The sequence below is a fragment of the Erythrobacter sp. Alg231-14 genome (assembly GCF_900149685.1).
Classification (GTDB): domain Bacteria; phylum Pseudomonadota; class Alphaproteobacteria; order Sphingomonadales; family Sphingomonadaceae; genus Erythrobacter.
This window is the reverse complement of the sequence record NZ_LT702999.1, coordinates 576716-634386: the sequence shown is the minus strand read 5'-3', so window position 1 is coordinate 634386 and position 57671 is coordinate 576716. Positions and strand designations below refer to the sequence as shown.

General features: G+C 55.7%; 48 protein-coding genes and 2 tRNA genes (2 of these 50 running past the window's edge). 31 read left to right on the top strand and 19 right to left on the bottom strand.

Annotation, left to right across the window (positions count from 1 at the left end; translation table 11 throughout):
- Positions 1 to 264: the start of a carotenoid oxygenase family protein gene (locus BQ8290_RS02905; RefSeq protein ID WP_337660945.1), read on the bottom strand. Its footprint begins 1056 nt before the window's first position; only the first 264 of its 1320 coding nucleotides appear in the window; its start codon is at positions 262 to 264; its stop codon lies beyond the left edge, outside the window.
- Positions 265 to 496: 232 nt separating this feature from the next.
- On the opposite strand from BQ8290_RS02905, the gene BQ8290_RS02900 reads away from it, so the two are divergent.
- The 4 genes from BQ8290_RS02900 to BQ8290_RS02885 all read left to right on the top strand — a co-directional run bounded on the left by BQ8290_RS02900 (position 497) and on the right by BQ8290_RS02885 (position 6811).
- Positions 497 to 2944: a TonB-dependent receptor gene (locus tag BQ8290_RS02900; protein WP_337660944.1), complete on the top strand. Its 2448-nt coding sequence runs from the start codon at positions 497 to 499 to the stop codon at positions 2942 to 2944.
- A gap of 200 nt (positions 2945 to 3144) precedes the next feature.
- The gene (locus tag BQ8290_RS02895) at positions 3145 to 3828 is read left to right on the top strand and encodes a TetR family transcriptional regulator (RefSeq protein WP_108787461.1); all 684 of its coding nucleotides are present in this window, start codon (positions 3145 to 3147) and stop codon (positions 3826 to 3828) included.
- Positions 3829 to 3873: 45 nt separating this feature from the next.
- Positions 3874 to 5319: an aldehyde dehydrogenase family protein gene (locus BQ8290_RS02890; RefSeq protein ID WP_108787459.1), complete on the top strand. Its 1446-nt coding sequence runs from the start codon at positions 3874 to 3876 to the stop codon at positions 5317 to 5319.
- Positions 5320 to 5368: 49 nt separating this feature from the next.
- A complete protein-coding gene (locus tag BQ8290_RS02885) occupies positions 5369 to 6811 on the top strand; it encodes a carotenoid oxygenase family protein (protein WP_108787457.1) in 1443 nt (480 codons plus the stop codon).
- 213 nt (positions 6812 to 7024) lie between these two features.
- Here BQ8290_RS02885 and BQ8290_RS02880 read toward each other — a convergent pair whose 3' ends face one another.
- Positions 7025 to 7969, bottom strand: a complete 945-nt coding sequence (locus BQ8290_RS02880; RefSeq protein ID WP_108787455.1) for an NAD(P)-dependent oxidoreductase — start codon at positions 7967 to 7969, stop codon at positions 7025 to 7027.
- 11 nt (positions 7970 to 7980) lie between these two features.
- Complete coding sequence (locus BQ8290_RS02875; protein ID WP_108787453.1) at positions 7981 to 9156, bottom strand: phytanoyl-CoA dioxygenase family protein; 1176 nt, start codon at positions 9154 to 9156, stop codon at positions 7981 to 7983.
- A gap of 98 nt (positions 9157 to 9254) precedes the next feature.
- Here BQ8290_RS02875 and BQ8290_RS02870 point away from each other — a divergent pair, with 98 nt between their 5' ends.
- Complete coding sequence (locus tag BQ8290_RS02870; protein ID WP_108787451.1) at positions 9255 to 9923, top strand: TetR family transcriptional regulator; 669 nt, start codon at positions 9255 to 9257, stop codon at positions 9921 to 9923.
- Positions 9924 to 10160: 237 nt separating this feature from the next.
- On the opposite strand, the gene BQ8290_RS02865 is transcribed toward BQ8290_RS02870, so the two are convergent.
- Positions 10161 to 10247: transfer RNA gene (locus BQ8290_RS02865), tRNA-Leu, on the bottom strand.
- 224 nt (positions 10248 to 10471) lie between these two features.
- Here BQ8290_RS02865 and BQ8290_RS02860 point away from each other — a divergent pair.
- Entirely contained in the window at positions 10472 to 10720 is a 249-nt protein-coding gene (locus tag BQ8290_RS02860; protein WP_108787449.1) for a hypothetical protein, read from the top strand.
- Between the two features lie 22 nt (positions 10721 to 10742).
- On the opposite strand, the gene BQ8290_RS15050 is transcribed toward BQ8290_RS02860, so the two are convergent.
- Positions 10743 to 11948, bottom strand: coding sequence for a zinc-ribbon domain-containing protein (locus BQ8290_RS15050; protein ID WP_337660943.1), 1206 nt, complete (start codon positions 11946 to 11948; stop codon positions 10743 to 10745).
- Positions 11949 to 12045: 97 nt separating this feature from the next.
- Between BQ8290_RS15050 and ftsE the strand changes: the two genes are divergently transcribed.
- The 4 genes from ftsE to BQ8290_RS02835 are packed head-to-tail and all read left to right on the top strand — an operon-like array spanning position 12046 to position 15047.
- Positions 12046 to 12816, top strand: a complete 771-nt coding sequence (ftsE, locus tag BQ8290_RS02850; protein ID WP_108787447.1) for a cell division ATP-binding protein FtsE — start codon at positions 12046 to 12048, stop codon at positions 12814 to 12816.
- Positions 12813 to 13754 (top strand): cell division protein FtsX, encoded by a 942-nt coding sequence (locus BQ8290_RS02845; RefSeq protein WP_337660942.1) that lies wholly within the window; start codon positions 12813 to 12815, stop codon positions 13752 to 13754. Before ftsE ends, BQ8290_RS02845 begins: the two co-directional genes overlap by 4 nt.
- Before the next feature lie 4 nt (positions 13755 to 13758).
- Positions 13759 to 14313: an ElyC/SanA/YdcF family protein gene (locus BQ8290_RS02840; RefSeq protein ID WP_108787445.1), complete on the top strand. Its 555-nt coding sequence runs from the start codon at positions 13759 to 13761 to the stop codon at positions 14311 to 14313.
- A gap of 14 nt (positions 14314 to 14327) precedes the next feature.
- Positions 14328 to 15047, top strand: coding sequence for a 1-acyl-sn-glycerol-3-phosphate acyltransferase (locus tag BQ8290_RS02835; protein WP_108791810.1), 720 nt, complete (start codon positions 14328 to 14330; stop codon positions 15045 to 15047).
- Positions 15048 to 15110: 63 nt separating this feature from the next.
- Here BQ8290_RS02835 and BQ8290_RS02830 read toward each other — a convergent pair whose 3' ends face one another.
- Positions 15111 to 16019 carry a prephenate/arogenate dehydrogenase family protein gene (locus BQ8290_RS02830; RefSeq protein WP_108787443.1) on the bottom strand — a complete coding sequence of 303 codons (909 nt, stop codon included), beginning with the start codon at positions 16017 to 16019 and terminating at the stop codon, positions 15111 to 15113.
- Positions 16016 to 17131, bottom strand: coding sequence for a histidinol-phosphate transaminase (hisC, locus tag BQ8290_RS02825; protein ID WP_108787441.1), 1116 nt, complete (start codon positions 17129 to 17131; stop codon positions 16016 to 16018). Before hisC ends, BQ8290_RS02830 begins: the two co-directional genes overlap by 4 nt.
- A gap of 105 nt (positions 17132 to 17236) precedes the next feature.
- Between hisC and metX the strand changes: the two genes are divergently transcribed.
- Together metX and metW are read left to right on the top strand one after the other, a co-directional pair.
- The gene (gene metX, locus BQ8290_RS02820) at positions 17237 to 18349 is read left to right on the top strand and encodes a homoserine O-acetyltransferase MetX (RefSeq protein ID WP_337660941.1); all 1113 of its coding nucleotides are present in this window, start codon (positions 17237 to 17239) and stop codon (positions 18347 to 18349) included.
- The gene (metW, locus tag BQ8290_RS02815; RefSeq protein ID WP_108787439.1) at positions 18346 to 18951 is read left to right on the top strand and encodes a methionine biosynthesis protein MetW; all 606 of its coding nucleotides are present in this window, start codon (positions 18346 to 18348) and stop codon (positions 18949 to 18951) included. Before metX ends, metW begins: the two co-directional genes overlap by 4 nt.
- A 25-nt stretch (positions 18952 to 18976) precedes the next feature.
- On the opposite strand, the gene BQ8290_RS02810 is transcribed toward metW, so the two are convergent.
- Positions 18977 to 19369, bottom strand: a complete 393-nt coding sequence (locus tag BQ8290_RS02810) for a VOC family protein (protein WP_108791806.1) — start codon at positions 19367 to 19369, stop codon at positions 18977 to 18979.
- Between the two features lie 169 nt (positions 19370 to 19538).
- Here BQ8290_RS02810 and BQ8290_RS02805 point away from each other — a divergent pair, with 169 nt between their 5' ends.
- The 4 genes from BQ8290_RS02805 (at position 19539) to BQ8290_RS02790 (ending at position 23724) form a co-directional block, all read left to right on the top strand.
- Positions 19539 to 19973 carry a hypothetical protein gene (locus BQ8290_RS02805; RefSeq protein ID WP_108787437.1) on the top strand — a complete coding sequence of 145 codons (435 nt, stop codon included), beginning with the start codon at positions 19539 to 19541 and terminating at the stop codon, positions 19971 to 19973.
- An 81-nt stretch (positions 19974 to 20054) separates the two neighbouring features.
- Positions 20055 to 20726, top strand: a complete 672-nt coding sequence (locus tag BQ8290_RS02800; RefSeq protein WP_108791804.1) for a glutathione S-transferase N-terminal domain-containing protein — start codon at positions 20055 to 20057, stop codon at positions 20724 to 20726.
- A gap of 136 nt (positions 20727 to 20862) precedes the next feature.
- Positions 20863 to 21261, top strand: coding sequence for a peptide-methionine (R)-S-oxide reductase MsrB (gene msrB / locus BQ8290_RS02795; protein WP_108787435.1), 399 nt, complete (start codon positions 20863 to 20865; stop codon positions 21259 to 21261).
- A gap of 144 nt (positions 21262 to 21405) precedes the next feature.
- Complete coding sequence (locus BQ8290_RS02790; protein ID WP_108787433.1) at positions 21406 to 23724, top strand: PBP1A family penicillin-binding protein; 2319 nt, start codon at positions 21406 to 21408, stop codon at positions 23722 to 23724.
- Positions 23725 to 23826: 102 nt separating this feature from the next.
- Here BQ8290_RS02790 and BQ8290_RS02785 read toward each other — a convergent pair whose 3' ends face one another.
- The 3 genes from BQ8290_RS02785 to hflK all read right to left on the bottom strand — a co-directional run bounded on the left by BQ8290_RS02785 (position 23827) and on the right by hflK (position 27596).
- On the bottom strand, positions 23827 to 25359 hold the full coding sequence (locus BQ8290_RS02785) for a Do family serine endopeptidase (protein ID WP_108787431.1): 1533 nt from the start codon (positions 25357 to 25359) through the stop codon (positions 23827 to 23829).
- Positions 25360 to 25587: 228 nt separating this feature from the next.
- Positions 25588 to 26424, bottom strand: coding sequence for an SPFH domain-containing protein (gene hflC, locus BQ8290_RS02780; RefSeq protein ID WP_108787429.1), 837 nt, complete (start codon positions 26422 to 26424; stop codon positions 25588 to 25590).
- Positions 26424 to 27596: a protease modulator HflK gene (hflK, locus tag BQ8290_RS02775; RefSeq protein ID WP_108787427.1), complete on the bottom strand. Its 1173-nt coding sequence runs from the start codon at positions 27594 to 27596 to the stop codon at positions 26424 to 26426. Before hflK ends, hflC begins: the two co-directional genes overlap by 1 nt.
- A gap of 127 nt (positions 27597 to 27723) precedes the next feature.
- On the opposite strand from hflK, the gene BQ8290_RS02770 reads away from it, so the two are divergent.
- The 4 genes from BQ8290_RS02770 to BQ8290_RS02755 all read left to right on the top strand — a co-directional run bounded on the left by BQ8290_RS02770 (position 27724) and on the right by BQ8290_RS02755 (position 33781).
- Entirely contained in the window at positions 27724 to 28761 is a 1038-nt protein-coding gene (locus tag BQ8290_RS02770) for a P-loop NTPase (RefSeq protein WP_108787425.1), read from the top strand.
- A 3-nt stretch (positions 28762 to 28764) separates the two neighbouring features.
- Positions 28765 to 31113 carry a molybdopterin cofactor-binding domain-containing protein gene (locus BQ8290_RS02765; protein WP_108787423.1) on the top strand — a complete coding sequence of 783 codons (2349 nt, stop codon included), beginning with the start codon at positions 28765 to 28767 and terminating at the stop codon, positions 31111 to 31113.
- Positions 31114 to 31197: 84 nt separating this feature from the next.
- Positions 31198 to 32271 carry a ferrochelatase gene (hemH, locus tag BQ8290_RS02760; RefSeq protein ID WP_108787421.1) on the top strand — a complete coding sequence of 358 codons (1074 nt, stop codon included), beginning with the start codon at positions 31198 to 31200 and terminating at the stop codon, positions 32269 to 32271.
- A 106-nt stretch (positions 32272 to 32377) separates the two neighbouring features.
- A complete protein-coding gene (locus BQ8290_RS02755) occupies positions 32378 to 33781 on the top strand; it encodes a cytochrome P450 (protein WP_108791802.1) in 1404 nt (467 codons plus the stop codon).
- A 34-nt stretch (positions 33782 to 33815) separates the two neighbouring features.
- Here the strand turns inward: BQ8290_RS02755 and BQ8290_RS02750 are convergent, their stop codons facing one another.
- Positions 33816 to 33986, bottom strand: a complete 171-nt coding sequence (locus BQ8290_RS02750; RefSeq protein WP_108787419.1) for a DUF1674 domain-containing protein — start codon at positions 33984 to 33986, stop codon at positions 33816 to 33818.
- A gap of 59 nt (positions 33987 to 34045) precedes the next feature.
- On the opposite strand from BQ8290_RS02750, the gene BQ8290_RS02745 reads away from it, so the two are divergent.
- Positions 34046 to 35305, top strand: a complete 1260-nt coding sequence (locus tag BQ8290_RS02745) for a transcription antitermination factor NusB (protein ID WP_108791800.1) — start codon at positions 34046 to 34048, stop codon at positions 35303 to 35305.
- 10 nt (positions 35306 to 35315) lie between these two features.
- Here BQ8290_RS02745 and BQ8290_RS02740 read toward each other — a convergent pair whose 3' ends face one another.
- Positions 35316 to 36161, bottom strand: a complete 846-nt coding sequence (locus BQ8290_RS02740) for a hypothetical protein (protein ID WP_337660939.1) — start codon at positions 36159 to 36161, stop codon at positions 35316 to 35318.
- A 22-nt stretch (positions 36162 to 36183) separates the two neighbouring features.
- Positions 36184 to 36729 (bottom strand): peptide-methionine (S)-S-oxide reductase MsrA, encoded by a 546-nt coding sequence (msrA, locus tag BQ8290_RS02735; RefSeq protein WP_108787415.1) that lies wholly within the window; start codon positions 36727 to 36729, stop codon positions 36184 to 36186.
- A 157-nt stretch (positions 36730 to 36886) separates the two neighbouring features.
- Between msrA and BQ8290_RS02730 the strand changes: the two genes are divergently transcribed.
- The 3 genes from BQ8290_RS02730 to folK are packed head-to-tail and all read left to right on the top strand — an operon-like array spanning position 36887 to position 39157.
- Complete coding sequence (locus tag BQ8290_RS02730) at positions 36887 to 37753, top strand: class I SAM-dependent methyltransferase (protein WP_108787413.1); 867 nt, start codon at positions 36887 to 36889, stop codon at positions 37751 to 37753.
- A 40-nt stretch (positions 37754 to 37793) separates the two neighbouring features.
- Positions 37794 to 38684 carry an N-carbamoylputrescine amidase gene (gene aguB / locus BQ8290_RS02725; protein ID WP_108787411.1) on the top strand — a complete coding sequence of 297 codons (891 nt, stop codon included), beginning with the start codon at positions 37794 to 37796 and terminating at the stop codon, positions 38682 to 38684.
- A 5-nt stretch (positions 38685 to 38689) separates the two neighbouring features.
- The gene (gene folK, locus BQ8290_RS02720; RefSeq protein WP_108787409.1) at positions 38690 to 39157 is read left to right on the top strand and encodes a 2-amino-4-hydroxy-6-hydroxymethyldihydropteridine diphosphokinase; all 468 of its coding nucleotides are present in this window, start codon (positions 38690 to 38692) and stop codon (positions 39155 to 39157) included.
- A 127-nt stretch (positions 39158 to 39284) separates the two neighbouring features.
- On the opposite strand, the gene BQ8290_RS02715 is transcribed toward folK, so the two are convergent.
- Positions 39285 to 39797, bottom strand: coding sequence for a PEP-CTERM sorting domain-containing protein (locus BQ8290_RS02715; RefSeq protein ID WP_108787407.1), 513 nt, complete (start codon positions 39795 to 39797; stop codon positions 39285 to 39287).
- 244 nt (positions 39798 to 40041) lie between these two features.
- On the opposite strand from BQ8290_RS02715, the gene BQ8290_RS02710 reads away from it, so the two are divergent.
- The 3 genes from BQ8290_RS02710 to BQ8290_RS02700 all read left to right on the top strand — a co-directional run bounded on the left by BQ8290_RS02710 (position 40042) and on the right by BQ8290_RS02700 (position 44278).
- On the top strand, positions 40042 to 41604 hold the full coding sequence (locus BQ8290_RS02710; protein ID WP_108787405.1) for a tetratricopeptide repeat protein: 1563 nt from the start codon (positions 40042 to 40044) through the stop codon (positions 41602 to 41604).
- A 141-nt stretch (positions 41605 to 41745) separates the two neighbouring features.
- A tRNA-Lys gene (locus BQ8290_RS02705) sits at positions 41746 to 41821 on the top strand.
- A gap of 423 nt (positions 41822 to 42244) precedes the next feature.
- A complete protein-coding gene (locus BQ8290_RS02700; protein ID WP_108787403.1) occupies positions 42245 to 44278 on the top strand; it encodes an oxidoreductase in 2034 nt (677 codons plus the stop codon).
- A gap of 185 nt (positions 44279 to 44463) precedes the next feature.
- Here the strand turns inward: BQ8290_RS02700 and BQ8290_RS02695 are convergent, their stop codons facing one another.
- Positions 44464 to 44991, bottom strand: coding sequence for a PepSY domain-containing protein (locus tag BQ8290_RS02695; RefSeq protein ID WP_108787401.1), 528 nt, complete (start codon positions 44989 to 44991; stop codon positions 44464 to 44466).
- A gap of 42 nt (positions 44992 to 45033) precedes the next feature.
- Complete coding sequence (locus tag BQ8290_RS02690) at positions 45034 to 48306, bottom strand: VPS10 domain-containing protein (protein ID WP_337660938.1); 3273 nt, start codon at positions 48304 to 48306, stop codon at positions 45034 to 45036.
- Between the two features lie 162 nt (positions 48307 to 48468).
- Here BQ8290_RS02690 and BQ8290_RS02685 point away from each other — a divergent pair, with 162 nt between their 5' ends.
- The gene (locus BQ8290_RS02685) at positions 48469 to 50253 is read left to right on the top strand and encodes a gamma-glutamyltransferase (protein ID WP_108787397.1); all 1785 of its coding nucleotides are present in this window, start codon (positions 48469 to 48471) and stop codon (positions 50251 to 50253) included.
- 49 nt (positions 50254 to 50302) lie between these two features.
- On the opposite strand, the gene BQ8290_RS02680 is transcribed toward BQ8290_RS02685, so the two are convergent.
- Entirely contained in the window at positions 50303 to 51010 is a 708-nt protein-coding gene (locus BQ8290_RS02680) for a queuosine precursor transporter (RefSeq protein WP_108787395.1), read from the bottom strand.
- A gap of 215 nt (positions 51011 to 51225) precedes the next feature.
- On the opposite strand from BQ8290_RS02680, the gene BQ8290_RS02675 reads away from it, so the two are divergent.
- The 3 genes from BQ8290_RS02675 (at position 51226) to BQ8290_RS02665 (ending at position 57402) form a co-directional block, all read left to right on the top strand.
- A complete protein-coding gene (locus BQ8290_RS02675; protein WP_337660937.1) occupies positions 51226 to 52611 on the top strand; it encodes a NupC/NupG family nucleoside CNT transporter in 1386 nt (461 codons plus the stop codon).
- A 61-nt stretch (positions 52612 to 52672) separates the two neighbouring features.
- Positions 52673 to 53605 (top strand): 2-oxoglutarate and iron-dependent oxygenase domain-containing protein, encoded by a 933-nt coding sequence (locus BQ8290_RS02670; RefSeq protein WP_108787393.1) that lies wholly within the window; start codon positions 52673 to 52675, stop codon positions 53603 to 53605.
- A 359-nt stretch (positions 53606 to 53964) separates the two neighbouring features.
- Positions 53965 to 57402 carry a carboxypeptidase regulatory-like domain-containing protein gene (locus BQ8290_RS02665; RefSeq protein ID WP_108787391.1) on the top strand — a complete coding sequence of 1146 codons (3438 nt, stop codon included), beginning with the start codon at positions 53965 to 53967 and terminating at the stop codon, positions 57400 to 57402.
- Between the two features lie 109 nt (positions 57403 to 57511).
- On the opposite strand, the gene BQ8290_RS02660 is transcribed toward BQ8290_RS02665, so the two are convergent.
- Positions 57512 to 57671: the end of an ATP-binding protein gene (locus tag BQ8290_RS02660; RefSeq protein ID WP_108787389.1), read on the bottom strand. Its footprint extends 2978 nt past the window's final position; only the last 160 of its 3138 coding nucleotides appear in the window; the start codon falls outside the window, past its right edge; its stop codon occupies positions 57512 to 57514.

Genomic DNA, 57671 nt, shown 5'->3' with positions numbered 1-57671 from the left:
ATCCAACAATGGCGTCTGGACGTAGCGATTGCGATACCAATTGGCTTTGCCGTCACTGATTTTGACGCCGTGGATCATGCCCTCTCCGAGGAACCAATCAACGCTCGCTTTTGCACGGGGATTTGGGCCGTTGCGCAGGTATCGGCCGTTCAACTCCCTCGGAATCTCGCCCGTTATCTTAAGGTCGGTGGTTTCAATCGATTCTCCGACCGGCGCAAAATTCCCTGTCATCCAAAATGGTGCATCGGGGTGTTCAATCGTCACAGGATCGTTCCTCACTTCGGTTGATTTTGCCTGCCAATTGGCGGGGCAAACTTCACACTCTTGCATGCCATGAATCAAATTCAAACGGTCATAACAATTGTGAGAGTATCGTTTGAAAAGCGTGGTTCTTAGCTTCCTCATCAGGATTTCGGCGAGATTGTTCCTTTGATTTCTGCCGAATTCGATCGCGGATGAGATGCAAAAAAGCATCGACGTGGAGGGGAAGAACAAGATGTCATTCAAGAATAGATTGCGCCTGCAAACCGGAAGCGTTGCGATTTCTGCGGCTTTGGCGATCGGCATGGCCAACCCAGCGATTGCTCAGACGCAAGATGAAGCTGCGCAAGAGGATCAGTCCAACAGCAACGTCATCATCGTGACCGCTCGAAAGCAGGAAGAATCTTTGCAAGACGTTCCTGTCGCGGTCGCGGTTATCAGCGGCGATACGCTTGACGATTTTCGCATTGACGAAGCCGCCGACTTGGTAAGCCGAGTGCCGGCCCTTTCTGTTCAAGTGGGCGGATCGGGTGCTGGCGCGCAGATCGGGATACGCGGCATCAATTCATCCAACATTTCCAACGCTTTTGATTCTGCGGTGGCCATCAATGTTGATGGCATTGCCGTTAGCACACAGCGGGTCTTGCAAACCGCATTCTTTGATCTGGAACAAGTCGAAGTCCTGAAGGGACCTCAGCCTTTGTTCTTTGGCAAATCCACATCAGCAGGCGTTTTGACACTGCGCAGTGCAAATCCAACGCCCGATTGGGAGGTGTCTGGGACCGTCTCATACGAGTTTGAAGAAGAGGGTTACACGGTCGGTGGTTATATCTCTGGACCACTAACGGACACATTGGGCATTCGCGTTGCCGCCGAATATCAAGACATCGATAAATTTGTGGAGCTTCAGGACAACGTGCCTGCGCTTGACCCTGACAAAGGCTTGACCAACTTTGTGGGTCGTTTGACTCTCGCTTTTGAGCCGTCATCGAATTTCGACGCCACTCTAAAAATCAATTATAATGAACAGCGCTCAGAGACGTTGAATGGCTTCACAGATCTGTTCTGCGGCGGCAATGGACAGCCCGAACCATCATTCTTGGCGGTGTTTGGGTTGTCGTTTGCTCCTACGCATGACTGCAACATTTCCGACAATTTTTTCCCTGGCCCAGACGGTGATGCCAGCATCAATGTTGTGCCAACCGGTCTGGATCTTGGCGGGCGGGATGTCACTCAGGCATTCAATGACACCGATCTGTTCTATGCAAGTCTAGAGGCGAACATCGGGTTGACCGATGATCTCACGCTGACGTTGCTTTCCGGCTATGTGGAATTGGACAATATTTACAACGATACGTTCAACTCGACTGGCCAGAACCCAGATGGATCGGCTGCTGGCTTCACCGCTCCGTTCGTCAACACTTTGGAGCAATTCACGCAAGAATTTCGCCTGGCGAGTGATTTTGCTGGGCCGTTCAATTTCCAGATTGGCGGATTTTGGGAAAGTCGAGACAGCGGCTTGCTGACTGCGCAGAATGCGTTTCTGCCATCGCTTTTGCTGGGACCAGATGCCGCCACAGGCTTCACATTTGACTGGTTGGCGGATCGCCCCCTCTCGGCCGAAGCAATCTCGTTCTATGTCAGCGGGTCACTCGATCTGACCGACACGGTCAATCTTTCCGGCGGGGTTCGTTGGACCGACGAGGAGAAGAGCACGACGATTGGCTTCCCATTTGTCCATTCGTTCATTTCTGGTCCGTTGGGTGCGGTGCCATCCGGATTTTTTGCCGGGCCAATCGAATTTAGCGACAGCAATTTCTCTCCCGAAGTGGTGTTGAAATACACGCCAAACGACGATTTCAATATCTATGCGGCTTTCAAAACCGGTTTCAAATCGGGCGGGGTCGATAACAACACACTGCCCACCGGCGCGGTTTTGTTGTTGAATGATCCCGATCCAGCTGTTGCGGAGGCCGCTGCCGATTCCCTGCGTTTCGATTCAGAGACATCGACGGGCGGCGAAATTGGTGTTCGTTCGCAATTGGCCAACGGGTCTTTGATCCTTAACGCCACCGCGTTCTACTATGTGTTTTCTGACCAACAGATTCAGAACTTTGATGTCGCGATCTTCAACTTTTCGACATTCAATGCCGGTGAAACCACAACGCAAGGTATCGACGTTGACTGGCGCTGGGCAACGCCGGTTGATGGGCTCACCGTTAGCGGCGCTGCATCCTATTTGGATGCAGCCTTTAGCGACACGTTCGTGTCGGTGAACGGTCTAGACTTGGATGGTCGGGCTGCTGCCCGGGCACCGGAATGGTCCGGCAATATTGCCGTTGATTGGGATGTCCCGATCGGCAATTCGCTAGAATTCGGGTTCAATTCGGTCATCAGCTACACCGACGATTATTTCACAACGACGACCAGCCCAACCGAGCTGGATCCGGCAACGAACATTGGGGACATTGTTCAAGACGGGTTCTTCACGATCGATGGATCGATATCGATTGGCGATCCCGATGGGAAATGGACGCTGTCATTGATTGGCAACAATCTCACCGATGAAATCTTCATCAACACGTCTGCGCCGCCTCCGTTTGGGGCGCCTGGAACAGATGATCGATTGGTCACTCTAAATCGCGGGCGGCAGGTTTTCGTCGAACTCGGCTTTAAGTTTTAGTCGGCGTTCTCTTCCGACTAATTCCCAGGGTGGGTGCTGGCTGTGATGTTGGCGCCCACCTTTCCTGCTCTCGGCCTAATGTGGAAGGATGGTTTGCGATCTGGTCGGGCTGCATTGCGATGAAATGCTAAAACTGGGACAAGGTGGGGGCCTATTTCAGAGGCACTGGCCAATTTTGCAGAACCCAAAAGTGAGACCTGATGCAAACGAAGATCGAATACACGACTAAGTCCAAATTGCTGCAAGCCGGTATCAAGGTGTTTAGCAACCATGGCTATTCCGGCGGCTCAGTTCGTCAGATCGCCGAATTGGCAGGCACCAACATCGCGAGCGTGACCTATCACTACGGTTCAAAAAAGCGGCTTTGGCAGGCCGTTTACACCCACTTGCAAGACAAATTGCTTGAGGCAATTTTTGTCGACGAAGACAAATGGCGGGACATGACACCCTATGACAGGGTGAAAAGCACGACCCGGAACTACGTCCGATTTTGCGCTCGCTATCCCGAATTGCATCGCATCTCTACCTTCGAAACCATCCATGGAGGTGAGATGCTTGATTGGATGAATGAGCGGAAATTTGCGCTCTTTTCATTGAAGTCGATGGATTGGGTTTCGCTTGCTCAGGACGAAGGGGTCTATTCGTCGGATGTATCGGCGATCCACCTGCATTTCATCATGACGCACGCATCCAATTCCATTTTCCTTCTGGCCCCGCACATCAAAGCAACTTTTGGAATTGATGTGTTTGAAGAGGAGCAGATCGAGAAGTTCACCGACGCGATCATCTCCCTCTTCTTAAACAGCGAACCCACAGCGAACCTCGGGTCATTGGGCGCGCAACCGCCCACAGCGCTCGACCTTGAAAAAAAGATCACGCCCTAGATGCGAAATGCATTCCAAGGCCGATCGTGCGAATTTTGAAAGTTTATGACAGAGAACCGGACTCAGACTGCGATTAAGAATTTGCTCAACGGACGGGATGTTACCGCCGGTGATCTGGCCGTCGATGATCCGGCTACGGGAAAGATTATCGCTTGGGTTCGTGCCTATACTGTCGATGAAGTGTCGCAAATAATTGCAGAAGCGGACACCGCGCGACATGCGTGGGCGGCACGGACAGCGAAAGAGCGCGGAGCGATCCTGCGCAAATGGTTCGACTTGATCTTGGCGAACCAAACCGACTTAGCGCATTTGATAACCGCGGAGTGCGGCAAACCGTTGGCAGAGGCGATGGTCGAAGTCGCGTATGGCGCGGCTTTTGTTGAATGGTTCGCCGAAGAAGGGAAGCGCGCCTATGGCGAAACCATCCCCAGCTTCGCCACTGGCAAACGGGTTCTTACAATCAAGCAACCCGTCGGAACCTGCGCGGCGATTACGCCGTGGAATTTTCCAATTGCGATGGTGACGCGAAAGGTCGCACCAGCGCTTGCGGCGGGTTGCTCGATCATATTGAAACCAGCAGAGGCTACACCGCTTTCCGCGCTGGCCATTGAGAGATTGGCCATCGAGGCCGGCGTTCCCAGCGCAGTGTTCAAAGTCACACCGGTTTGCGAACCTGCGCCGGTAGGAGAGCTTTTTTGCAGCGATGACCGGGTCCGCAAATTGAGCTTTACGGGCTCAACTCCGGTGGGCAAAATCTTGATGGCGCAGGCCGCACAAAACATCGCCAAAATAAGCCTTGAGTTGGGTGGAAACGCCCCATTCATTGTATTCGACGATGCCGATATTGATGCCGCCATTACAGGGGCGATTGCGTCAAAATTCCGCAACGCAGGTCAAACTTGCGTCTGCGCAAACCGTTTCCTCGTTCAAGACAGCATCGCGGAGGAATTCACCGAAAAGTTCACGGCGAGAATTGCCAAACTCAAAGTCGCCCCCGGTGTCGAGCGGGGAGCTGAGATCGGCCCGCTGATCAACGATGCCGGTTATGCCAAAGTCAGCGCTTTGGTCGATGGAGCGATTGCGGCTGGTGCGGTTGCGCGCCTTGGCGGCCCGTCGAGCGAACGAGGCGGGAATTTCTACGCGCCCACCGTTTTGACGGGGGTCACAAACGACATGGATATCGCGCAGTCAGAGATCTTTGGCCCGGTTGCCTCGATCATGATATTTGCCACTGAAGATGACGCAATTCGCATGGCGAACGACACGCCGTTCGGCCTCGCGGCGTATTTCTATGCGCGCGATATGGGCCGCATTTGGCGAGTTATGGAGGCTCTCGAATACGGCATGGTCGGCATCAATGACGGCGTCCTATCCTCTGAAGTCGCGCCGTTTGGCGGGATCAAACAATCCGGGCTTGGGCGAGAGGGATCTAAGCACGGTCTCGATGAATATATGGAATTGAAATACGCCTTGATGGGCGGAGTTTCGTAATCAATCCAAGGCGCGCGCACGCGCAATTCCCTAAACGGAGAACGACATTATGGCTCAGCCTTTTTCCGATCACCCGTACCTTACCGGTCATCATCAACCGATGCGGTTCGAAGCGCATGCGCCGGACCTAATCGTAGAGGGTGAGTTGCCCAATGATCTGCATGGGGTGTTCTATCGAACAGGTTCAGAGCCGCTCTACGATCCACCAGAAGGCTATCATTGGTTCGATGGGGACGGGATGGTTTATGGCTTTTTCTTTGAGGATGGTCGTGTGTCGATGCGCAACAAATGGGTGCGCACCGAAAAGTTTGAAGCGGAATTGGCGGCTGGAAAACGCTTGTTTGGCGTTTTTGGTGATCCGTCGACAACCGATCCTAGTGTGCAAGGTGTGCGGTACAACACAGGCAACACCAACATCATCCTCCACAATGGTAAATTGATGGCCGTAATGGAGGGGTGCCCTGCAATCGAAATGGATCCGCGCAGCCTCGATACGCGAGAATATCTCGATTATGGCGGCACGATCACTGGGCCGTTTTCTGCGCATCCAACAGTCGACCTGACCACAGGCGAAATGATGAGTTACGGCTGGATGATCAACGGACCCGGCGGCAAGCCGGAAATTCGTTACGAAGTGATCGACAAGAACGGCCAGATCACCAATCAGTTCGCCTTCGAAGCGCCGTATATGAGCATGGTTCACACTGCGCTTGTCACTGAAAATTGGGTCTTGGTGCCGTTCAACCCTCTTGAGGTCAGCCTTGATCGAGCCATGAAAGGCGGCCCGATGCAGGCATGGGTCAAGGGACGCAATTCGCGCTTTGCTCTATTCCCCCGGCACGGCAGCGCCAAAGATATTCGATGGCTGGAAATGCCGGGGCGTCACATGTTCCATGAACTGAATGCTTGGGAAGAAGACGGCAAACTGATCGCAGATGTCGCCGCAGCCAACGGCACTGCATTGTTTCCTAATGATGATGGAACGCAAAGCACGCATGCTGGCACCGCCTTGGAATTGCGGCGTTGGACGATTGATCTCACGGGCAAGACCAATGACATCAAAGAAGAAACCCTCAACGACCGTGACATTCAATTCCCCCGCCCGGACGACCGGATGATGACGCGCAAGACACGCCATGGCTATGCCAACCTCAACCTCAATTCGGTTGATGGACGTGTGGATGGCATGGATGGCGTGATCCACTTCGATACGAAATCCGGCAAAGAGGACATCTACCACTTTGGCGATGGAGCAGGGTGCGGGGAACTGGTGTTCGCGCCTAAATTGGGATCAACCGACGAAGCGGATGGCTATGCCATGAGCTTGGTGCACCCGGCCAATTCCAACACCACCCAATTGGCGATTTTCCACGCGCAAGATGTAGCCGCCGGCCCGATTGCGAGAGTCATTATCCCCTATCGTATCCCGAGCGGCTTTCACTGTAACTATTACAGCGCGGACGGCTCGCTCGCTGAACCCATTTTTGCTTAGCGAAAGGCTCTCCCATACTTCGGTCGGTTTCGCAGGATTACGCGTGGCGCAATGCCTTGACGTTATACGACAAAGCGGTGTTCGCTGCGGCTAGACCTGCGGGATATACATTCCAGTTTTAGCCGAGGGCAATGGACCGTTTTGAGCTTCAGCCGCGCATGTCGCCGTGCCCTGCTCACGGTGTCGTTTCAATCAGTGACTAGCAGAAGGATGTTATTCTTCAGCAACCGGTGACAGCAACGGTTCGTCGTTCAAGAATGCCTCTATATTGTCTTGGGCAAGCTGGGCTTGCTTAAATAGCGTTTCGTATGTCGAACCACCCTGATGGGGGGTCAGCAGGATGTTTGGCATGTCTTTCCAACGTTCGCTGCTGGTCGGTTCGGGGTCGAACACGTCGAGCCCAGCGCCGGCCAATCGGCCAGACTTTAACGCCTCAATCAACGCGGTTTCATCGACAACGCTGCCGCGCGATACATTGACCAGCGCTCCACTCTCGCCGAGTGCATCAAGCATCGCTCCATCGATCATCTTATGGGTCGACGCATCTGGCCGACAACATACAATCAAGCCCTGTGACAATTGCGCTAGTTCCATGAGTGAAGGCACATATGGAAAGACAATCTCACTCTTGGCGCGTGGACCCCACCATTTGATTTCAAAGCCAAATGGCTCCAGCCGGGCGGCAACCTCTTTCCCAATCGAACCCATACCAACAATACCGATGGTCATGCCCCTCAGTGAGCGCCGAAGTGGTCCTGCCTTTTCCCTCCATTGATCGGACATGATGTAATTCTGACTGTTTGGCATTCGGAGCAAAAGCGAAGCCATCATCGTCACAGCTAGGTCTGCAACATCGCCGGAATTGAGGCCGGGCGCATTGGTCACAGGGATGCCACGTTCGGCGCAAGCTTGAAGATCGATGTTGCTGAATCCGGCAGAAATCGATGCCACCATTTTTAGATTGGGCAGCTGGTCCAAGACCGTTTTGTCGAGCTTTTCGATGCTGGCAGACAACAGCACTTCGACTTCGCTGCCACGTGTCGTAATGGTTGCCTCAACGGTTTCGTCATGGGCAATGAATTCCCAATGATCCGGCTTTCCCGGGAACAGGCCTTGCATTCCCGGATGCATTGCCAACACTTTGACATTCTCTCTCATCGGACCGGCGCCTAGATGCTGAGATCAATGAGGTTATAGTCTTTGATGCTCGCCTTACTGGCGGGCGTCCACGCGAAACTCTCCTTCGCATCGGCAAATGGCGCATAGCTGTAAGGCTGCTCGTCAGGGTATTTTTGCTTCCTTGCGTCGATAGCGTAACCGATCACTTTTGAACGCTCTGCAATCACGGCGGCATTGTATGTCTCGACCGGGCAATGAATGCCCGCACCCTCAACATCGAGCACCGAAGACCGCTTGTGGAATCCGAAGTTGATCGTGAGGCGCGGCTCGAACCCGCTGTTTGCAAACGAGCCATGGACCAATTGGCGGTTGCAGATCACAACATCACCCGCTTCGCAAACGATCGGAACAGCTTCTTTCAGGCGTTCACTGCCGCTGTCTTTGACCATCGCCGGGATATCCATTTTACCCAGCTTGTGGGTGCCGGGGACAACCCACACTCCGTTTACCGGCGTGCTGCCATAGGCCTGGGCCATAAAATTGAAGCCGTGAATGTCCTCGTCGAAATCGGGATTATCCCAATGGCTATCGCCATCTTGATGCCATGAGACCGCGGCGCCGTAACCGGGGTCCTTGATAAAAAGCACTTCGGTGAACGGCGCAAAATCATCGCCATTGATACAGGCGGCGACTTTAAGAAGTTCTGGATGCCCATAGGTTCGCATCGCAGCGTCGGAGAATTGCAACGAGCCAAGCAAAATGAATGGAGTCGCCTCAGGCGCGTCTTCGCCCGCGTCCAGTTCTTGGAGCTTAACCTGATGCCGGCCATTGGCGATCTCAGTCCCGCCCAATGGATCGCTCAATGGCTTGCCCCAAGTTAGGCCAGGTCCTTTGCAATCCGCACCAAGGGCCGGGCGGCCGTGCATGTCGACCTCAGAACCGGGGTGGGTGGGAAACCGAGTGCGGAGCTCCTCAAGGTCCTCCTCAATGTCGCTGAGTTCTTCCCGACCGATGACGCCTTCGAAAATGTAGAAACCGTATGTCGAATATGCATCGAGAATCGTCTGATCGAGGGCCCCATCCGCATTGAATTTAATCGGTCCACGGTTGGGCAAAGTGAGCGCAGCCTCGAGCCCATCATTCATATACTTGCGGACTGCGTCGGCATCCTCGCCATAGCGCGCTGCGCAGGCTTCGATGGATTTTGAGAAGTCGAACTTTGCCATGTCTCTCTCCATTGGAGTTCTCATTATTTAAACATTGTTAAAACTTTTAACGTTGTCCAATTATTGAGTCAATAGCCGGAGCGGTCTATGAGGCGCGTATGGTTCAATCCGCTTCACTCGCCCCCAAAATGACTCGCGAAGACAAGAAGTCTCAGCGTGCAGAGCGCATTCTAAGTCACGCACGTGCTATGATTGCCAAAGATGGTTTTGAGGCGTTGAAGATTCGAGAACTGGCTGAACGAGCCCAGTTGACCGTCCCCACGATTTACAATCTCATCGGTGGTAAAGGCCAAATACTGAATCGAATCATCGAAGCGCTGGTTCAGCGGCTACACGAGGTTCAAAGCCGGTCCGATTTCAGCAGTATTGAGGCCGGGTTCGAACAGCAGATCACGCAGTTTGCTGATTTGTTTGCGCAGGATGAAGACTTTTATCGGGCCGCCTTTGTTGCGGGTGATCGCAGCGGGCTGTTTGAGCAACAATCCGATCATGGCATCTTCGCGCAATCGTTGAAGCAGCCGGTCCAAGCCTGCAAAGCAGCGCAAGCCGGCGGGCTACTAAGAGGCAATATCTCAGCCGAACAATTGGGTCGGCAAGTCTATGACAGCTACCGTCTGGCGCGGCAGGATTGGGCCAATGGCTACTTCGATCTGGATGGTTTCAGGAATCAAGCGCTAACAGGCGTCTTTATTACCCTCGCAGCGGATGCGACTCCAGAATTTCGCGGTCGCTTGCTGCAACGCATTTCGAATTTGGCGGGAAGATAGCGTTTTTGTTCAATTTTGCTGGGATTGGAGAGAAAAGCTGCCGTTCTTGTCGAACGCAATTTTCAATCGCAGTCAGCCGCTGAGAATCGGCAGGCGAATTTGCCCGGACTACACCCTCTAAACCCAATGCCTCTGACTACTGATGGCTCCCGACGACCGTGAACACCCCACAGAACTGCGCCATTTCGGGCTAGTTCCTGCACTTTGGTGATGTCTTGATGTCCAATAAGGACTGTTTGGTGCGGTCGAGAAGACTCGAACTTCCACGGCCTTTCGGCCACAACGACCTCAACGTTGCGCGTCTACCAGTTCCGCCACGACCGCACTCGGTAAGCGAGGCGCGCTGATGCGCTCCCCTTGGTAGGAGGGCGCCACTAGCAAGGGGCTATCCGCTGCGCAAGGCCTTTGATGACTGCTTTTGTGATCCGGCATCAACGTTGATCAAGACAGAGCGTTAACCGGTAAGGCTCCGCGCCCAAATGTCCCGCTGTGGGACCGGGTTACCAGATCGCTTGTGAAAAAGGTAAACGGGGCGGAAACCATTTGGCATGAGCTTCGCAGCCGCCATTGTTTTGATCGTCCAATCGTCCGCCGTTGCTACGGCGCCAGGCGCGGCAACTACGTCTGCCTCGCCATCCTCGCCCATCGCAGAGCGTGTCACAGCCCGGGCGAACGTGATACGCCCTGCTCGCATCAACTTTGATATCGAAACTTCCACTGCGTCGGTAACAACCCGGGCGAACACCGTTCAACGCGGGCGCGACGAAGCCGGCACAGTTTGGATCGAATTCAGCTAATTTGCATTGCCGATTAGGCGTATCAGTTCGGTGACCAGCCAATTTCGGCTGCTTTTGCCGCGGCGGGAATATCGGTCACGGCCTCGGTCACATTCAAGCTCTCACCTGGCGCCAATTCCCGTTTGGATGGGACGACGACCCAGCTGTACACGTTCTTCTCCCGCTCATCGCGAAACACCACCAAAAGGGTTGGCACGGTGACGGAGCTTTGCCCAGTGTTGCGGATGCTACCGCGTACACGGAAAATCTCTTCCCCGCTGTCGAGAACCTCGGTCCGGTTTTGGCTATCCGGAAAATCCAATTCTAGATCCGATTTTCCAATGCCAAAGGTTGGACGATTGACCGGGAACCAATCCGGCAAGCCAAAATAATTTACGGCGACGACAGTGCTGGACGCCAAAACCGCGAAAACACCGGCGGCAATGGTCCACATTTTCAACGAATTGCGACGGCGAGAGAAGGGCGGGCTGTAGTCGAATCGCGACCCCTCACTGTCGTCATAGCCATCGTCGTCATAGCCATCGTTGAAATCGTAATCGGCGTCGTCGGAAAACGGCTCGCTGTCGCTGTCGCTGTCGCTGTCGCGGGCATTGGCAAGCGGGTCGGACTCGAACGAAGTCTCAACCGCGCCTTGATCGGTGTCCGCCTTGGCAGCGTCGCCACCCATCCCTTGTTTCAAGGCGCGCGCAGCGATCCCCTCGCTCCCACTTGCGGTGGATTGGGCTGCATCGGGATGGTCTTCAGTGCGCCAATGGTTGATTGAAGGCCCTTCGGACGCGCTGTCTTCGTTGGTCTCAGCGGCCCGCTCCACGTCTGTAGGCGGCGCATCCGCTCTTTCCTCGGCAGTCTCGGTTTCGGCACTGCCGTTTTCATCAGTATTGTCGATCGGAGTTGGAATGCGCGGCGGGGAAGATGTGGGAACCGCAGCGGATGTCGGTGCAGCAGGACCCGTTTCAGCGGGCTGTTCTGCACCTTGATCCGGGGTCTCATCCGCCATTGTGTCAATCTGATCGGTGAGATCGAGTGGGGCCGAACCTTGGAACCAACTGTGCTTGCATTTGGCGCAGCGCACAGTGCGCCCGTCGCTGCCAATTGCAGTTTCGGGCACGACATAGCGTGTTCCGCAGGCTGGGCAGGAGATGATCATTACCTCTTCGGCAATAATGCGCCGCCGCTTGCGCACAAGGGTGCGTGCGTTCAGCAGGCGTGTTTCGCCGCGTTTTTCCACATTGAAGCGCAACTTTCGTCGATTTGCAGGGAATTGATTGGCGATTGAGCCATTGTTGGGCTTTCCCCGGCGGAGTGCCGCTGATAAATGCGCAGACATGACCGACCGGCCCTCCGAAATTGTGAAATTTGACAATGTGGGCCTGCGCTATGGCACCGATCCAGAGGTGTTGAGCGATCTTAGCTTCACGCTTTTCCCAGGCAGTTTTTACTTTTTGACCGGGGCCAGCGGCGCGGGAAAAACCAGCCTTCTGAAATTGCTTTACTTGGCACAGCGCCCTTCGCGAGGCAGCATCCGCATGTTTGGCAAGGACATGATCACACTGCCTCGCACCCGGTTGCCCGACTTTCGGCGGCGTCTGGGCGTCGTGTTTCAAAATTTCCGATTGGTTCCGCACCTTTCGGCGTTCGATAATGTGGCGTTGCCCTTACGTCTTTCCGGCACGGATGAGGCCAAAGTGCTGAAATCGGTTTCTGATATGCTCGAATGGGTCGGATTGTCGCATCGCGCTCAGGCGATCCCTGCGACATTATCAGGTGGGGAACAGCAACGCGTTGCGATCGCACGCGCCGTGATTGCGCGCCCGCAAATGTTGATCGCGGATGAGCCGACGGGCAATGTCGATCCTGATATGGCTCTCAAGCTGCTGCGCTTGTTTGAAGCGCTTAACAATCGCGTTGGTACGACGGTTATCGTCGCAACCCACGATGTGCACCTTCTAAAGAAAGTGCCCGATTCGTTGATTATGCGATTGCAGAAGGGGCGATTGTCCGATCCGACCGGTGCTCTGCGCTATCCGCCGCAACCATCGGGTAACAGCGCGGTTGCGAGAAAATCAAAGAACAAGCCCAAGGCGCCTGGTAAATGACCGCGTCGCCAGCATCAGAGGAACGGGTGCCGAACGCTCCGTCAATGAAAGGCAGCGCCAGCGCGCGCCTGTTGCCTCAGACGAGGTTCGGCGGGCCAATCCCGTGGGTCATCGCAATATTGATCGCACTGGTCGTAATCGCTGCCGCCGGTGGTCTTTCGCTGCGCAATCTTGCCGATAATGCGCGCGCCGATTTGTCCGATGCCGTGACTGTTCAGATCGTTGAGGCAGACCCGCAATCGCGCAACGCGCAAGCAACCGCAGCCGCGAACGCTCTTAGCAGCCACCCTTTGGTTACGTCTGTTCGTATCGTTCCAGAGGCGGAATTGGCCGAATTGTTGGAGCCTTGGTTGGGCAGCAGTGCGGCGAGTGAAGACGTACCAATTCCGGCTTTGATAGACGTAGAACTCACCCGTCAGGCGAGCTCAGCCGAAATTGCGCAATTGCAGGGCGCCTTGGATGACGCACTCGATCAGTTGGGCGGGGCCGCGCGGATCGATGCCCAATCCACCTGGCTCAAGCCTGTTTATGATGCTCTGGCTGCGATGCAATATCTTGCGCTGGCGTTGATTGGTTTGGTCGCTTTTGCGACTGCGGCGGCAGTCTGGTTGGCCGCCAGAAGCGCATTTTTCAACCACTCAGACACGGTTGAGATCATTCACCTGCTCGGCGGAACCGACGCGCAAGTCACCAAGATTTTCCAACGCTCTGTCCTGCGTGATGCGGCGTTTGGCGCGATTGTTGGTTTGGTGTTGGGATTGGGCGCGGTTTGGTTGTTGGGCCAACAGTTCGCTGCCTTGGATAGCGGTATGATCGGCGGCGGTGGCTTGGGCTGGATCGATTGGTTGATCATTGCTTGTATTCCATTGGCCGGTGTTCTGCTTGCGCTCATAACAGGGCGTATAACCATCGGTTTTGCCCTAAGGTCGATGTTGTAAGACGATGCCCAACCCCGCCCCAAAACCGATTCTACGCAATATCCTGTCCGGGGCTGTTTTGGTTTGGGCGCTGGGATTCTTGTGGTTCACGGTCAGCCTGCCACAACCTGCCGGAGATACGCGCACGGATGCGGTGATTGTTCCAACCGGCGGGGCCGGGCGGATCGCGCAAGGTTTGGTCGTGCTGGATCAAGGTTTTGCTTCGAAAATGTTGGTCACCGGCGTCGATCCCGAGGTGACGCCGGTTGAATTCGCTATCGAATTCGAAGTGGATCAAGCGCGCATGGATTGCTGTGTGACGCTTGGTTTTGTGGCGGTGGACACGCGTGGGAACGCAACAGAAACCGCAGAATGGGTTGAGGAAAACGGGGTCCAATCGCTGCGCCTAGTAACCACCGATTGGCATATGCGCCGCGCGGCGGGAGAACTTGATCGGACGCTGCCGCCTTCAGTGATGGTGGTTCGCGATGCCGTTCCATCGGAACCTAGCCTGCCCAGCCTGTTCCTTGAATATCATAAGTTGATCGCCAGTTCGGTGGCCGGCTTGTTCGGTTTTTGAGGTTTGTGATCCCCTTGGCACTCCTGCGTAGCCTTGCTTTCTATCCGGTATTTTACGGGTTCAGTGCGCTCTTGGTCGTGGCGTCAGTCTTGGCGATTCCGTTCGGACGCGAACAGTTGAAGAAGGTCGTCGCCCTATGGGGAGCGTGGCATGTGTGGTGCGTGCAATCCATCTTGGGCATCGAAATCGTGCAGGAAGGCGTCATCCCGGATGAGCCCGTCCTCATCGCGGTCAAGCATGAGAGTTTCTTCGAAGCGATAGACATGCCGCGCCTTTTCAGTTTTCCAACAGTCTTCGCAAAACGAGAGCTTTTCCTAATCCCTGGCTGGGGAATGTCGGCGCGGGTTTATGGTCTGATTCCTGTGGCGCGAGACAAGGGCGCACGGGCGCTACGCGAAATGATTGCAACCGCGCGTGAACGCGTGGATGAAGGCCGCCCTTTGGTTATATTCCCTGAAGGGACACGGGTCGAACACGGTGATGAACCACAATTGCAATCGGGGTTTGCAGGGATCTATAAATTGCTGCGTCTGCCGGTTGTTCCGATCGCGGTGAACAGCGGCCCAACCTATCACGGATTGATCAAAAAGCCGGGCGTGATCACGTACCGGGTTGGTGAGCCGATTCCCGCTGGGTTGCCGCGAGCAGAGGTTGAACGTCGCGTGCATGGCGCGATCAACGCGCTGAACACCGATGCAGGTTTCTCAGCCGACGACGCGCCGGCCAACGCCTAACCCAACACATTCTATTCCTTGGCGCCGGACGGAAATTCCGTATGGCGCTGTTGTGACCGCAAGTTAGGTGTGATCCTCGCGCCCGAAATCAGGACGTTCATCATCCTGCCCTTGTTCGATAACTTGACGGCGAATGGCGCGGGTTCTGCTGAAGAGATCGTGCAATGTCTCTCCATCGCCAGAACGAATGGCTCGTTGCAGCGCGGTGAGATCCTCGCTGAACCGACCGAGCATTTCGAGGACGGCACCTTTGTTGTTCAAGAATACGTCGCGCCACATGACTGGATCGGATGCGGCGATGCGGGTGAAATCGCGGAAACCACCAGCGGAATATTTGATGACTTCGCTTCGGGTCACCTCTTCTAAATCGCTCGCCGTTCCCACGATGGTAAAGGCGATTAGATGCGGAATGTGGCTTGTCACGGCTAGGACGAGGTCATGATGCGCGGCATCCATCAATTCTACGTTCGCACCCAGCTTGGTCCAAAAATCACTCAGAGATTGGACCGCGCCTTTTTCGGCGCCGTCTGCCGGAGTCAAAATGCACCAACGGTTGGAAAAGAGCGATGAAAAGCCAGCATCTGGCCCGCTTTGCTCGGTCCCCGCGACCGGGTGTGCTGGGATAATTGTATGGTCGGGCAAAGCGCGGCTCAGAGCCTCTGCAACGCTTTGTTTGGAAGAGCCCACGTCTGACACAATCGCGTTGGGGCGAATGTGTTGGGATAGGTCGCTCGCGGCCTGTTCCATGGCGCCGACTGGTACACACAAAATGATTAGATCGGCGTCTCGAACCGCATCGGCCGCGTTGTCGCATACCGTGCCAACCAAACCGCGATCACGCGCCGCGGCACGAACGCCAGCGTCACGGTCGAAACCGCACGTGGTGACATCGGGGGCGTGTTCGCGCACCGCCAATCCGATTGAACCGCCCAACAGGCCCAATCCGATGATTGCGACATTTTGGATGCTCATTCAGTCTCTCCGCACAATTGCCGCAGCGTGGCTGTGACACGCGCCATATCGTCCGCCTTGCCGATTGTGATGCGCAAACAATTGGCCAGATCGTCCACCTGCAGATGACGAACGGCGTATCCCGCCTCCGCCAACGCGGAGAGCGCGCTTGCCGCGCTGACATCTCCATCGAACCGGACCAAAACAAAATTGGCTTCGCTTGGAACGCAGGACAGGCCGTGATTGCCTAACGCTGATAGGGCTTCAACAAATCGAGCGCGCTCCGCCGTATTGTGGGCACGACTGGCAGCGACAAAATCTTGATCCCCCAAAGCGGTAAGCGCGGCGCGCTGTCCACTGGCGGTGACGTTGAACGGGCCGCGGATACGGTTGAGCACATCGATCAAACCGGGCGCACCCGTTGCCCAACCCACTCGCTCTGCCGCCAGTCCATAGATCTTTGAGAACGTGCGTGTGACCAGCACATTATCGTGGGCATTTGCCAGATCGAAACCGACACGTTGATTGGCCGGGTCGCAATATTCGCCGTACGCTTCGTCGATCACCAAAAGGATATCGTCGCGCAAACTGGCATGCAGTCGGTTGACGGCATCGGGTGAAATCCATGTGCCCGTCGGATTGTTGGGGTTGGCTAGGAAGACCACCCGTGTGCGCTCCGTTACTGCGGCCAAAATGGAATCGACATCAGCGGTGAAATCGGTGTCGTCGGCCTCGATTGGGATGGCTCCGCACCGCCGCGCGGCAATATCATAAACTGCAAAGCTGTTGCGGCTGAACAGCACTTCGTCGCCCGATCCGGCAAATCCTTGTGCCGCCAAGTTTAGCAACTCATCCGACCCCGTACCGCAAACGATCCGGTCCACATCCAAACCGTGCAATTTCGCTAGGGCGGATCGCAGCGCTTTTGAATCAGGGTCCGGGTATGCAGCAGCACCGTTGTCGTGAGCTTCGCGAGCAGAGATGAGGGAGTCCAAGGCCGCCGCACTTGTGCCCAAAGGATTTTCATTCGCGGACAATTTGATCAACGCACGGCCATCCTCGCCGGTTGCTTTGCCGGGGACATAGGCGTGAATGCCCAAGATATATGGTTTTGGAACGGGTGCGCGTGTCATGCCAAGTCGCTTGAAAGAAAAACGTCCCTTCGACAAGCGTGTGGGCAGCGGTTAAGGGATGAATCTGTTGTTTTTTGCCTACGCTGGGTTTGTCCGGGCGGGGGCTTGCGTTGGAATCACAATCTTTTGCCGCACATTTCCGCCACCTATGTTTTGCCCGAACCATTGCCGTTGGATAGTGGGCAAGCGTTGAACCCGGCCCAAATTGCCTACGAAACCTATGGTGAGTTGGCCGCAGACAAATCGAATGCTGTCCTCATCTGCCACGCGCTAACGGGCGATCAATATGTCGCTAGTGACCATCCGATTACTGGCAAGCCTGGGTGGTGGGAACGGATGGTTGGGCCGGGCAAGCCAATCGACACCGATCGGTTGCATGTCATTTGCGCCAATGTGATCGGCAGTTGCATGGGATCTAGCGGACCCGCCAGTCAGGCGCAGGATGGCGCGCCGCATGGGATGCGTTTTCCGGTCATCACGGTGCGTGATATGGTGCGCGGCTTGGTCGGCCTGCTGGATGGATTGGGCATTGAGCAACTGCACACTGTCGTCGGGGGATCGATGGGCGGGATGCAGGCATTGAGCCTTGCCGCGAATTGGCCCGATCGCGCCGCGCGGGTTTTGGTGATTGCATCGACCGCACGGCATTCTGCACAAAATATCGCCTTTCACGAAGTCGGCCGGCAAGCGATTATGGCCGATCCAGCTTGGGCCAATGGTAATTATTATGCGACGGGGGCATCGCCCGACAACGGCTTGGCCGTTGCGCGCATGGCTGCGCATATCACCTATCTCTCCGAAGAGGGTCTAACCGCGAAGTTTGGCCGCCGATTGCAGGATCGTTCTTCAAAGAGTTTTGGGTTTGACGCCGATTTTCAGGTCGAAAGTTACCTTCGCTATCAAGGCAGCGGTTTCACCCAAAGGTTCGATGCCAATTCATATCTCTACATCACGCGGGCGATGGACTATTTCGATCTGGCAGAAGAGCATGGCGGCAAATTGGCCGATGCTTTTGCCGGGGCATCGGCACGGTTTTGTCTGGTCAGCTTTGACACCGATTGGCTCTACCCCACCGCAGAAAGCCGCCATATTGTCCACGCGCTCAACGCCGCGGGTGCAAAGGTTAGCTTTGTCGAATTGAGCGCACCGAATGGACACGACAGCTTCTTGCTGGAGCATGATGAGCTTGATCGGGTGGTGCGGGGATTTGTCGAATGAGCCAATTTTCAACAAGCAGTCTTCGCCCCGATCTAGCGGCCATCGCCGAACATGTCGGTGCGGGTAGCCGGGTTCTGGATATTGGATGCGGCGATGGAGATTTGATGGGCGCGTTGGAGTCCGAGAAGGGCTGCGATGCGCGCGGCCTTGAACTCGATCCGGTGCTCGTGGGGCGGAGTGTCGCGCGTGGCCTTTCGGTGGTGCAGGGTGATGCAAACACAGATCTTGCCAATTACCCTGACAAGGCGTTCGACTACGCTATTCTTAGCCAGACCCTGCAAACCGCAGCGCGTCCGGACCTTATGCTGGATGAATTGTTGCGCGTGGGCCGCCGCGCGTTTGTTTCCTTCCCCAACTTTGCGCATTGGCGGACCCGCGCCGCGTTGATGTTTGGGGGGAAAATGCCGGTGACGCGCGCATTGCCTGTAAGCTGGTACGAGACAGACAACATCCACCATGTGACAGTTGATGATTTTCGTGATCTTGCAAAAGACAAGAGCGCCCAAATTGAGCGCTCTTGGTTCTTTGCCGACGAACGCGCCATTTCTCCGTTTGGAGCAAATTGGCGCGCCGAATTTGCGGTGTTTGAGTTGAGCCGTTGAGGCCCAACTCAAAACCAATTTCGATTTAGCCCGCCATATGGATGCCGCACATTTTGTGGCCATCGGGATCGAGGAAATAGCAAAGGTTCATAGTGCCCATCGAACCGCTGCGCGGGCCGGGAGGGTCTTCGATGCTGGTGCCGCCATTGGCGACGGCCACATCGTGCAGTTCGGTGACTTGCTCAAGCGATGAACATTTGAAACCGATGGTAAAACCGTTGGCGCAGTTGGCCTTTTCGCCGTTGATCGGTTCGCTGATCGAAAACGTGCTACCATCGTGGCTGTAGAATAGGCGTGTATGTCCGGTGTCGTTCACATTGACGAAGGGTTCGCTTGCCCCAAGCACGCCGAGCACGGCGGAGTAGAAGGTCTTTGACCGTTCGATGTCGTTGGAACCAATCATTACATGGTTGAGCATTGGCACATTTCCTCTCTCTGGATTGCATATCAATTTGCAGATATCGAAGTAGTGACGCGACCAGCGGACCACAACCAGTTTGTGCGTGCGGTCCCATTTCCCAATATTCTGACTTGGAACAGGCGATCGCGTCACGGGCCGTTCATCCATCACGATGGATAGCGTGACCATGACTGTTTCATTGTTTACCGCCTTTGCGGCCCCGTTCCTTTTGCAAGCGACGGCAGATGTCGATGTTGGTGCCCAGACAGGCGCAGGTGCTCCTTCCATCGAAGCGACCTTACCTAAGGTCACATCCTTGGACCAACTGCCGATCGAACAAGCCGCCAGCATGCGTTGCAGCGTGGCGTTTGCTCTGGTCACACGTTGGCAAAACCAGGGCGATCCGCGTGGGGCAAACTATCCGGATCTCGAAGCGGATGGAGGCAGAGAATTCTTTGTCAGATCGCTCTCCCCGTTGATGCGAGACCGAGGGATGAGCGGCACCGAAGTCCAAACGATGATCCTACGCGAAGTGCAGGAATTGGAGCAGATCGACAAGGGTGCTCAGGCCCAATCCATGATGCCGGCGTGCTTGTTGATGAAGCAGTCTGCTGGGCTTTAGCTAGGCGTGTCAATTTCTGATCAGTGACGCGGTGGATTGGAGTGGATTCGCCCATCATCTTCGGGCATGGGTGGCCGGACCATGTGGCAGCTTTACCAATTTCCTCTTTGCCCTTTTTCGCGCAAGATCCGCCTGCTTATGGGCGAAAAAAACGTCGCCTATGATTTGGTGCGCGAAGACCCGTGGGCCGCGTCCGATCACTTTCTTAACCTCAACGCAGCGGGCCGAACGCCGGTTTTGGTGAATGAGGGTAAGGGCATAACTTTGGCCGACAGCCGGGCGATTGGTGAATATCTCGAAGAGACAGTCGATCGCGCTCCAATGATCAATGGCACGGCAACAAACCGCGCCGAAATCCGCCGATTGACGGCTTTGTTCGACGAAAATTTCTTTAACGATGTAACGGCGCCGTTGTTGTTGGAGCGGATGAAGAAGCGGATCGTTCTACGCCAGCCCCCTGATAGCCGCGCTTTGCGCGAAGCGATGCGTATGGCTCATGGCCATTTGGACTACATGGATTGGTTGATCGACAATCGACCTTGGCTTGCTGGGTCGACGATGAGCATGGCCGATTTGGCGGCTGCCGCTCAGATTAGCGTTGCCGATTATTTGGGCGGTATCGATTGGCAGGGCCATGAACAAACGCGCGGCTGGTACGCGGTATTCAAAAGCCGGCCCAGTTTTCGGCCGCTCTTGTCGGAACGCATGGATGTTATCAAACCCCCTGATCACTACGCTCAAGTCGACGGATAAACGGGCTTCTTTGAGAGCGAGAAATTCCAGTCACTTGTGAAGCCGGCCGTTAAATCCGATATAATCGTTCACCAACCTGACCCCGGTTGCATCTGTGGCAGTGTTTAAACGCGCAGATGGATCAGAGGAGAAAAGAATGAGCGATCCAAAAACCAAAACCGACACTGAGTGGCGCGAGAAATTGACGCCGGAGCAATATCATGTGTTGCGCGAGGCGGGAACAGAGCGCGCTTTCACCGGTCAGTATGATAAGCATTACGACGAAGGCGAGTATGTTTGCGCGGGTTGCGGCACCGTGCTGTTCGCGAGCGATTCTAAATACAACAGCGGTTGCGGATGGCCTGCCTTCACAAAGCCGGCCCAGGACGAAACCGTCGAGGAGCGACGCGATGTGTCGTTTGGCATGGTCCGCACGGAGGTTTTGTGTTCTGCGTGCGGCGGTCATTTGGGTCATGTGTTCCCCGATGGCCCACCTGAAGATGGTGGCATGCGCTATTGTATAAACTCAGCCGCTTTGAATTTTGATGCCGACTGATTTGCGTTGAGTATTGCGATGGGGATGATGCGCGGCGCATTGTTCACGCCCGGTTACAAGTGTTCTAAGCATAACGATGCTTGAAATGCTGTGTCCGACACCGGTTCAGCCAAACACGCCATCAGGAATAGGCCATAAAGTGTAATGTCTAAGCGGGGTGACAGCCTTCAAAACAAAGGCAAGCGCGGCTCTCGCCGGGCTGCGACTGAGCGTGCGAGTGCGGGCAAGGCGTCCGGAAAACAGAGGCTTTCGCGCAAGGGCAAAGCAGCATCCAATTCCGGTCCCAAGAAACCATCATTTCTTTGGAAATGGACCAAACAGCTGACCATTTGGGGCACCGCCGCTGGTGTTCTAGGTGTGATCTTTCTTGCGTTTGCGGTCGGGTTTGCGGCGCGTGAGATACCTAGCTTTCAGGAATTAAAGGCCAACCAAACGGGACAAACGATCTTGGTTCGTGCCCGCGATGGCAGCGAAATTGTTGAGATTGGGCCCAGTTTTGGCGAGTGGCTGGACCATGATGAGATTCCGGAAAACATGCGCAATGCGATGATAGCGGTCGAAGATCGCAGGTTTCATTCGCATTTCGGGATCGATTTTTGGCGCACAGGCGGCGCGATTGTCGAAGGGATTACCGGTTCGCGCGCGCGGGTCGGTGGCACATCAACGATTTCCCAGCAATTGGCACGCAACCTTTTCCTGTCATCCAACCGCACGGTGGACCGCAAAGCGCGTGAAGCCGTCCTAGCGATGGCCCTCGAATGGCGGTTTTCGAAAGAGCAGTTGCTCGAACTCTATCTGAACAAGGTGTACTTTGGCGGCGGCGCATACGGCGTCGACAGCGCGAGCCGCAAATTCTTCAGCCATCCCGGCACAGAATTGAGCGTAGCCGAAGCATCGATCATTGCCGGACTTGTCAAAGCGCCAAGCCGCTATTCACCCACCGCAGATGTCCAAGCCGCGGTGGATCGGGCTCAAGTGGTTTTGAGGTTGATGCGTGAACAGGAATATATCACCGAAGCGCAAGCATCCGTTGATGTCGACACGGTCGAACTGAAACAGCAATCGGGCCAAAACTCGGTTCGCTATTTTACCGATTGGGCGCTTCCGCAACTCGATCTTTTGCTACCAGAAACTAACGCGCCGCTTGAGGTCTGGACCACATTGGACGTTGGAATGCAGCGCGCGGCCACCGCGTCTATTGATGCCAACACGCCGGGCGAAACACAGGGCGCATTGGTTAGCCTTGATCGCGACGGCGCGATCCTCGCTTTGGTGGGCGGCACCGATTACGTAGAAACGAATTTTAACCGCGCGACCAACGCGATGCGGCAACCGGGTTCATCGTGGAAATTGTTCGTCTTCCTCGCTGCATTGGAAGCTGGATACACGCCCGATGACAAAGTCAAAGATGTACCCGTCACCATAGACGGGTGGAGCCCGCGCAACGCAAACGGGCGCAATGTCGGCGATACAAATTTGCGCACGGCCTTTGCCTACTCGATCAACACGGTCGCGGCCCAATTGGGCAATGAAGTTGGTTTCGGAACCGTGGCCAGCATGGCGCGGCGGTTCGGTGTCAGCAGCCCTATATCGACCTTCCCATCGATGGTGTTGGGATCTTCTGAGGTAAGGTTGATCGAAATGACGCGCGCTTTTGCAAGCGTTTCGGCAGGCGGGATGGCGGTTGAGCCTTACGGCATTCTCAAAGTAACAACCGCCGATGGTGAGACAATTTATGAGCATGAAAAGTCGCGCGAAACGCAATTGGTGCCCGACTACGTTGCCGCAGGGATAACGGATCTTCTGCAGGCAGCCGTCCAGACGGGTACGGGCCGTGCGGCCCAAATTGGTCGTCCGGTTGCGGGTAAGACCGGCACAACCAGTTCAAACAAGGACGGTTGGTTTGTCGGTTTTTCAAGCGGGATTACAACCGGCGTTTGGATGGGCCGCGATGATGCGAGAGCCGTGCCCGGCCTCCAAGGCGGACGCGCCCCAGCTCAGGCGTTCGCCGCCTATATGCGGTACGCGGTGAAAGATCGGGCTGTTGAAGAATTCGACACCGAATTGAATTTGCCGGATTGGCGCCTTGAGCCCGATGAAGAGGCGATGTTTGGCGACCCAGACGATTACTACTTTATCGATGAGCAAGGCAATCTGATCGAACCGGGCCGTCGCGAAACGGGCGACGATGGCTTCGAAGGCGCGTTCGGTGATGGACGAAATGGCGGGCCGGTCGGTGGAGGTGTCGGCGAGGGCGGTTTGGCTCCAATCCCAGAGCTTGAACCACCATCCGCCGCCAGCCAGGATTTCCTAGATGAGGCCACGGGGCAAAATCGTCCGCCACGCAATGCGCCGCCCGAACCTGAGCCCAACTCTGTGCCGCCTCCGGCGATTGCCCCACCGCGGGATCCGGGCGAGGGTGGTTCGAACAATGTACCCAACACCTCGTTCAACAACAGGTAGGACGACGGCCAATTTGCGCCTCAATGGCGCCAAAAGAAAAGCCCCCGATCAGCGATGCTGACCGGGGGCTCATTCACTTTGTGGGTCGGTTGCTGGGCCAGTTTAGCGCAAACGCACCGGCAAGAAGCGCGGTGGTGCGCCGCGGCGTTGGATGCGCAACAATACGGCGTCGCGATTGTCTGATTCCGCTGCGGTGATCTGTTCGCGCAGACCTTCGATTGTGCTGATCGCCTGATAATTGGCAGATAGGATAATGTCGCCCCGACGAAGCCCTTTGCGGCCTGCATCGGAATTCGGGTCAACCGCACCAACAACCAATCCGGCTGTATCCGAGCCCACACCTAGGCTGCGCGCGATTTGCGGCGTCATTTCCAGCACTTGGAGGCCCAATTTTTCAGCAATCATTTCGTCGGATTCGTTCGGAGCCATCGGCTCTTCGGAATCCGGGTCAAATGTTTGCTGTTGTTGCGCAAGCTCTGCTTCGCTTGGACGTTTGCCCAATGTTGCGTTGATCGCAATCCGGTTGCCATCACGAATGGCTTCGATCGGAACGCTTTCACCTGGCGCGATGTTCGCGACGAGGAATGACACCGTTTGTTCGGATGTCACATCCTGACCATTGACGCTCACGATGATGTCGCCGGCACGCAGACCGGCGTTCTCCGCCGCACTGTCGTCTTGGACCGATTGGACCATTTCACCACGATTGCGCGGCAGGCCAAGGGAATCGGCCAAATCGTCGTTCATCGGTTCAAGGCTAACGCCGAGGAAGCCACGCTCAATCTCATTGCCTTGCCGCAATTGCTCTACGATTGGGGCAGCGATTTCCGCTGGGATGGCAAAACCAATGCCGACGCTGCCGCCGCTAGGTGAGAAGATCGCGTTGTTGATGCCGATCACGTTGCCGCGCATGTCGAACAACGGTCCGCCCGAATTGCCGCGGTTGATGCTGGCGTCGGTTTGAATAAAGCGGTCATAGGCGCCGCCTTGGCCGGTGTTGCGATAGACCGCCGATACGATGCCCGACGTTACGGTGCCGCCAAGACCAAATGGATTGCCGATCGCGACAACCCACTCACCCACGCGCGTTTGAGCTGAATCGCCAAAATTCACGAAGGGAAACGTGTTTTCCGATTGAATTTTGAGAACAGCCAGATCGGAGGCGGCGTCCGCGCCGATCAATTCCGCCTGATACTCGGTGCCATCGGGCATAGTGATGGTGATTTCTTCGAGCGTCGCCCGGTTGTCCGGCGCCACAACGTGGTTGTTAGTGACGACGAAGCCATCGGCACTGATGATAAAGCCCGAACCGAGCGATTGCGCTTCGCGCGTCTGCGGCTGATTGTTGCCGCCTCTGCGCCGATTGAACAATTCAGCGAACGGCGTGCCAGCGAATGGGTTGCGATCAACCTGAATTGATTGGCGCGTCGCGATATTGACCACCGCGGGCTGCAATTGCTCGGTCAGATCGGCAAAGCTTGCCGGTGCACCTTCGATGGGAACCACCTGATTCATGACAGAATCAGCATTTTGAGCGACCTGCGCGCCTGCGGGATAGCCAGTCATCAACGAGACCGCTGCACCCCCCACCAAAAGCGCGCTCGTCAGTCCATAAACATACCGCACGTTGCTCACGTCCTCTCGTTCCTTTTCATTTTGGGCAGCATACCGCGCCCTTTTTCTGTTCCAGTTACGTCCCCAGAATGCGCTTAGACGCACTGAACGGAGATTGAACACACTTGTAGTCGGTAGAGCCCTGTTGGCGGTTCATCCGATTGCTCGCGCGTTCCTTCATTGTGTTTGTTCGGCGGATTCGCGTGAACAGTTACCGCCAGTCTCTAATCCGTCGACAAAGCCAATGTCTTAACGTTGACCGCGGAATTGACGCAGATATTCGTTGTCCGGCGACATAATGATCGAGCTTTCTCCGCGCCCCTCGCCGCGCGCAAAGCTTTGTTCGTAGCTTTGCATCGCGCGATAGAAATCGTAGAAACTGGCGTCTTGGCCAAAGCTCTCTGCGTAGATACGGGCGGCTTCGGCGTCAGCCTCTGCGCGGATGACTCGAGCGTCACGTGCGCCGGCCGCACGGATTGTGCGGGCTTCGCGCTCACGATCTGATTCCATGCGTTGGAATGCTGATTCGAGCGGCGCACCAGACGGCAAGTCGGTCCGTTTGATCTGAACATCGATTACTTCGGCACCGTATTGGCGTGCCTCTCTGTCGAGGTTTGCTCGGACATTGGCCAATGCTGTGCCGCGCTCTGCGGTCAACATGCTGGCAAATGTGCGTCGCCCCAATTCTTGACGCAAAGCCGAGTTCAAGATCGGTTCCAGCGCGACGACAACACCGTCGGTGGTGTTCGCCCGTTCAATCATGCGAATGGGGTTGATGATGCGGAAACGGGCGTAGGCACTTACCAAAAGGCGTTGTTGATCGTTCGAGAGAACTTCCTCGTCCGTCATTTCCAGATCCAGCACGCGTTTTTCAACGCGACGAATGGAATCTATCAATGGTGCGCGAATGCCCAAGCCGGCGGAAAAATCGCTTCCCGGGCGGTTGTAGACATAGATCGGTTCACCCGCGCGGACGACAACGACTTGCTCTTCTTCGTTGACGACAAAGACGCTCATCGAAAGGCCGATCAGCGTGATGCCCAAAATGACAACCAACCAGCGATAGTTGTTCCAAAGATTTTCCATTATTGGCCTCCCGCCTGAGTTGGTGCAGCAGGAGCCGGCTGCGCGGCGTTTGCCCGGCGGCGTATTTCTGGAAGCGGTAGATATGGCGTCACGCCTTCGGCTTCGACGATAGTTTTGTCAGTCTGCGCCAGAACACGCTCCATGGTTTCATAATACAGACGTTGTCGGGTCACACCCGGAGCAAGGCGGTATTGTTCATACACCTTGCTGAACGCTTCGGCCTCACCCTCGGCGGTAGCGAGAGTTTGTTGCGCGTAACCTTGCGCTTGGTTTCGGTTGCGATCGGCGTTTTGTTCGGCAACCGAGACATCGCGAAAGGCTTCGACAACTTCGCTTGGCGGGTCAGCCTTGGCAATTTCGACACCAACGACTTGGATCCCGGCTTGATACGCGTCGAGCGTTTCCTGCATCCGTTCACGCACTGCCTGTTGGATTTCGGAACGACCTTGGCCCGAGAACGTGTCGTCCAGCGTTTTTTCGGCGACCGATGCGCGCATCGCAGCTTCGGCCACTTCGTTAACCGTCTGAACCGGTTCAGCCAACTTGAATTTGAAATCGCTCAAATTGTTGATCCGCCAGCGGACGATGTAGCTGAGATCGACGAGGTTTTGATCCCCGGTTAGAATCAGTTTCTCTCCACTTCCATCGGGAATGTTCACGGCGCGAACGCCCTCGACGTCTTCGACATCAACAGTCTCAATCGGGAAGGGGAACGACATATGAAAGCCAGGTTCCAATGTCCGGTGAAATTCGCCCAACCGTTTGACTACGGCGTTTTCGCGCGGCTGGATCAAGTGCAATCCAGTGAACAGCCACCACAAAATCACGGCACCAAAAATCAGTATTGGGGTCCAACTGCGTCCACCTGGAAGTTCAGGCATTTGAAAGCCGGGTCCGCCACCGCCGCCAGAACGGCTGGGGCCCTCGGGGCCCTTATTCTTAAAAATGTCTTCTATATTGGCCGAGCGGCGCCCGCCCGGTTTTTGGCTGCTGCCCCCCGGTAGCCAAGGATTGCGAGGACCATCATCACTTCCAGATGCTCCCCCGCCTTCGCCATCATCGCCGCCGCCGCCATCATCGCCGCCGCCGCCGCTTGTGGGTTTACCCCATGGGTTTTTCTTACCGGCCATAGCCAGCCCGACATTGTGTTTAAAACCATCAAACATTCGCATCCTACTCTTATAGGAACGCAATCTGAGGAAAAACAGGGGTCGCAATAATGAAATTGGTGTGAAATTGCCGCGAAATTGGTGGTAGGGGCATAATGCGACCTGCAACACCGACAATTCTGCGGATATAATGACTCAAGATTCCCATAAAAATCAGTCCTCTGACACTCCGCCCCGTGATGCTGCGAAGGACGATGCATTGATCCGCGCTGCATTGCCGATTGAGATTTCAGGAAGGATTCGCTCCGCTCGCATTGTTGATCAACGCGCGGTGATCGTCGCTGAGGCCGGTGATTTGGGCGCAAAAGCCCGCGAGGAGCTGGAAAAACTGATTCAAAACGCCTTGGTCGAGAATGATCAGGGCGGTCTGGTGGATGTGAACGAAGCACGGATAGCCTTGATCGCAGACCGCCGTCGGCGGATGATCATTGCCGTGGGATCGGGCAAAGGCGGAGTGGGAAAATCAACTCTCACGGCGAATCTGGCGGTGGCTTTGGCCAAAATGGGTCGCAAAGTCGGCGTAATTGACGGCGATATTTACGGCCCCTCACAGCCGCGGTTGCTGGCCACGGATCGCGAACAGCCGATGAACCAAGGCGACAAACTTGTCGCAATCGATAGCCCACATGGCGTCAAAGTGTTGTCGATGGGCAATGTTGTACCCCCGGGCAAAGCGCTTGCGTGGCGCGGGCCCATGGCCGGTAAAGCGCTTGGTCAATTGGTAGACGCGGTTTGGGATGACACTGAATTGCTCTTAATCGACTTGCCGCCGGGCACAGGCGATGTGCAAATTTCGATGATGTCAGACAGCAAACCCGACGGCGCTGTTCTGGTCTCAACCCCTCAAGATTTGGCTTTGTTGGATGCCGCGCGCGCGGGTCAGTTGTTTGAAGACGGCGAAGTACCCATCATTGGTTTGGTTGAGAATATGGCCGGGTATGCTTGTCCTCATTGCGGTGAGGTTAGCGACCCGTTCGGTCAAGGCGGCGTGGAGAAATTTGCAAAGGCGCTAGAGATTCCATTCCTGGGCCGGATCCCACTGACCATGGAAACACGTAAAGCGGGCGATGCGGGACAACCGCCTGCTTCTCTAGACGGAGAAGGCGCGGCCCCGTTTGTTGCGATTGCCGAGCGGCTAGACCGCTGGATGAAATCGGGGGCTGTGTAAGCCATGCAGATCACTCGGCGCGGGTTGGCAACCGGGGCTGCATTGGGCGGCGGATTGCTTGTCGCTTGGTGGTTTTTGCCGCGCGACTACCCCAATCCGCTTGAACCGGCGCGCGGCGAACATGTTTTCGACGCTTGGATTAAAATTGGGGAGGATGGGATCGTAACGGTCGCTGTGCCGCAATTGGAGATGGGGCAGGGGATCACCACCTTGTTGCCCCAAATCGTGGCGCAAGAACTGGGCGCGGATTGGCGTCAGGTCGCGGTGGAGCCAGCGCCGGTGGCGGCCGCTTATCCCAACGTGCCATTAGCCAAGAAATGGGCGCCTTTGTGGGGTTCTTTTGCGGCAGGCTTGTCAGAAACAAGCGACGATATGCAGGCGCGCGCGTTCGCTCGATCCGAACGGTTCACTGCAACAGCTGAAGGCACATCGATCGCCGCTTATGAAGCATCTTGCCGATACGCCGCCGCTGCGGCGCGCGCGATGCTTGCTCAAGAGGCCGCTTCGCGTTGGGACACATCCTGGGAAGAATGCGTGGTTGACGACGGTATAGTCAGCTTTGGCGACCAAAGCGCAACGTTCGGCGAACTTGCGGTGGGAGCGGCAGATCAATCCCCGCCTGAACCACCGCCAATAAAGCCCGATGCGCCAAATGCCGCCGCCGTTCCCGTTTCCAGCTCAACTGTGAATAAAGCTGCGGCGCAACCGGGATTTGGTCTTGAAGAACCGGCGCAATTGCCCGATTTTCCGCGTGTCGATCTGCCATCAAAGGTCGATGGCGGCTTCACTTTTGCGTCCGATGTTCGTCTTCCCGGAATGGTCTTTGCAGCGATCCGTCACGGACCAAGCGATGGAAGCGAATTGACAGGATTCGACCCGGATGCGGCATCGCAGATTGGCGGCATAGTCGGCGCGGTCAAAACGAAACGATGGCTTGCTGTGGCGGCGACCACATGGTGGAGCGCTGAGCGGGCTTTGAACGCGATGGAGCCGCAATTCACCACAAGCTTTCCGGTGAACAGCGACGATATAGACGCCCGTTTGGACACGCTGTTATCCGCCGGCGATAGCTTTAAAACCGCGGAAACCGGTTTTGGCGAAGAAGCTTTGACCCGCGTTGATGTGGCTCGTCGATATGAAGTCGAGCCCGCCCATGCCGCACCGCTCGAAACGGCCAGTGCGGCAGCGCGTTATGCAGACGGTCGGTTGGAATTGTGGATCGCGACACAGGCCCCCGAACAAACGCGCAAAGCCGCGGCCAAGGCGGTCGGTCTAAGAACCGAAGACGTGGCGCTTTATCCCATGCCGGCCGGCGGAAGTTTTGATTCGCGGCTTGAACATGACCACGCCATTGAAATTGCGCATATTGCAAAATCGCTGGGCAAACCGGTTCAGCTGACTTGGAAGCGGCGCGAGGAATTGATCAAATCGCGCCCTCGTGCACCATACTTTATGCTGCTGGGGGCGCAGTTGGCCGGCGGCGACACAGGCGCCGGCAGCGGGGCGATCGACGCACTCAAGCTCCGTGTCGCAACCCCTCCGAGCGCACGAGAATTTGGTGAAAGGTTGTTCGGCAATCTGACGTCGTGGGCGGCGATCCGCGAATCCAGTGATCGATCTGATCCATTGGCTCTTGAAGGGACCGTCCCGCCCTACGAATTGCCGAGCGTCACGGTCCGCCACATTCCCGTCGAAACGGGACAGCCAGTGGGCCGTGTCCGCGGCAATTCGCATGTGCCATCGGCTTTTGCGATCGAAAGTTTCATCGACGAAATCGCCGCGAGCGCAATGCGTGAACCACTCTCCTATCGCATGTCGATGTTGGGCAGTGACATTCGATTGGCGGCGTGTTTGCAGCGCGCCGCATCGATGGCGCAATGGAACGGCGGCGTGGATCAAAGTGGTCAGGGGATTGCGTGCTATCGCATTGGTGATGCCGAAACAGGTGGGCGGATCGCTTGCGTTGCTACCGCGCGTCGCCAAGCGGGCGAAGGCGATAGCGGTGTGCGAGTGACCCGCCTTTCTGCGGCGGTCGATATTGGACGCATTATCAACTTGGATATTGCACGCCAGCAAATCGAAGGCGGATTGCTTTTCGGTTTGGGAATTGCGTTGGGCAACGCCCTTAGAATGCGTGGCGGATTGCCCACCAGTTTTGAGTACGCCGATTTGGGTCTGCCCACCTTGGCCGATTGTCCCGAGGTCGAAGTGGATTTCATAGCCAGCGAAGCGACCCCTGCTGATCCGGGAGAGCTTGGCGTTGCTATTGCTCCGCCGGCCATTGCAAATGCACTGTTCTCGGCGACGGGCCTAAGGCTGCGCCGGCTTCCCCTTTTGTCAGGCGGGATCTAATCGGATGGCTTGTCTGAGCGTTTCATCGATGGCGACTAAGCCGTATTCGGGCACAAAAAGTGACAAAGAGCGTTTCTCGCAATCATGACTTGGCAAAAACAACACCTTCCCGATAATCACACACCGGTGAAAAGCGGCGCAATTGGCGTGTTGCTTGTCAATCTGGGCACACCAGATGCGCCCGATCCGGCCTCGGTCAAACGCTATCTCAAGCAATTTCTTTCTGACCAACGGGTTATCGAGATTCCTGCAATTGCTTGGCAGCCGATCTTGCGTGGGATCATCCTCAACACGCGCCCCAAGAAAAGCTCGGTTGCCTATTCCAAAATATGGACCAAGCGCGGATCGCCTCTTGCCGATATTACAGCGTCTATCGCTGAAGCTGTTGCAGTGGAGTTAGGCGGCTTCGATGCTGCGCAAAAGAACGGCGATGATGAGGGCGTCAAACTCGTCGTCGATTATGCCATGCGATATGGTTCTCCGTCGATAGAACAACGCATGACCGAGATGATGCGGGAGGGGTGCGATCGGATCCTAATCGCGCCGCTCTATCCGCAATATTGTGCGGCGACGACAGCGACTGTGTTTGACGAGGTGGCCCGTGTGATGGCCGCAATGCGATGGCAACCCGCTCTTCGTTTCCTTCCGCCTTATCATGATGATGCGTTGTATCTTGATGCGCTGGCCGACGATCTTACTCGGCAAGTCGGCGCTCTGTCATTCCGTCCGGAAACGATGCTGTTGAGCTTTCACGGAATGCCGCAAAGGACACTAGAAAAAGGTGATCCGTACCACTGTCATTGCCACAAGAGTGCTCGACTGTTGCGAGAACGCCTTGTCGGGCGACCTGAGTTTGACGGGGTGCGGTTTGAAACCACGTTCCAATCACGCTTTGGTCCGGCCCAATGGTTGGAACCCGCAACCGACGACACTCTGATGGCCGAGGGCGCGAAGGGGACCAAGCGATTGGTCGTTGCTGCTCCGGGTTTCGCCGCCGATTGTGTTGAAACGCTTGAGGAACTGGCTTTGGAAGGACGCGATCAGTTTCTAGAGGCCGGTGGTGATGAATACGCTGTGCTTGACTGCCTCAATGTCTCGGATGCTGGGGTTGTTATGATCAACGGGATCATTCAGCGCGAATTGTCCGGCTGGATTTAGGGCGGCTCGATACTATCTCAATTTGGGTGGCGGTGTATTTACACTGTGGTAAGTTGCATCAAGCATACGAACTTAGACCAAGATCAACCCTCGGAGCATGCCCGATATGGCCACCCTCGCCAAAGCTGAAGCCCAGAACGATCCCGTGTTCGACCATTGGAGCGAAGGTGTTCCGACTGAGGCTGATATTGCGCACATTCCCGGCGATGCCGGTTGGCCGATTGTCGGCAACACTTTCACCCAACTTGCTGACCCGCACGCTTTTACGCAGGAGCGGGTCGAGAAATTTGGTAAAGTCTACAAGACCTATGCTTTTGGCGGTTGGAATGTCGCTCTAATCGGTGCGGATGCGAATGAACTTGTCTTGTTCAACAAGGATAAGATTTTTTCGAGCGAGCAAGGGTGGGGTCCGGTTTTAGACCAATTGTTTCCTCGCGGTTTGATGTTGATCGATTTTGATCATCACCGGATTGACCGCCGCGCGCTTTCCATCGCCTTTAAACCGGGACCGATGCGTCATTATTCCGGGGCTCTTAATTCTGGCATCGCGCGCGCAGTGGCGAATTGGGAAGGACCAATGAAGTTCTATCCCGCTATTAAAGAACTAACATTGGATCTTGCTGCGGACAGCTTCCTTGGCATTCCATGGGGACCAGAGGCGGATCGAATCAACACGGCATTTGTCGATATGGTGCAGGCATCTGTCGCACCCATTCGGACGCCGTTGCCGTTCACAAAAATGAAGCGTGGCGTAGATGGCCGCGCCTATATGGTCGAGTATTTGACCAAAGAAACCGAGCGTCGTCGTCTGCAGGGCGGCGGGCAAGATATGTTCAGCCAATTCGCCACTGCAACGCGCGAAGATGGCGAAATGCTGCCGGTTGATCAGGTGGTTGACCACATGAGTTTCTTGATGATGGCCGCGCACGATACGATCACATCGTCCGCAACCGCTTTGATCTACCAGCTCGCTATCAATCCAGAATGGCAAGAAAAGGTTCGCGAAGAGGTCATGGCGGTCACTGGCGGGCCAGACGGCAGCGGCGAAGCACGCGCGCTTGATTATGACGACATGAGCAAACTTGAGCTAACGGAAATGGCTTTCAAAGAGGCGTTGCGGATGATTCCGCCTGTGCCTTCGATGCCCCGCCGCGCGATCAAGGACTTCGAATATGGCGGTTACAAGATTCCCGCCGGGCAAATGGTCGGCATCAACATCAATTGGACCCACCATTCCGAAGAATACTGGGACAATCCCATGGTCTTTGATCCGATGCGTTTCACACCTGACAAAGTGAAGGCGCGCCACAAATACGCCTGGGTGCCGTTTGGTGGCGGTGCGCATATGTGTTTGGGTCTGCACTTTGCCTATATGCAGGTGAAGGTTTTGATTGCACAGTTGCTGCAACGTTACCGCATTGAAGCAACGGAGGGATATGCACCCGCATGGCAACCGTGGCCAATCCCACAACCCAAAGATGGGCTGAAGGTCGAATTCAAAAAATTGTGATGGGCTGCGCGCCTAGCTGAGCACTGGGTAAATTCTAGAAATCGCGCGCGATGCCATTCTGCTCCCAATCGCCGTAGCGGGTTGGGGAAAGGTCGCGCGGTTCGTCTTTCATAGGATCCACAGCTTTGGGCTTTGGCACGGGATCGTTGCTCCAATGCGCAGGTTTTTTGAAAGATTTTGCGGAGGGCGATTTTTCTTTGGTCATATCAATTGATCAATGCGCGTGCTGGCGCTTGGTTTCAAGCGGCGTTATGGGGACGCGCAATGGCCAATCAAAAAACTAAAATCGCTGGACTGCCCGCGCGGCGCGCGGCGCTGAGAATGCTCGATGCTGTGATGAGGCGTGGCGAAACGCTTGATCAGGCCGAGAAATCGGCGCTGTCAGGGGTGAATGCCCCTGCGGATCGCGCCTTGGCCCGCGCCATTGTGGGCGAAACGTTGCGTTGGCTGACAGATCTCGATGCGTTGATCGACAGTGCTACGCGCAAAAACCTTCCCGATGATGCAAAGCCGCGAAGCGTGCTGCGTCTTATGTTGGCGCAATCTTTGCGACTGGACACTCCCGGGCATGCGGTTGTGGCGACCGGATTGGAATTGTTGTCCGGCGGTCCGAGGCGCTTGGCGCATGGCGTTTTTTCCGCCTTGATGAAACGCGAAGTGTCGCTGCCTGATGTTCCGACATTGCCCGATCGGGTGATGGTCCGTTGGGAAGATCGCGCTCACGCCATTGCCCCCGGTCTGATCGACCCACCAGAGGTCGATTTGGCAATCAAAGCACCCGCCGAGGCGCAAGAGCGGGCCACAGCCATGGGTGGGATCAGCCTTTCGTCTGGCCACGTCCGTTTGCCACGCGGGACGCCGATTGAACGCCTGCCGGGCTTCGACGACGGGGCGTGGTGGGTTCAGGATCTGGCAGCACAAATTGCGCCCCGATTGTTAGGGCAAGGTGACGGACGACGCGCTCTCGACCTTTGCGCCGCGCCGGGTGGAAAAACCCTAGCTCTGGCTGCGGCGGGGTGGCGGGTGACAGCGCTTGATATCAGTGAGAAGCGGTTGGAATTGCTTCGAGAGAATTTGAAGCGCACCAATTTAGAGGCGGACATCGTAAAGGCTGATGCGCTTGAATACGCGCCTGAAAAGCCGTTCGATGCCATATTGTTGGACGCGCCGTGCACCGCCACCGGGACAGCGCGCCGCCATCCCGATGTTTTGCACCGGGTTGGGCCTCGTCAGATTGGTGAACTGATCGAAACGCAACAATCGTTGATTTATCAAGCCATAGAATGGCTGCCCAAGGGTGCGACTTTCCTTTACGCAGTGTGTTCATTGGAAGTCGAAGAGGGAGAGGATCAGGCGGCTTGGATTGATGAGACCTTTGATCTCACGCCTTCGCCGATTACCAATGATGAGTTGCCTGCTGGATTGCAGCCCACCAAGGAAGGCTGGCTGCGGACGCACCCCGGAATGTTGCCAGATCAAGGCGGGTTGGACGGGTTCTTTATGGCGCGATGGGTTAAGCCCTAGGCCTAAACGCTCAATTCCAATTCAGCGTGATCTTCGCGCAGTCTTTGCCCAATTGTCGCAACACGAATTGCGTGGTGTCGCGCGACGGACGTTCGCAACGAAGGTCGAACGGAGTACCGAGTTCGACATAGCGATTAAGCTCCATTTCTCCGCCCACCACGTCAATTTTTGGATTGCCTTGGGTCAAGCAAAGCGCCTGCCGTGCGACTTCGATCATATGAACCGAATTCACATGATCGCCCGATCCACCAAGCATTGGGTTTGCCGGCGGCAGACCATTTTCACGACTTACCAACGCATTGATTGTGTTGGGATCGTCAGCAGATATGGGCGCTACCAGTGCGTGTTCGCTGGGGCCAATGCCGAGAGCTTCTGGCGCGGCAAAGAGAAACGGTGCTGTCGTCGTTTCTCCGCGTGCAGCGTGACCATTCAGTTTGGCTTTTTGCTTGGCCTGTTCGCGCCATTCTTCGAAATTGCGGTTCTTAAAAACGACGCCGCGTCCCCGCATCGTCGCAATCTCACGATCGACTTCATCAAACAGGGTTAGGCGGAAGAAATCGTTATTGCCCTGAGATTCGCGTGAATAGACGCCGTGTGCGGCGATCTCTGCATCGGGGTCGCCGCATTGCCATTCGGTCCAAGTTAAGGCCGACCATTGTCCCTCTTCCATACCGCCCAGCGCCATGATTGAGCCGATACTGGCCCAGAAATTTTGGGCCTGAATGACGATAGGATGGCGGGGAGCAAGTGCAAGCCAAGGCCATTCTGCCACACTGCGCGAGCAAATGAACTGCACCGACCCATCTGAATTGATGACATGGTCACTGGTGTAGGACTGCGTAAATTGTCGAGCCATTTTCCCCTCGCGTCCGTGCGTCTTAGCTCTTCACATATTTCTGAAAGCTCTTGCGCAGCTTCATGATCTTAGGTGGAATGACGGCGACGCAGTAGGGGTTTCGTTGACCTTCGCCATCCCAGTATTCTTGGTGATAGTCCTCTGCTGGGTACCAAGCGGAGGTTTGTTCGTCGCCTGCCAAGCCCTCGACGGTGGTCACCGCCGTCTTGCCATTCTCTTCATTCCAGCGGGCGATTGCAGCCTCGGCCTCTACATTCTGTTCTGCGGAGAGGGGAAAGATGGCGCTGCGGTATTGGGTGCCGATATCGCCGCCCTGACGGTTCAACTGGGTAGGATCATGCGTGCCCAAGAACACGTCATAGATCTCCGGCAATGAAATAGTATCGGGATCAAAGGTCACCCGTATACCCTCGGCATGGCCGGTTTGCCCGGTGCAGACCTCTTTGTAGGTGGGATCGATCTTGGTGCCTCCAATATATCCGCTTTCCACCTCGGTTACGCCGATGACATCGCGGAACACGGCCTCTGTGCACCAAAAACATCCGCCTGCAATAATCGCCTGTTGCATCCGAGAATTCTCCTTTGTCGGCACAAATCGTTATAGGCGACATAGGGAGGCGGCGCGCGATTGCCAGAGGCGTCGGTTCGGCGGTGTTCCTCTTGTCATTGCGGCGTCACGGCGTAAGGACATAGGCTATGTTCTTTAGAAGAGAGGATTGATCCCTATGAAACGTACCCTTCTCGCTCCTGTTGCCGCGCTCGCCGTTAGCACCGCCATGCTCACATTTACAGTTCCTGCTGCTGCTGATGGGCATGTTGAGGCGACCGCTCCATCGCTTGATGACGTGTTGGCGCATGAACGCCGCGATGGCGACCGTGCCCGCGATCAACACCGTCGCCCAGTCGAAACGCTCGACTTTTTTGGCGTGGAACCCACGATGACGGTTGCAGAATACGGCCCCGGTGGAGGCTGGTACACCCGCGTCTTGGCCCCGTATTTGATGCCCGCAGGTCAATACATTGCTTTCAACGCAGACAGCGATGCGCGCACTTATCGCAATCGGGCGCAAGAGGCGCGTTCGAAGGGCTGGACAGAACGGTTCACCTCTGGCCTGGCCGAAGCGATGGGCGTCGATGCCGACAGCGTGATGGCATTTGAAACCGACGAAATGCCAGAAGGCGCCGCGGGCAGTGTTGATCGTGTGTTGATTTTCCGTTCGATGCACGGCTTGAACATCGGCAACAACGCCGACGAAGTGCTTGGCGCGGCGCGGATGATGTTGAAAGACGATGGTATGGTCGGTGTGGTCCAACACCGCGCCCCAGAAGGCGCAAGTTACGACGATTACGGCGCTCGCCAGCGTGGTTACATGCGCAAACAAGACGTGGTCGCTATTTTCGAAGCCAACGGTTTCGAACTGGCTGCAGAAAGCGAAATCAACGCGAATCCAGCTGATCCCGCAGATTGGGAAATCGGTGTTTGGACGTTGCCCCCCGTCTTGGCCACAGGCGAAGATGACGAACGGCGCAGCGAATATCTGGAAATCGGTGAAAGCGATCGGATGACGCTGCTGTTCCGCAAAGCGGATTAAGCCACACCAGTACGAAGCTTGAACGGGCGGCGGCAAGGATATGACCAAACTCACTGTTGCCGCCCTTCAGCTTGCGCTTGGCCACGCGGATGAAATGGCCAATATTGCTGCCGTATCCGCCCTAGTCGAAGAGGCCGCAGCACGCGGCGCGAAGATTGTCCTGCCGCCGGAATTGTTCTCTGGGCCGTATTTTTGTCGGGAAGAGGACGAGGCGCTGTTCGCGTTGGCGCGGCCGACGTTTGAACACCCCAGCGTTATTGCGATGCAGGCCTTGGCCGAACGGTTGAAGATTACGATCCCAACCAGCTTTTTCGAACGTGATGGCCATCACTATTATAACACACTCGCGATGATCGGTCCTGATGGTTCCTTGATGGGTACCTATCGCAAAAGCCACATTCCCGACGGGCCGGGCTACGAAGAAAAATTCTATTTCCGGCCCGGCAATGATGGATTCAAGGTCTGGGATGTTCCGAACGATGACGGCGCCAATGTCCGCATTGGAGTCGGGATTTGTTGGGATCAATGGTATCCTGAATGCGCGAGGGTCATGGCGTTGCATGGTGCAGAAGTGTTGTTGTATCCCACGGCAATTGGATCCGAACCCTATGACATAAACCTTGATACAAGCCGCATGTGGCGCCGTGCGATGATCGGTCACGCTGTGTCCAATTGCATGCCTGTAGTTGCGGCAAACCGGATCGGCATCGAAGGCGGAGCGGGGCCGGATGAGAGCGGCGCTCAGAGTTTCTATGGCCATTCGTTCATCGCTAATGAATGGGGCGATTTGCTGGATAGCTTTGGCGCCAAGGAAGAAGGGGTAGTTGCCGCGACACTCGATCTGGCGCAGGCAGCGGCGCATCGCGCAGGAATGGGATTTTTCCGCGATAGACGCCCGCAATTGTACGGTCGCATCGCCGACGACGTATAACATATATGAGTAGCACCTTCCTTATCGCGCTAGGGTCCAACCGGCGGCACGTTTTGTATGGCGACCCCCGCGCTGTTGTCGCCGCAGCGATGGAGGAATGCGCTGCCCTAGGCACAGTATCGGCGCGCTCTCCCATTATGGCTTCTGAGCCGATGGGGGCCGCGCAACGGCGCTTTGCCAATGCGGCATGTTTGATTGAAAGCGAATACGACCCGGCGGCTCTTCTCGCGGGTTTAAAGCGGCTAGAGAAAGAATTCGGGCGGCGGCGGGGTCAACGTTGGGGCGACCGAGTGTTAGACTTGGATATCATATTGTGGAGTGAGGGCCGTTACACGTCTGGCGCGCTGACCGTGCCTCATCGTGAATTTCGCAACCGCGATTTCGTTCTTAAGCCTGCAAACGCGATCGCAGGTTGGTGGCGTGATCCGATCACGGGGCTGTGCATTCGGCACTTGCTGGCCCGACTAGGATAGACATTGCGGTCACCCGTCGAAGTCCTTCAAATCGCTGCTAGCCCCTGATTGGCCTCCAAAACGGGAAAACGCCCCACCGGATGACCGATGGGGCGTTTTTGAAGTACCAGAGGACCAGTTCTGAGACTTAGGCTGCGGTGGCTTTCCGACGGCGACGGCCAAGGCCGAGAGCCACAAGAGCCAGACCGAACAGGCCAAGCATGCCAGGAGCAGGAACGTCTACTACGCGGTAGTCGCCAACGCTGCGAACATAGTCGCCTGCAACCACGGGATCGCCCCACCATGACCAAAGGTTGATGCGACCGTTATTGGTCGTTTTCATCATCCATGGGTGGAAGCGGCTGCCGTTTTGACGGGTCGGCGTGTAATCGGTGCCGTTGATGTTACGGATGCCGGTCATGTCGCTGAGCGTGAACATGAAGCTTGGGTTGGCGCCGCCTTCGAAATTGGCGAATTCTGCGCTTTCGAACGACACGTCGATGTTGTCGCCTGTCCATGTGCCGGTTTGCGTGTCTGTGTTGATGGTCAGAACGTCGCCGTTCGTCATGTCATACTCAAAGATCGCTGCCGAAGCTGGCGTAGCTGCGACCATGCTGGTTGCGGCGAGTGCGATTGCAGCCTGTTTTGTGAATTTACGCATTACTTACCCCCGAGAGTGGTTTTTGATGAGACGACCAGTTTTCGGCGTGTCTCAATTGACTTCGAAATTAGTAAACTCACCTAAGCAAATGCTGTGCCACTTTGATCAGAACGCGGAATTTCTGAGGGTTGTAGTGGTTAACGTGATCGGGGGCGGATCCAGGTTTGTAAGAATATCCGACGCTCAGAAGGCAAAAGCAGCGACGAAAACCGACCGTTAATTATCTCAGGCTAAACCGCAGGCCATGTTGAACAACAAATCCCTATGGCGTTCGCGCGCTACATTCGCTCTTTTCCTTGCGCCTGTTATGGTTGGCGGACTTGCCGCATGCGACAGCGGGCCAAGTGATCCATTCGCAGCGGCTCAAATAGCGTTCGAGAATAGCGAGCCGCGCACCGCGCTTGATTTGATCGGTCAAGCGATAGAGGCTGAGCCAGAAAATCCAGCTATTCGTATGATGGCGGGCGACATCGCAATGGCATTGGGCAATTCCGATAGGGCCATCGCTGAATTTGACCGAGTGCCAGAAACGGCGCCCCAGTATTCGTTGGCGCGCGCCAAACTGGCCGAAGCACAAGTGATGGGCAACTTCCTCCAAGCCGCTGCTGAGACGGTGGACACGTTGTTGATGGACAACGCGATGGCCTACACCGCTTCTATTGGTCTAAAATTCTCGCAAGGCGAAACCGATGCAGGTTTCGAACTGCTTGATCGGGGGCTGACCATTTTCCCAGATGATCCACGTCTCGTGACCATCGATGCCGAACGCCTTTGGGCGCAAGGAAAGGCGGAAGAGACGTTCGCTCGCCTGCAACCGGTATTGGAAGTACGCCCCGCCGTGTCACAAGCGCATTTGTTCGCCGGCCAATTGCGGTTGGGTACACGTGACGCCGTCCAAGCACAGGCACATTTCCAGAATGTACTGACGGTGCAGCCGAACCATCAAACTGCAATGCTCGCGATGGCTGCCATCTCGAGAGATCGCGGTGACACGCAAGAGGCCGCCAATTGGATCAATAAAGCCAATGAGGCAGGAAAACCGCACCCTATCGGACTGCTCTTTGCGGCCCAGATGGCGTATGATGCGGGCGAAATCACGCGCGCTTTTGAATTGATTGAGCAAGCCCCGCCGGTTTTCTCTAGCGAGCCGGAATTTGCCCGATTGCGCGGGTTTATTGATGCCGGGCGCGATCAACACGCCATGGCGGCCATGGCGCTGGGTGATTATGTGAAAGACACCGGTGGTGATCCCTTGGCTCGCCAAGTTTTGGCAGATAGCCTCGCTCAGCAAGGGGACTTTGAGGGGGCATGGAATGCAATCGAGCCGGTTGTTGACCACCCACAAATGGATGGCGCCGGGCTGTTGCTGGCGTTGCGACTTTCAGAGGAAACCGGTCGGGGCGATTCGGGCCAAATCCGATCGTTAATTCAAAAACGCGATGGGGCCCCCTCAATCGCTGCGCAAATGCGCGAAGCCGGCGCAGCGATTCGCTCGGGCGATTGGGCCGAAGCCGACGGAATTTACGCCCCCCTGATCGATGGCGCCGGTCGAACTGACCCCGCATTGTTGAACAATGCAGCGGCTGTGAAAACAAAATTGAATCAACACGACGCGGCCATTGCACTAGCGCGCAGAGCGCTGGTGGAGGCGCCCAACAGCCCAGAAATAATGGACACTCTTGCGTGGGCATTATGGGAAAAAGGCGGCGCAATCACGGAGGCGCGCGAGTATTCTGATCAAGCGCGGCAGGGCGCTCCGTCCAATCGCGAAATCCTTGAACATTGGGCGATCATTCACGCCGATTGATCACGCATGGTCATGCGTTCGTGCAGATGTATTTTGCAAGGTAATGCAACTCATCTCAATGAGCGTCTTGACCCAGCGCCGCACCCTGACTAGGTGGGCGCTCCGATGCGGTCCGCGTCACGCGCGATCCGCACCCTTTGGGGGCCCTTAGCTCAGTCGGTAGAGCAACTGACTTTTAATCAGTAGGTCGCTGGTTCGAACCCAGCAGGGCTCACCACCTATATCTTCCCAAATTGGACGCATTCCTGAACTGGCTAGAAAAGTCATGTCCGCCTGATGTCCGTTTGACCTAAGGAATTTGCACTTCGTCTGTCTCGGCCTTCACACATAGTGTGTTCCAAAGCGTCGCGAACTCACTGCATGCAACTTCGCTTTCCAGAAATGCCGTCTCCGGTCCCATGGCGACGAACCGCTCGAAGCCATCGAAACCACCAAAGCTGCTTTTCGCATTCACTTCGCCGCCTCAACGAACATCGCTCGCCAGTCTCGCGCCGGTGCCATACCAATGGATGGCAGACTTCAAAAAATGATAGTGTCTTTAAGACCGCATTTTAGGGAAGGGATGTGATCTTTCGACAGAAGGCGCGCGCAATTTTTTCGCCAATGCGAGAATCAGCCCTACTATAAAGGCTCTAAAAACATGTCTGCACACCCCAAATATCCGCATCTGTTTTCACCTTTGAAAATTGGCGGTGCGACGATCAAGAACCGTATTTTGATGGGGTCGATGCACACCGGGCTTGAAGATGTCGAGAACGCTGGAGAGCGAATGGCAGCTTATTTTGCTGAACGCGCCGCGGCCGGGGTTGGAATGATCATCACTGGCGGTATTTCCCCCCACCCCAGCGCTGGAAGAGGTGCTACGATGATCAATGCAGAGGACGTGGCCACGCACACTACGGTCACCAAAGCTGTGCATTCGGCGAATCCTGATGTGAAAATTTGTATGCAAATCCTACACAGCGGCCCACTTGCTGGCACGCAGGATTGCGTGGCTCCCTCGCCGGTTCGATCGCGCATAGCGCGCTTTGTGCCGAATGAGCTTGATGAACAGGGTATTGAAGAACAGATTGAGGCGTTCGGCAATTGCGCCAAGCTGGCCGAAGAAGCCGGATATGATGGTGTCGAAATCATTGGTTCGGCTGGCTATTTGATTTCCACCTTCCTGGTTCAGAAAACCAATCAACGCGATGATCGCTGGGGCGGCAGCTGGGAAAATCGGATGCGTTTCCCAACCGAAGTCGTTCGGCGGGTGCGTGAGAAAGTGTCTTCGGACTTTGTGCTAATCTTCCGCATCGCGGCAATGGATATGCTCCAAGACGGAATGGCATGGGAAGAAATCGTAAGCCTCGCAAAAACATTGCAAGCCGAAAAAGTCGATGTGATCTCAACCCACTTCTGCTGGCACGAAAGCCTTGTTCCGACCATCGCTACTATGGTGCCGCGCGCCGCATTCACTCAAGTTACAGGACGGCTCCGCAAAGAACTCGACATACCGTTGATCACAAGCAACCGGATTAACATGCCGGATGTTGCAGAAGACGTTCTTGTAGCTGGCGATGCGGACATCGTCTCAATGGCCCGACCGATGTTGGCCGATGCGCAGTTTGCGAGCAAAGCGCGCGACGGACGCGAAGACGAAATCAACACCTGCATTGCTTGCAATCAGGCATGCCTCGATCACACATTCGGAGGGAAGCTAACCAGTTGTTTGGTCAACCCTCGCGCCTGTCGCGAAACCGAATTGGTGATGAAGGCCGCTGATGCGAAAAAGCGAATTGCGGTTGTCGGCGCTGGCCCTGCGGGGCTGGCCTTTGCCTGCACCGCAGCGGAACGCGGGCACGACGTTACATTGTATGATGCTGCGTCGGAAATTGGGGGGCAATTCAATCTTGCCAAACAGGTCCCTGGCAAAGAGGAATTCTATGAAACCCTGCGCTATTATTCCAAGATGATTGAGGTGCATGGCATCACACTGCGTCTAGGCAACCGAGTCGATGCAGAGGCGTTAAAAAACGAGGGCTTTGACGAGGTGGCGATTGCGACCGGAATCAAACCGCGCGTTCCCGAAATTCCGGGGATCGGCCATGCAAAAGCGGTTTCTTATATCGATGTTATCCGCGGCAATTGCGAAGTGGGCAAGAAGGTTGCGATCATGGGTGCAGGCGGGATCGGTTTTGATGTCGCCGAATTGATCACGCATGAAGGGGAAAGCGGCGCGCTCAATATCGATGTTTTTGCCAAGGAATGGGGTATCGATTTTCAAAACCATCCACGTGGCGGAGTAACGGGAATTGAGCCCGTGGTTGCGAAAAATGATCGCAAAGTCACCCTGCTTCAGAGGAAGACTACCGGCGTCGGCAAAGGTCTGGGCAAGACTACGGGTTGGACCCATCGGCTCACATTGCAGCGCCGCGGCGTGCAAATGGTCCCGGGAGTGGAATATCTAAAGATTGATGATGATGGTCTGCATGTATCGATCAATGATGAGCCGCAACTGCTCGACGTTGATACGGTTGTGATTTGCGCCGGGCAGGAGCCGCTGCGGACATTGTATGACGATTTGCAGGATTGCGACATGACGTCACACTTGATCGGTGGTGCTTATGAAGCGGCCGAATTGGATGCGAAAACTGCGATCAAACAGGCGACAGAGATCGCGCTCGTTGTGTAACGCCTTTGGCGCTGATCATCTCGAACTCGATCATGATCCATTGCTGGTTTCGCCGTGCGAATTGGCGGCCGCAGAAGGCCGGACCTTCTATGGTTCCGAGACTGGCGCGGCATCGGACAAGAGATCGGCATGAATTCGATTTTTCCGGCCCAGCCACGTAAGGCTGGGCCGGAACATTGAACCAACTAACGCACGATTTTTGAGCGCTTCTTTTTAGCCTTTGCCATGCGGGGCAGAAGGAAGAGATAGATTCCGGTGCCCCACATAATGATCAACAATATGCCCACCGGCAAAAATAGGTAGAGTTTGATGGCATCGGAGAAAAACGACCCGTCATGAATCGTCTCAATTAGGTCTGAACGGCGATAGGCCACGCTCAGGACCTCAGCGGTTTTGGTGTCGACCTGCACTTCCCATCCCGAATTGGCGCGAACTTTCGCGATGCCCCGATCGACCCTAAGGTCGATACGATCAATATCCGACCATTCCGAAATTCCAGCTTGCGGGTGCTCTCTTATTGCGACCAACATTTCGTCGAAGGATGCCTTTGGCATTTGTGCCTCCACAACTCCGCGCGCGGAAGGTGGTTGAATCCAATCGACCTCTTTCTTGAGCATCAAAAAGACACCGGCGGCGAACATGATGCCTGCGGGCACGAACACCGCAAGCGACAGCCAATAATGGACCTGTCGGAATAGCCGTTTCCAATTCATATCACAGGCCGTGCCGTTCTAATCGCGCCGAAACAGATGCGATCAAGGTATCGCGCTTCCCGGCACCCAAGGAGCGCCGGCGGCCTGCAATTCCGCTTCGAATGCGGGGATCGTTTGATCGATCAAAACTGTGAGCCGCGAACGAATTTGAGTGAAATCAGCGCGGGCGTAATCAAACTGGTCGCGGTGCGTTTGCGTCGGACCGTATGTCGATGCGAACAACCCCGTCATGATCACGCCGAGCCGGCTCCGCACGGTTGGCAAAGTGCGTTCGGCCAGAGCGTTGCGGGCCTGATTGCCATTCAGCAATTCTGCAATCGCCTGCGCCTCGGCGCGGATGGACTGCAAGCGGTTGTCGAGCGTCGTCGGATCGCCGCCCTGAACCCGCTGTGTTGCGATGGCCAACAACCCGATTCTTTCTTCTGCTCCGGAAAGGGTTCCTGCGGCTGCGGTAACCGAGCGGTCGAACAGTGAAATTTCGGCCCAGAACTCCGACGCATCGGCTTGTGCAGGAAGTGCACCTGCCCGCAGTGGTGTAACGTTGAACGTTTGCGGCGCGACAAGGCGGGTTGTCACACCGCGAACACGCTTTGTCATGGTGACCGTGTATTGACCCGGAGCGACCAAGAACCCTGTGGGCTCGTCCTCACCCGGAGTAGCAGGGCGAGCGACGCTCATATCGGGGAAACGAAGGTCCCAATTGACGCGGTGAAAGCCCTTTTTGGCGGGCCCTTTAATCCGACGCACAACATTTCCATCGCCATCTCTAACGGTCAGCCAGATTGCTGGATCCGTCTCCTGCAATTCTTGCGTCATTGCGGGGAAGCCGGGGAACGGAGTGTCGTCACCCGCTTCGTTGAGAGGGCCTTCGCGCTCTTGGCGTTGATCTTCGAGCGATTGAATGTCGTCGGCCAAATAATAAGTGAAGTTTGCGCCAAATGGCGGGTTTGGCGCTCGGAAATAACCGTGCCCCTGTGAACCCCCTTCGGAAAAGGCCAGCGGATGCTGTTCAATGTACCAAAGCGCATCCCGCCCTCCGAAAAGCATCGCCTCTTGCTCGAGGCTGGCTTCGGTAAGGGAACGGAGCGGCGAAATGTCATCTACAATGAAGAAACCACGACCAAAGCTTGCCGCGACCAAATCATCTTCGCGACGTTGGATCGTCACGTCGCGGAATGCGATTGTTGGGGCATCCCCGGTCATTTTGACCCATTTCTCGCCACCATCGAGAGAGAAGAATAGGGCGAATTCTGTGGCGGTGAACAACAGGTTTGGGTTCACGTGGTCTTGAACGATACGCCATACAAGGTGGCGATCGGGAATGTTGCCGGTGATGCTGGACCAACTGCGTCCGCGGTCCGTGCTCTTGAGCAAATACGGCGTGAAGTCGCCGTATTTGTGATTGTCGAGAGCGATGTAAACGGTGTTCACATCGTGAAGGTCGGCGCGGATGTCGTTGACGAACGCCGTGTCGGGCACGCCCGGCAAGGAACCGGCTTCAACCCGTCGCCAATCCGATCCACCATTTTCCGAAATCTGGATTAGGCCGTCATCCGTCCCGACATACAGTAAGTCATCATCAAGAGGAGATTCTCCAACTGAGCTGATCGTGTTGTATTGAGACATTGCGAGCAAGTCCCAACCAGCATCCCAGCTCCAAAGACGACCTTGAACCGGCAGCCTCATCCGGTCTTGATCTCGAGTAAGATCGGGTGAAATTGCAGTCCAACTGTCGCCGCGATCGTTCGACCGCCAAAGCCGCTGAGACGCGAAATAGAGGCGGGTGGGTTGGTGTTGGCTGACCAAAATTGGCGCATCCCAATTCCACCGCTCAATGGGATCACCCGGTGCCGGTTGCGGTTGGATATGGACAATCTCACCGGTGATACGGTCAACCCGGGCAAGGTTACCTTGTTGCCATTCGGCATACATGATGTTGGGGTTGCCCGGTTCGGTCGCGGATTGGTGGCCATCGGCAAACAGGGTGATGAACCAATCGTCGTTGCGAATGCCATGGCGATTGTCGGTGCGCGATGGCCCACCTTGCGAATTGTTGTCCTGTGTTCCGCCGTAAACAAAATAGAACGGTTCGGCATCGTCCACAGCAACCTTGTAGAATTGCGTGATCGGCAAGTTGTTTATGAAACGCCATGTTTCGGTGTGGTCGTAGCTCTCATACAGACCGCCATCCGACCCAAACAAAATGTAGTTCGAATTGTCGGGTCGAAACGCGATGGCATGGTCATCGACATGTTTCAGATCGTTGTTGATCCCAACCCAAGTCTTGCCACCGTCGCTGGAGATTTGGCTGGTGTTGGAGACCAAGTAAATGCGATCGAAAAAGTGGGGACTTGCGTATAATTCCATGTAGTAATGTGGCCCGGTTCCCCCGCTGACCTGATCCGACATCTTGGTCCAGCTTGATCCACGATCGGTCGATCGCCAGACGCCACCGGTGCGCCGGTCTTGTTCAATCGCGGCATAGACAACATCCGGCTGCATTGGAGAGATCGCGAGTCCAATTTTCCCCATGTTGCCGGATGGCAAACCGGTTTTCATTTCCATCCAAGTGTCGCCGCCATCTTCGGATTTCCAAAGGCCGCTATCGGGTCCGCCGCCGACATAGGCGGCAACGGTCCGGTGATGCTGCCACAAAGCGGCATAGAGCCGATCGGGGTTGCGCGGGTCGATAATGAGGTCGGTCGCGCCCGTGTATTCACTTGACGATAGAACTTCTTCCCATGTCTCTCCGCCGTCGGTGGTTTTGTAGACGCCGCGTTCACCGCCGGCCGACCATAGCGGGCCCTGTGCCGCGACCCATACTGTGTTCGAATCTTCAGGGTGAACGATGATCTTCGAAATGTGCTCAGACGCCTCCAAGCCCTTTTTCGCCCAAGTTTGACCGCCATCTGTCGACAGATAGATCCCGTCGCCAAAGCCGTTGTGCCTTCCGCCATGGTTTTCGCCGGTGCCGACCCAAATGCGGCTTGGATCGTTAGGGTCTAGGCCAAGAGAACCAATGGAATAGGAACCCTGACCATCGAACAGTGAGGTCCAAGTGGTGCCTGCGTTCTCTGTCTTCCAAACGCCGCCAGAACCCACCGCGACATACCACGTGGCGGGATCCTCCTGAACAATCGCGATGTCGGCAATCCTGCCTGACATGAATGCTGGCCCAATGCCCCGCAGATTAAACGCATCAAAGGTGCCGCTCGATAGGGCCGATTGGTCTTCGCTTTCATCAGATTGCGCGACCGCCGCAGTGCAAAGGCCAAAAAACGCAACGAAACCAATCAATAATTTTGAGATAGTCATGGTAATACCCCGCCCCAGATTTAAAGTTGGTATCCGATAAAACCAGTTGAAACGCAATCCATCGCAAGCCATCCTCTCTCGCAGCGGGTGATTGATCCGTTATCGCCAAATGAAACCATGTCGGATCGGCTGTGTTGATCGACACCTTTGAAAGGGATTACCATGCGGATCGCTGTAACAACCGCCGTTGCCTTCCTATCGCTTGCCGCCACGCCGATCGCTGCTCAGGAAGAGCGCCCTGTCGAAGAGCAAATAGGTGCAGGAGGACGTCCGGTTGGGGCCAATTGGTCGCGCAGTCCGGTCTATGGTCAAAGCGGTATGGCGGCGACGGCGCATCCATTGGCGACGCAGATTGCGCTTGATATTTTGAAGGCCGGCGGAAGTGCAGTCGATGCGGCAATTGCGGCCAATGCAGCGCTTGGCTTGATGGAGCCAACAGGCAATGGAATTGGCGGCGACTTGTTTGCGATTGTCTATGACCCACGCACCGATCAACTCTATGGCATCAACGGTTCGGGGCGGTCGCCACGAGGGCAAACACTAAACCAACTTCGCGCGCGGTTAGGCGATCGACAATCAATCCCCCCGGTTGGCCCCTTACCGGTGACTGTTCCGGGAACTGTGGACGCTTGGTTTGCTTTGCATGGCCGGTTTGGCGAATTGTCGATGACCGACATTCTGGCGCCTACGATTTCATATGCCGAAGAAGGGCATCCGGTTGCCCCAGTGATTGCGATGTATTTAGACCGCTCATTGCGCGCCTATACGTCGCGGCTTGAGGAATTTGATTTCGACTTCTCCAATGCTCGATCGACTTACTTCGCTGATGGCACAGCACCAGAAACGGGCGAAATCTTCCGCAATCCCGATCTCGCGCGGACGTTAACAGCCATTGCCCGCGATGGGCGCGATGCCTTTTACGAAGGGGATCTAGCTGAAACGATGGTCACCTATCTTCAACGTCAGGGATCGGCTTTTACGGTTGCCGATTTTGCCGCACACACAAGCGAATGGGTCGACCCTGCCTGTGCTGAGTATCGCAACGGATATGAGCTTTGCGAACTGCCGCCAAATAGCCAAGGCTTTGCGGCGCTTCAAATGGTCAATATTCTTCGCAATGTTGATTTGTCGCAGTGGGAAAGGGGCAGCCCCGAAGTGCTCCATTACATCACAGAGGCAAAGCGGCTAGCCTATGCCGATGTAGCGCGTTTTTACGCGGATCCCCATTTTTCAGAATTTCCAACTGAATTGCTGACGACGGAATATGGGGCCGAGCGATTTGGATTGATCGATCCCGATCGCGCCACGCCAGAATTCGGCCCGGGCGAACCTAAGTTGGAGGGAGAAGGGGACACCACCTATCTCACGGTGACGGACAAAAACGGGATGATGGTTAGCCTTATCCAATCGAATTATCGCGGCATGGGCGGCGGCCTCGTTCCCGATGGATTGGGTTTTATGTTCCAAGATCGAGGGGAGCTTTTCAGCCTCGATCCGGCGCACCCCAACGCTTACGAACCGGGCAAACGTCCGTTTCAGACGATCATTCCCGCTTTTGTGAAAAAGGACGGCGAACCGTTTATGACATTGGGTTTGATGGGGGGCGGGATGCAACCACAAGGTCACGTTCAAGTCCTCATCAATATGGCCGATTTTGGCATGAATATCCAAGAAGCCGGCGATGCGGCACGGATGAATCACGATGGAGGGCGCCAACCAACGGAGCCTCTTGAAGGGCCCGCCGCAGACCCTCTGGGTACGCTGAATGTTGAACCCGGCATTCCGCTTGAGACAATTGAACGCTTGCGTGAAATGGGTCACCGGGTCCGCGTGGTGTCGAACGGCATTATGTTTGGCGGGTATCAGGCGATTGCGCGTGATCCCGAAACCGGGGTCTATGCCGGCGCAACTGAGATGCGCAAAGATGGGCAAGCCAGCGGATACTAAATCCCATAGCCCGCCTTGATACTGTTGGCTTGAAGCCGGGTTTATCGGCTTAGGTTGTTTCCCGAGAGTCCAACCATTGCGCCGCCTTCACGCCAAACGTGATGAGGAATGGGACGAGCACGATGCTCAAGGTGACTTTGGCTAGGACCTGCCCGATCAACAGGTTCGTAATGTCAAATTCGCCATAGAATGCGAGCGTCACAAAAATGATTGAATCCAGCGCTTGGCTTAGCGCCGAAGCGATTGCACCTCTGACCATCAAGCCAAACGTGGTTGCTTCGCCGCTGCCTCTTAGACGTTGAAAGATCCAAACATTCAACAACAGCGACGTGATATAGGCAGCAGGACCAGCCATCAAAATGCGTGGCGTTTGCCCCAATACTCGTTCAAACGCGGCCAAATCGCCGGCGCGAAATTCCAGCATTTCGGGCGAAGCAGGCAGCGATAAGACCAGATAGATCAGCGCCGCCGATAGCGCGAGAGGAAGGAATCCAATCCAAATCAACTTGTTCGCGAGCTTTTGGCCATAGAGTTGCGCGATTGTGCTGGTAATGACAACGAGCAGCAGGAATGGGAAAATCCCGGCCTCCACCGCCAGATCGCTGGGCCACAATTGCACTTGCTTGAACGCCACGACGCCAGCCAAAACGGTCATCCCCCCATACAGGATGATGTAAACGAACAGCCCCATAGGCGCCGCCATTGCGCGCTCTGAAATTGGGTTGCTGGTTTCTGCGGTGTGTTCGGTGTCGCTCATGAAAACTGGGGTAAGCGAGGGGGTCGCAAAAAGAAAGCGGCTCCATCCTGCTTTCCCCGCCCACTAACGGGTGGACAATTGATGCTGGTCGGTTTGCAAGCATTCAATGTTGCGTTGAGTGGCGCAAAATGCGAACTCTGCGCCGAACGCCAAAGCCAAGCTTTGTGCACTAGGATCATTTCAGGGCATTAGCCTATCAGGGGCACCGCCAGTCGGTGAGCGAGATTATCACCTCCATTTTATTCAGCCTTCTCGGTATCGCCGCCATTCTTGGCATCGCCTTTCTACTGTCTTCGGGCAAATCGCATATCAACCTGCGGGTCGTTGGCGCAGCCTTTGGTTTGCAAGCCTTTATGGCCTTGCTCGTCTTGCGCACCGATTTTGGCGTCGGCATGATTGGCTTCTTGTCAGACGGCGTGATTGCTTTGCTCGATTTTTCGAAGGTCGGCATCACTTCGGTGTTCGGTCCGATGGAAAGCAATCCGTTTGCCAACACATTCGTGATCGCCGCGTTGCCAGTGATCGTGTTCTTCGCGGCGATTGTGTCAATCCTCTATCACCTCGGGATTATGCAACGTCTGGTCCGTTGGGTTGGCGGGGCGATTGGCTGGATCACAGGGATCAGCAAAGTCGAAGCGCTGGGCAGCGCGGCCAACATCTTTGTCGGTCAATCGGAAAGCCCACTGGTGGTGCGTCCCTATCTGGCGGCGCTTCCACCGGCTCAATTGTTTACATTGATGACGGTCGGTATGGCTGGCGTCGCCGGGACTATCCTGGCCGCTTACGCAAGTTTCATCGGTTCGGACGCCGTTCCATTTCTGTTGGCGGCCGCGTTTATGTCGGCACCCGGCGGTATTTTGATGGCGAAAATCATTATGCCTGATGGGGCCGAAGCACAAGGTGTCGAAGGACCAGATGTCGAATTGCCGCAAGCGCGGATCAGCGCGGTAGGCCCAGGCTCATTGGTCGAGGGTGGTAAGGCCGAAGAGGTCGAAATGGCCGAAACTTTTGAAGAAGGGCAACGCCCCGCAAATATCATTGAAGCCGCCGCTCAGGGTACGCAAACCGGGGTAAAGCTCGCGGTGGCCGTTGGTGCGATGGTCATGGTTTTTGTCGCGCTGGTGGCATTGGCCAATGGATTGCTCGCCGGTCTGGGATCGGGAATGGTCGCGGGTGCCGCTGCGATTGGGATGCCTTTTGGTGCGGAAACCGCCGCATGGTTGAGCAATGTCAGCTTTCAACAATTGCTAGGCTATCTATTTGCGCCGGTCATGTTCCTCATTGGCATTTCCGATTGGGAACAGGCTCAAATTGCCGGTGGGCTCTTTGGGACCAAAATTGTCCTCAATGAATTTGTCGCCTTTATCGATTTGGGCGCGATGACAGCGGGTGAATTGACCCAGCGAAGCCGTGCGATCGTCACCTTTGCTTTGTGCGGGTTTGCCAACTTCTCCTCGATTGCCATTCAAATGGCAGTGACCGGAGGGCTTGCCCCGAATCAGCGCCCCGTTATCGCCCGGCTTGGACTGAAAGCGCTTGCCGCTGGCAGTCTCGCCAATTTGATGAGCGCGGCCTTGGCGAGTATTTTCCTACCGTTCTAACGCAATAGGGCGTGCGTCGATTGGGCTAGCGTGCCCGCGCGCGCCATATTATGGTGTTTCTATGACTGATGTGAACATTGCCTCTGTATCGTTGGCCAGCCCGCTTAACGAGATCGCCGATGAATTGGGTCGCAGCTTTGCCGAATATGGTTTTGCCGTTGTGCGAGACCATGGCATTGCGCAGGATCTGATCGACCGCGCTGAGGCGAGTTCAAAGCAATTCTTCGATTTGCCTGACGATGTGAAGCGCGCCTATCATAAGCCGGGCATTGGCGGCGCCCGTGGATACACGCCTTTCGGAACGGAAAAGGCCAAAGATGCAGATGTCTTTGACCTCAAAGAGTTTTGGCATGTGGGGCGTTCACTCCCGGAAAATCACGCTTTGAGCGAATATATGGGCCCCAATATGTGGCCGGCCGAAATCGACGCATTTGAACCCACTTTTAGTGAACTGTACGCCGCATTCGATGCAGCTGGATTGCGTGTCTTAGAGGCGATCGCTTTGCATTTGGGGCTGGAGCAGGCTTTCTTCGCTCCCACGGTCGAAGATGGCAATTCGGTTATGCGACTGCTCCATTACCCACCATTGGGCCCCGATGCTCCCGAAGGCGCAATCCGTGCAGCGGCGCATGGTGACATTAACGCGATCACTTTGCTGTTGGGCGCCGAAGAAGCCGGATTGGAATTGTTGACCAAAGCGGGTGAATGGCACGCGGTGGACGTGCCCGAAGGCGCGTTGGTCATCAATGTTGGCGATATGTTGGAGCGGTTGACGAACGGGACCTTGCGTTCGACGACTCATCGCGTGGTCAATCCCCGCGGCGCAGGTGCGCATCGGTCGCGCTATTCGATGCCATTTTTCCTGCATTTCCGACCCGATTATGTGATCGAACCGTTGGAAAGCTGTATCGAAGAGGGAGCAGACAACGTCCCTGAGGCGATTAGCTCTCACGATTTCTTGATGCAGCGCCTTCGCGAAATAAACTTGGCCTGAGGCCGCTCTTTCAACCAATTCGGGTGACGGCGGCTTTTCTTTGAACGCAGCGACTCGGGGCGGGCTTGGCATCACGAATCGAGCGCAATTTCGCCCCACCCTGCGATGACAACGCTCGATCGCAGTTCGCGTAAGCTTGGCTCAAAAATCCCATCTTCGTTGCAGCTGTGCAACACCGAGCATTTGGGGCGCAGAATTCTGCGGATTCGGCGTCAATTTAGCCTGTGGACAGTTTTCTCAGGCTCCTGCGCGGGCCTTCGTTTCACAAAAGTGTCACAAAACGGTCGTTTTTGTGCAGCGCAGCGCGCATAGGGCGGCGCGTGTTACAACTCCTCAACCGTGATCAGGGGCATCCTCTCATGAAAATCAAATATCTCTTGGCAGCCAGCGTCGTAAGTCTGTCGGCTGCTGCGACTATCGCAACACCGGCTGCTGCGCAGCAGATTACTTCGGGCATCGAAGGTCAGGTTACTGACGCTGATGGCAACCCTCTTCAAGGTGCGATGGCAACCATCACCGATACGCGCACCGGTCAAACGCGGACGACTACCGTCGGTGCAGACGGCAACTTCCGTATTCAATCGCTTCAACCAGGCGGCCCATACACTGTCACCGTCGAAGCTGATGGCTTTGAAGGTCAGACAGTCGAAGAAGTCTTCACCAACATTTCGGGCAACACCGGTTTCACCTTCGCGCTGACACCAGTCGCCGCTGGTTCAACCGGCAACACGATCGTCGTTACCGGCGCTCGCGCACGTGTAACGCAGGTTGCTGTTGGCCCGGGTACGGCTTTCGGTACAGAAACACTCGAAGGTCTGCCTTCGATCACACGTGACGTTCGCGACATCATCCGCGTCGACCCACGTGTTAGCCTTGAATCGAACAACGATGTTGATCGCATCTCTTGCCTCGGCGGCAACGACCGTTCGAACACATTCACCGTTGACGGCATCGTTCAAGCGGACGTCTTCGGTCTGAACGGTACACCGTTCGCTGCTCGCAACTCGCTCCCACTTCCATTCGACGTGGTTGATCAAGTTTCGGTCGAGTTCGCGCCGTTCGACGTTGAATATTCTGAATTCACCGGCTGTCTTGTCAACGTTGTGACCAAATCGGGCGGCAACCGTTTCGGCGGTTCGGCGTTCATCACGTATTTCGATGAGAGCTTGTTCGCAGACAACATTGACGGTCGTAACCTCAATGCTGGCCGTGAAAAGCGCTGGGGCGCTACTCTTGATGGTCCAATCATCCCTGATCGTTTGTTCTTCTCGGTCGGTTACGAAGAGACAGATCTTGGTGACGGCAACAACTTCGGCCCATTGGGTTCAGGCTTTACCAACGAAGCCGACTTCGTAAGCCAAGCTCAATTCGACCGGTTCGCACAAATCGCGCGCGACGTTTACGGCCAAGACATTGGCGGTTATCCAACTCAGCTCGCTGAGAGCGCTGTGCGTTACTTTGGTCGTCTGGATGCCATCATCAACGATGATCATCGCCTCGAAGCCACTTATCAGCGTCTCGAAGAGACCAACATCGAACCAGATTTCGGCGGCCAGGAATTGGGCGGCCTGAACTCATTCGAAGACGAAGGCACGATCTCGGATTACTATTCGGTTCGTCTCTACTCCAACTGGAGCGACACGATCTCAACCGAATTGCGCGTCAGCCGCGCCGAAGTTGGCGACGTTCAAGGCCCGCTTGGTTTTGGTGAAGCGCAAGCCGCCAACCCAACACCACGTTTGAGCGTCGGTGTTACACCAGACGGCAGCGGAACGACCGAAAACGGCCGTCTCGCAACCGGCCCTGGTATCTTCCGTTCGGCTAACCAGCTCGACACGAAGATCGACCAAGCTCGCTTCCAAGTTAATGTGGACGCTGGCAGCGGTCACTTCTTGAAGTTTGGCGCTGAGATCAACGACCTCGAAGTGTTCAACCTGTTCGCCATCAACGCGACCGGCACGATCTTCTTCCAAAACCTCGATGATTTCGAGAACGGTTTGGTTGCACCAGGCTTCTTCTCAACGGTTTTTGCTGATGCAGACGATCTTGTTGGTGGCGCCAATGGTGGCGCGACAATCGCTTCCGCTGCTGGTGGTGACATCAACAACGCAGCTGCGCGTTTCAGCCGTCAGATCTATTCGGTCTACGCACAGGACGAATGGCAGGCCACCGATCAACTTTCGATCAACGCTGGTGTTCGCGTTCAACTCTATGATGGCGACGCGCCGCGGTTCAACCCGCAGTTCACCGACCGTTATGGTTTCAGCAACGCCAACTCATTCGCTCGGATTGATACGGTTATCTTGCCGCGTTTCTCTGCGACGTATGAGTTCGACAACGAAGGCTTCTTCTCGAACAGCCGCGTAACCGGTGGTGTGGGCATCTTCTCGGGTGGTGATCCGATTGTCTACTTCTCCAACGCGTTCTCGAACAACGGCTTCTCCAGCGCGAATGGCGACACATTTGATGCGCCATGCCCAGCCGGTCTGACAACCGACGTGGCCACTGGTCAAATCGACGTCACACCGGGCGGAACCTTCACCGGTTTCCCACAATGTGCCGTTGATGCCGGTGTTGCTGTTGCTGAACAGGGTGGTGCCGATATTCAATCGACCAACCCTGATCTCGACGTTCCGACTGCGGTTCGTGCGAACCTCGGTTTCTCGTCAACTTTCGGCACGGAAACAGGCTTCTTCAGCAACTGGAACCTGAACCTCGATTACATCTACACGCGTTTCAACGACACGATTAACTTTGTTGATCTGTCGCAAGCGGTGAACCCAGATTTGGGCGTCAACGGCTTCACCGTCGACGGTCGTCCAATCTACCGGGCCATCGATTCAACGCAGGCTGGTTGTAACGCAACTTTGGATGGCAACGGCGGAACTGGCCTGACCTATTCCAACGTCACATCGGATTGTTTCGGTACACGCCGCGACGACAACATCCAGTTGACCAATGGTCGCAGCTCAGATTCGCACAGCTTCTCTGTGATCCTCGCTAAGAACTTCGACGGCGGGATCTTCACATCGGGCGGCAGCACACGAGTGAACTTCGGTTATGCGTTCACGGACTCCAACAACGCTCGTAACAACCAGTCATCGACAGCGACTTCGTCGTTTGACGTGACCGCTGCTTTCGATCGTCAGGATCCAGCTGTTTCGACTGCAACCACCGAAACCCGTCACAACTTCACCGCATCGATGTTCTTCGTTGAAGAATTCATCGAGGGTTACGATACGGGCCTCGGTATCTTCTTCCGTGCACGCGAAGGCCGTCCTTACAGCCTGACATTTGATGGCGGCGGCGTCTTCAATGACAGCGCTTCTGGTTCGGACAACGCCCTCCTTTACGTTCCATCGGGCGTAAACGATGCAGCTGTGTCGCCGCTTTCGGATCCAGCAGCGGTTCAAAGCGTCATCGACTATGTCGCGGCGTCGGGTTGTTCGTTTGAAGGTGGTCAATCAATCAAGCGGAACACATGCCGCAATGATTGGTCCTTTGATATGGACCTGCGCATCAGCCAGGAAATCCCATTCATTGGCAGCCTGACCGGCATCACCGAAGATCGCATCGAAGTGTTCGCTGACTTCTCGAACTTCCTCAACCTGCTCGACAGCAGCTGGAATGTTCTGCGTTCACGCGGCGGATTCAACGGTCTTGTCGATGTTGCAGATGGCGGCGTGGATGACGAAGGTCGTTACATCATCTCTGGCTTCAACCCAGATGATGACAACGACATCGCGATCAACGCTTCGGCATGGCGCATTCAAATCGGTGCTCGTTACGAATTCTAATTCGTCGATACTGACTTAAGAAATACGAGCGGCGGGGCCTTTGGGTCCCGCCGTTTGCATTTGGGCTCCGTTGATTTTCCTGCGCTGACCGTTGCTCTTGATTATTGGGCTAGCCGAGGCCTGAAGCCGCGGCGTCTGTGGAATGATCCGCCACACTCAAAAGCTCAAAAGCGAGTGCCTCCCTCACCTCGCTGGATAAATCTTGTCGGAGGGCGCGTTCAAATGCTGCCGCTTGATCGCCCAAGTCCGGCTCACCAAAAATTGCTGCC

Bases quoted from the DNA above. Each gene is read 5' to 3' on its own strand.
- BQ8290_RS02900 (WP_337660944.1), top strand. From the start codon at position 497: ATGTCATTCAAGAATAGATTGCGCCTGCAAACCGGAAGCGTTGCGATT.
- BQ8290_RS02895 (WP_108787461.1), top strand. From the start codon at position 3,145: ATGCAAACGAAGATCGAATACACGACTAAGTCCAAATTGCTGCAAGCC.
- BQ8290_RS02890 (WP_108787459.1), top strand. From the start codon at position 3,874: ATGACAGAGAACCGGACTCAGACTGCGATTAAGAATTTGCTCAACGGA.
- BQ8290_RS02885 (WP_108787457.1), top strand. From the start codon at position 5,369: ATGGCTCAGCCTTTTTCCGATCACCCGTACCTTACCGGTCATCATCAA.
- BQ8290_RS02880 (WP_108787455.1), bottom strand. From the start codon at position 7,969: ATGAGAGAGAATGTCAAAGTGTTGGCAATGCATCCGGGAATGCAAGGC.
- BQ8290_RS02875 (WP_108787453.1), bottom strand. From the start codon at position 9,156: ATGGCAAAGTTCGACTTCTCAAAATCCATCGAAGCCTGCGCAGCGCGC.
- BQ8290_RS02870 (WP_108787451.1), top strand. From the start codon at position 9,255: ATGGTTCAATCCGCTTCACTCGCCCCCAAAATGACTCGCGAAGACAAG.
- BQ8290_RS02860 (WP_108787449.1), top strand. From the start codon at position 10,472: ATGAGCTTCGCAGCCGCCATTGTTTTGATCGTCCAATCGTCCGCCGTT.
- ftsE (WP_108787447.1), top strand. From the start codon at position 12,046: ATGACCGACCGGCCCTCCGAAATTGTGAAATTTGACAATGTGGGCCTG.
- BQ8290_RS02845 (WP_337660942.1), top strand. From the start codon at position 12,813: ATGACCGCGTCGCCAGCATCAGAGGAACGGGTGCCGAACGCTCCGTCA.
- BQ8290_RS02840 (WP_108787445.1), top strand. From the start codon at position 13,759: ATGCCCAACCCCGCCCCAAAACCGATTCTACGCAATATCCTGTCCGGG.
- BQ8290_RS02830 (WP_108787443.1), bottom strand. From the start codon at position 16,019: ATGAGCATCCAAAATGTCGCAATCATCGGATTGGGCCTGTTGGGCGGT.
- hisC (WP_108787441.1), bottom strand. From the start codon at position 17,131: ATGACACGCGCACCCGTTCCAAAACCATATATCTTGGGCATTCACGCC.
- metW (WP_108787439.1), top strand. From the start codon at position 18,346: ATGAGCCAATTTTCAACAAGCAGTCTTCGCCCCGATCTAGCGGCCATC.
- BQ8290_RS02810 (WP_108791806.1), bottom strand. From the start codon at position 19,369: ATGCTCAACCATGTAATGATTGGTTCCAACGACATCGAACGGTCAAAG.
- BQ8290_RS02805 (WP_108787437.1), top strand. From the start codon at position 19,539: ATGACTGTTTCATTGTTTACCGCCTTTGCGGCCCCGTTCCTTTTGCAA.
- BQ8290_RS02800 (WP_108791804.1), top strand. From the start codon at position 20,055: ATGTGGCAGCTTTACCAATTTCCTCTTTGCCCTTTTTCGCGCAAGATC.
- msrB (WP_108787435.1), top strand. From the start codon at position 20,863: ATGAGCGATCCAAAAACCAAAACCGACACTGAGTGGCGCGAGAAATTG.
- BQ8290_RS02790 (WP_108787433.1), top strand. From the start codon at position 21,406: ATGTCTAAGCGGGGTGACAGCCTTCAAAACAAAGGCAAGCGCGGCTCT.
- hflC (WP_108787429.1), bottom strand. From the start codon at position 26,424: ATGGAAAATCTTTGGAACAACTATCGCTGGTTGGTTGTCATTTTGGGC.
- hflK (WP_108787427.1), bottom strand. From the start codon at position 27,596: ATGCGAATGTTTGATGGTTTTAAACACAATGTCGGGCTGGCTATGGCC.
- BQ8290_RS02770 (WP_108787425.1), top strand. From the start codon at position 27,724: ATGACTCAAGATTCCCATAAAAATCAGTCCTCTGACACTCCGCCCCGT.
- BQ8290_RS02765 (WP_108787423.1), top strand. From the start codon at position 28,765: ATGCAGATCACTCGGCGCGGGTTGGCAACCGGGGCTGCATTGGGCGGC.
- hemH (WP_108787421.1), top strand. From the start codon at position 31,198: ATGACTTGGCAAAAACAACACCTTCCCGATAATCACACACCGGTGAAA.
- BQ8290_RS02755 (WP_108791802.1), top strand. From the start codon at position 32,378: ATGGCCACCCTCGCCAAAGCTGAAGCCCAGAACGATCCCGTGTTCGAC.
- BQ8290_RS02750 (WP_108787419.1), bottom strand. From the start codon at position 33,986: ATGACCAAAGAAAAATCGCCCTCCGCAAAATCTTTCAAAAAACCTGCG.
- BQ8290_RS02745 (WP_108791800.1), top strand. From the start codon at position 34,046: ATGGCCAATCAAAAAACTAAAATCGCTGGACTGCCCGCGCGGCGCGCG.
- BQ8290_RS02740 (WP_337660939.1), bottom strand. From the start codon at position 36,161: ATGGCTCGACAATTTACGCAGTCCTACACCAGTGACCATGTCATCAAT.
- msrA (WP_108787415.1), bottom strand. From the start codon at position 36,729: ATGCAACAGGCGATTATTGCAGGCGGATGTTTTTGGTGCACAGAGGCC.
- BQ8290_RS02730 (WP_108787413.1), top strand. From the start codon at position 36,887: ATGAAACGTACCCTTCTCGCTCCTGTTGCCGCGCTCGCCGTTAGCACC.
- aguB (WP_108787411.1), top strand. From the start codon at position 37,794: ATGACCAAACTCACTGTTGCCGCCCTTCAGCTTGCGCTTGGCCACGCG.
- folK (WP_108787409.1), top strand. From the start codon at position 38,690: ATGAGTAGCACCTTCCTTATCGCGCTAGGGTCCAACCGGCGGCACGTT.
- BQ8290_RS02715 (WP_108787407.1), bottom strand. From the start codon at position 39,797: ATGCGTAAATTCACAAAACAGGCTGCAATCGCACTCGCCGCAACCAGC.
- BQ8290_RS02710 (WP_108787405.1), top strand. From the start codon at position 40,042: ATGTTGAACAACAAATCCCTATGGCGTTCGCGCGCTACATTCGCTCTT.
- BQ8290_RS02700 (WP_108787403.1), top strand. From the start codon at position 42,245: ATGTCTGCACACCCCAAATATCCGCATCTGTTTTCACCTTTGAAAATT.
- BQ8290_RS02695 (WP_108787401.1), bottom strand. From the start codon at position 44,991: ATGAATTGGAAACGGCTATTCCGACAGGTCCATTATTGGCTGTCGCTT.
- BQ8290_RS02690 (WP_337660938.1), bottom strand. From the start codon at position 48,306: ATGACTATCTCAAAATTATTGATTGGTTTCGTTGCGTTTTTTGGCCTT.
- BQ8290_RS02685 (WP_108787397.1), top strand. From the start codon at position 48,469: ATGCGGATCGCTGTAACAACCGCCGTTGCCTTCCTATCGCTTGCCGCC.
- BQ8290_RS02680 (WP_108787395.1), bottom strand. From the start codon at position 51,010: ATGAGCGACACCGAACACACCGCAGAAACCAGCAACCCAATTTCAGAG.
- BQ8290_RS02670 (WP_108787393.1), top strand. From the start codon at position 52,673: ATGACTGATGTGAACATTGCCTCTGTATCGTTGGCCAGCCCGCTTAAC.
- BQ8290_RS02665 (WP_108787391.1), top strand. From the start codon at position 53,965: ATGAAAATCAAATATCTCTTGGCAGCCAGCGTCGTAAGTCTGTCGGCT.